Origin of the sequence: Pueribacillus theae, assembly GCF_003097615.1 — a bacterium.
Lineage (GTDB): Bacteria > Bacillota > Bacilli > Bacillales > UBA6769 > Pueribacillus > Pueribacillus theae.
This window is the reverse complement of the sequence record NZ_QCZG01000025.1, coordinates 1-56693: the sequence shown is the minus strand read 5'-3', so window position 1 is coordinate 56693 and position 56693 is coordinate 1. Positions and strand designations below refer to the sequence as shown.

Annotated in this window: 52 protein-coding genes and 1 CRISPR repeat array; of the genes, 15 read left to right on the top strand and 37 right to left on the bottom strand. The window is 39.0% G+C overall.

Annotation, left to right across the window (positions count from 1 at the left end; genetic code table 11):
• Window positions 1–100: 100 nt before the first annotated feature.
• From DCC39_RS19950 to DCC39_RS12180, 6 genes are all read right to left on the bottom strand, one after another.
• Window positions 101–1420, bottom strand: a complete 1320-nt coding sequence (locus DCC39_RS19950) for a globin-coupled sensor protein (RefSeq protein ID WP_165820858.1) — start codon at window positions 1418–1420, stop codon at window positions 101–103.
• A gap of 185 nt (window positions 1421–1605) precedes the next feature.
• Entirely contained in the window at window positions 1606–1914 is a 309-nt protein-coding gene (locus DCC39_RS12200) for a metal-sulfur cluster assembly factor (RefSeq protein ID WP_116555184.1), read from the bottom strand.
• 424 nt (window positions 1915–2338) lie between these two features.
• Window positions 2339–3613 (bottom strand): Glu/Leu/Phe/Val family dehydrogenase, encoded by a 1275-nt coding sequence (locus DCC39_RS12195; protein WP_116555183.1) that lies wholly within the window; start codon window positions 3611–3613, stop codon window positions 2339–2341.
• A 134-nt stretch (window positions 3614–3747) separates the two neighbouring features.
• Complete coding sequence (locus DCC39_RS12190) at window positions 3748–4515, bottom strand: alpha/beta fold hydrolase (protein ID WP_240613632.1); 768 nt, start codon at window positions 4513–4515, stop codon at window positions 3748–3750.
• 153 nt (window positions 4516–4668) lie between these two features.
• Window positions 4669–4935 carry a hypothetical protein gene (locus DCC39_RS12185; protein WP_116555181.1) on the bottom strand — a complete coding sequence of 89 codons (267 nt, stop codon included), beginning with the start codon at window positions 4933–4935 and terminating at the stop codon, window positions 4669–4671.
• 93 nt (window positions 4936–5028) lie between these two features.
• On the bottom strand, window positions 5029–5580 hold the full coding sequence (locus DCC39_RS12180) for a GDSL-type esterase/lipase family protein (RefSeq protein ID WP_116555180.1): 552 nt from the start codon (window positions 5578–5580) through the stop codon (window positions 5029–5031).
• 171 nt (window positions 5581–5751) lie between these two features.
• Between DCC39_RS12180 and DCC39_RS12175 the strand changes: the two genes are divergently transcribed.
• From DCC39_RS12175 to DCC39_RS12165, 3 genes are all read left to right on the top strand, one after another.
• Window positions 5752–6204 (top strand): GNAT family N-acetyltransferase, encoded by a 453-nt coding sequence (locus DCC39_RS12175; protein ID WP_116555179.1) that lies wholly within the window; start codon window positions 5752–5754, stop codon window positions 6202–6204.
• Between the two features lie 66 nt (window positions 6205–6270).
• The gene (locus DCC39_RS12170) at window positions 6271–6537 is read left to right on the top strand and encodes a NifU N-terminal domain-containing protein (protein ID WP_116555178.1); all 267 of its coding nucleotides are present in this window, start codon (window positions 6271–6273) and stop codon (window positions 6535–6537) included.
• Between the two features lie 96 nt (window positions 6538–6633).
• A complete protein-coding gene (locus DCC39_RS12165) occupies window positions 6634–8025 on the top strand; it encodes an MFS transporter (RefSeq protein WP_116555177.1) in 1392 nt (463 codons plus the stop codon).
• A 56-nt stretch (window positions 8026–8081) separates the two neighbouring features.
• On the opposite strand, the gene DCC39_RS12160 is transcribed toward DCC39_RS12165, so the two are convergent.
• The 4 genes from DCC39_RS12160 to DCC39_RS12145 all read right to left on the bottom strand — a co-directional run bounded on the left by DCC39_RS12160 (window position 8082) and on the right by DCC39_RS12145 (window position 12132).
• Window positions 8082–8930, bottom strand: a complete 849-nt coding sequence (locus tag DCC39_RS12160) for a metal ABC transporter permease (protein WP_116555188.1) — start codon at window positions 8928–8930, stop codon at window positions 8082–8084.
• Window positions 8876–9583: a metal ABC transporter ATP-binding protein gene (locus tag DCC39_RS12155; RefSeq protein ID WP_116555176.1), complete on the bottom strand. Its 708-nt coding sequence runs from the start codon at window positions 9581–9583 to the stop codon at window positions 8876–8878. Before DCC39_RS12155 ends, DCC39_RS12160 begins: the two co-directional genes overlap by 55 nt.
• A 101-nt stretch (window positions 9584–9684) precedes the next feature.
• Window positions 9685–10644: a metal ABC transporter substrate-binding protein gene (locus DCC39_RS12150; protein WP_116555175.1), complete on the bottom strand. Its 960-nt coding sequence runs from the start codon at window positions 10642–10644 to the stop codon at window positions 9685–9687.
• 75 nt (window positions 10645–10719) lie between these two features.
• Window positions 10720–12132 carry a hypothetical protein gene (locus DCC39_RS12145; RefSeq protein WP_116555174.1) on the bottom strand — a complete coding sequence of 471 codons (1413 nt, stop codon included), beginning with the start codon at window positions 12130–12132 and terminating at the stop codon, window positions 10720–10722.
• A gap of 144 nt (window positions 12133–12276) precedes the next feature.
• On the opposite strand from DCC39_RS12145, the gene DCC39_RS12140 reads away from it, so the two are divergent.
• Genes DCC39_RS12140 through DCC39_RS12115 form a run of 6 tightly spaced genes read left to right on the top strand, consistent with a single transcriptional unit; the run spans window position 12277 to window position 18199 of the window.
• The gene (locus DCC39_RS12140) at window positions 12277–13149 is read left to right on the top strand and encodes an ABC transporter ATP-binding protein (RefSeq protein WP_116555173.1); all 873 of its coding nucleotides are present in this window, start codon (window positions 12277–12279) and stop codon (window positions 13147–13149) included.
• Window positions 13142–15334, top strand: coding sequence for an ABC transporter permease/M1 family aminopeptidase (locus DCC39_RS12135; protein WP_116555172.1), 2193 nt, complete (start codon window positions 13142–13144; stop codon window positions 15332–15334). The genes DCC39_RS12140 and DCC39_RS12135 overlap by 8 nt, the downstream gene beginning before the upstream one ends.
• Window positions 15327–16019 (top strand): hypothetical protein, encoded by a 693-nt coding sequence (locus tag DCC39_RS12130; RefSeq protein ID WP_116555171.1) that lies wholly within the window; start codon window positions 15327–15329, stop codon window positions 16017–16019. The genes DCC39_RS12135 and DCC39_RS12130 overlap by 8 nt, the downstream gene beginning before the upstream one ends.
• Before the next feature lie 15 nt (window positions 16020–16034).
• The gene (locus tag DCC39_RS12125; protein WP_116555170.1) at window positions 16035–16610 is read left to right on the top strand and encodes an RNA polymerase sigma factor; all 576 of its coding nucleotides are present in this window, start codon (window positions 16035–16037) and stop codon (window positions 16608–16610) included.
• Window positions 16588–17337: a hypothetical protein gene (locus DCC39_RS12120; RefSeq protein WP_165820857.1), complete on the top strand. Its 750-nt coding sequence runs from the start codon at window positions 16588–16590 to the stop codon at window positions 17335–17337. The genes DCC39_RS12125 and DCC39_RS12120 overlap by 23 nt, the downstream gene beginning before the upstream one ends.
• A 13-nt stretch (window positions 17338–17350) precedes the next feature.
• On the top strand, window positions 17351–18199 hold the full coding sequence (locus tag DCC39_RS12115; RefSeq protein ID WP_165820856.1) for an ATP-binding cassette domain-containing protein: 849 nt from the start codon (window positions 17351–17353) through the stop codon (window positions 18197–18199).
• A 126-nt stretch (window positions 18200–18325) separates the two neighbouring features.
• Here the strand turns inward: DCC39_RS12115 and DCC39_RS12110 are convergent, their stop codons facing one another.
• The gene (locus DCC39_RS12110; RefSeq protein WP_116555167.1) at window positions 18326–18598 is read right to left on the bottom strand and encodes an alpha/beta-type small acid-soluble spore protein; all 273 of its coding nucleotides are present in this window, start codon (window positions 18596–18598) and stop codon (window positions 18326–18328) included.
• A gap of 156 nt (window positions 18599–18754) precedes the next feature.
• On the opposite strand from DCC39_RS12110, the gene DCC39_RS12105 reads away from it, so the two are divergent.
• The gene (locus tag DCC39_RS12105) at window positions 18755–19549 is read left to right on the top strand and encodes a TIGR00266 family protein (protein ID WP_116555166.1); all 795 of its coding nucleotides are present in this window, start codon (window positions 18755–18757) and stop codon (window positions 19547–19549) included.
• 94 nt (window positions 19550–19643) lie between these two features.
• The gene (locus tag DCC39_RS12100; protein ID WP_116555165.1) at window positions 19644–20096 is read left to right on the top strand and encodes a DUF2269 family protein; all 453 of its coding nucleotides are present in this window, start codon (window positions 19644–19646) and stop codon (window positions 20094–20096) included.
• Between the two features lie 54 nt (window positions 20097–20150).
• Here DCC39_RS12100 and DCC39_RS12095 read toward each other — a convergent pair whose 3' ends face one another.
• The 10 genes from DCC39_RS12095 to DCC39_RS12050 all read right to left on the bottom strand — a co-directional run bounded on the left by DCC39_RS12095 (window position 20151) and on the right by DCC39_RS12050 (window position 33468).
• Entirely contained in the window at window positions 20151–20744 is a 594-nt protein-coding gene (locus DCC39_RS12095) for a Uma2 family endonuclease (RefSeq protein WP_240613631.1), read from the bottom strand.
• Window positions 20745–20758: 14 nt separating this feature from the next.
• Window positions 20759–21328, bottom strand: a complete 570-nt coding sequence (locus DCC39_RS12090) for a DUF6036 family nucleotidyltransferase (protein WP_116555163.1) — start codon at window positions 21326–21328, stop codon at window positions 20759–20761.
• Window positions 21315–21548: a hypothetical protein gene (locus DCC39_RS12085; protein ID WP_116555162.1), complete on the bottom strand. Its 234-nt coding sequence runs from the start codon at window positions 21546–21548 to the stop codon at window positions 21315–21317. Before DCC39_RS12085 ends, DCC39_RS12090 begins: the two co-directional genes overlap by 14 nt.
• A gap of 155 nt (window positions 21549–21703) precedes the next feature.
• A complete protein-coding gene (pglZ, locus tag DCC39_RS12080; protein ID WP_116555161.1) occupies window positions 21704–24247 on the bottom strand; it encodes a BREX-1 system phosphatase PglZ type A in 2544 nt (847 codons plus the stop codon).
• A 53-nt stretch (window positions 24248–24300) separates the two neighbouring features.
• Window positions 24301–24885, bottom strand: coding sequence for a Fic/DOC family protein (locus tag DCC39_RS12075; protein WP_116555160.1), 585 nt, complete (start codon window positions 24883–24885; stop codon window positions 24301–24303).
• On the bottom strand, window positions 24878–25060 hold the full coding sequence (locus DCC39_RS12070) for an antitoxin VbhA family protein (RefSeq protein WP_116555159.1): 183 nt from the start codon (window positions 25058–25060) through the stop codon (window positions 24878–24880). The genes DCC39_RS12075 and DCC39_RS12070 overlap by 8 nt, the downstream gene beginning before the upstream one ends.
• Before the next feature lie 109 nt (window positions 25061–25169).
• Window positions 25170–28679 (bottom strand): BREX-1 system adenine-specific DNA-methyltransferase PglX, encoded by a 3510-nt coding sequence (gene pglX / locus DCC39_RS12065; RefSeq protein WP_116555158.1) that lies wholly within the window; start codon window positions 28677–28679, stop codon window positions 25170–25172.
• Window positions 28680–28720: 41 nt separating this feature from the next.
• Window positions 28721–32266 carry a BREX system P-loop protein BrxC gene (brxC, locus tag DCC39_RS12060; protein WP_116555157.1) on the bottom strand — a complete coding sequence of 1182 codons (3546 nt, stop codon included), beginning with the start codon at window positions 32264–32266 and terminating at the stop codon, window positions 28721–28723.
• Window positions 32267–32278: 12 nt separating this feature from the next.
• Window positions 32279–32863 carry a DUF1788 domain-containing protein gene (locus tag DCC39_RS12055; protein ID WP_116555156.1) on the bottom strand — a complete coding sequence of 195 codons (585 nt, stop codon included), beginning with the start codon at window positions 32861–32863 and terminating at the stop codon, window positions 32279–32281.
• The gene (locus DCC39_RS12050; RefSeq protein ID WP_116555155.1) at window positions 32860–33468 is read right to left on the bottom strand and encodes a DUF1819 family protein; all 609 of its coding nucleotides are present in this window, start codon (window positions 33466–33468) and stop codon (window positions 32860–32862) included. The genes DCC39_RS12055 and DCC39_RS12050 overlap by 4 nt, the downstream gene beginning before the upstream one ends.
• A gap of 189 nt (window positions 33469–33657) precedes the next feature.
• On the opposite strand from DCC39_RS12050, the gene DCC39_RS12045 reads away from it, so the two are divergent.
• On the top strand, window positions 33658–33888 hold the full coding sequence (locus tag DCC39_RS12045; protein WP_116555154.1) for a hypothetical protein: 231 nt from the start codon (window positions 33658–33660) through the stop codon (window positions 33886–33888).
• 680 nt (window positions 33889–34568) lie between these two features.
• Here the strand turns inward: DCC39_RS12045 and DCC39_RS19820 are convergent.
• From DCC39_RS19820 to DCC39_RS11995, 11 genes are all read right to left on the bottom strand, one after another.
• Complete coding sequence (locus tag DCC39_RS19820; RefSeq protein WP_407071854.1) at window positions 34569–34652, bottom strand: putative holin-like toxin; 84 nt, start codon at window positions 34650–34652, stop codon at window positions 34569–34571.
• 427 nt (window positions 34653–35079) lie between these two features.
• A CRISPR array of direct repeats spans window positions 35080–35445; the repeat unit is 36 nt; unit sequence GCCATATTTCCCCTATGAACTTTGCTGTGATACGAT.
• Window positions 35446–35598: 153 nt separating this feature from the next.
• A complete protein-coding gene (gene cas2, locus DCC39_RS12040; protein ID WP_116555153.1) occupies window positions 35599–35907 on the bottom strand; it encodes a CRISPR-associated endonuclease Cas2 in 309 nt (102 codons plus the stop codon).
• Window positions 35908–35911: 4 nt separating this feature from the next.
• Window positions 35912–36814 (bottom strand): type II CRISPR-associated endonuclease Cas1, encoded by a 903-nt coding sequence (cas1, locus tag DCC39_RS12035; RefSeq protein ID WP_116555152.1) that lies wholly within the window; start codon window positions 36812–36814, stop codon window positions 35912–35914.
• Entirely contained in the window at window positions 36804–40040 is a 3237-nt protein-coding gene (gene cas9 / locus DCC39_RS12030) for a type II CRISPR RNA-guided endonuclease Cas9 (protein WP_116555151.1), read from the bottom strand. Before cas9 ends, cas1 begins: the two co-directional genes overlap by 11 nt.
• A gap of 292 nt (window positions 40041–40332) precedes the next feature.
• Window positions 40333–40632 carry a Fic family protein gene (locus DCC39_RS12025; protein ID WP_165820855.1) on the bottom strand — a complete coding sequence of 100 codons (300 nt, stop codon included), beginning with the start codon at window positions 40630–40632 and terminating at the stop codon, window positions 40333–40335.
• 43 nt (window positions 40633–40675) lie between these two features.
• Window positions 40676–44896, bottom strand: a complete 4221-nt coding sequence (locus DCC39_RS12020; RefSeq protein ID WP_116555149.1) for a tetratricopeptide repeat protein — start codon at window positions 44894–44896, stop codon at window positions 40676–40678.
• A 310-nt stretch (window positions 44897–45206) separates the two neighbouring features.
• A complete protein-coding gene (locus DCC39_RS12015) occupies window positions 45207–45557 on the bottom strand; it encodes a YisL family protein (protein ID WP_116555148.1) in 351 nt (116 codons plus the stop codon).
• A 66-nt stretch (window positions 45558–45623) separates the two neighbouring features.
• A complete protein-coding gene (locus DCC39_RS12010; protein ID WP_116555147.1) occupies window positions 45624–46412 on the bottom strand; it encodes an SDR family oxidoreductase in 789 nt (262 codons plus the stop codon).
• 58 nt (window positions 46413–46470) lie between these two features.
• Window positions 46471–47895: an NAD-dependent succinate-semialdehyde dehydrogenase gene (locus DCC39_RS12005; RefSeq protein ID WP_116555146.1), complete on the bottom strand. Its 1425-nt coding sequence runs from the start codon at window positions 47893–47895 to the stop codon at window positions 46471–46473.
• 26 nt (window positions 47896–47921) lie between these two features.
• Window positions 47922–48794 carry a fumarylacetoacetate hydrolase family protein gene (locus DCC39_RS12000; RefSeq protein WP_116555145.1) on the bottom strand — a complete coding sequence of 291 codons (873 nt, stop codon included), beginning with the start codon at window positions 48792–48794 and terminating at the stop codon, window positions 47922–47924.
• Window positions 48795–48910: 116 nt separating this feature from the next.
• Window positions 48911–49192 carry a hypothetical protein gene (locus tag DCC39_RS11995; RefSeq protein WP_116555144.1) on the bottom strand — a complete coding sequence of 94 codons (282 nt, stop codon included), beginning with the start codon at window positions 49190–49192 and terminating at the stop codon, window positions 48911–48913.
• 216 nt (window positions 49193–49408) lie between these two features.
• On the opposite strand from DCC39_RS11995, the gene DCC39_RS11990 reads away from it, so the two are divergent.
• The gene (locus DCC39_RS11990; protein WP_240613630.1) at window positions 49409–50491 is read left to right on the top strand and encodes a sodium:solute symporter family transporter; all 1083 of its coding nucleotides are present in this window, start codon (window positions 49409–49411) and stop codon (window positions 50489–50491) included.
• A gap of 163 nt (window positions 50492–50654) precedes the next feature.
• Here the strand turns inward: DCC39_RS11990 and DCC39_RS11985 are convergent, their stop codons facing one another.
• The 3 genes from DCC39_RS11985 to DCC39_RS11975 form a co-directional block, all read right to left on the bottom strand.
• The gene (locus DCC39_RS11985) at window positions 50655–50969 is read right to left on the bottom strand and encodes a DUF3870 domain-containing protein (protein ID WP_205948503.1); all 315 of its coding nucleotides are present in this window, start codon (window positions 50967–50969) and stop codon (window positions 50655–50657) included.
• Window positions 50970–51056: 87 nt separating this feature from the next.
• Complete coding sequence (locus DCC39_RS11980; RefSeq protein ID WP_116555142.1) at window positions 51057–52250, bottom strand: acyl-CoA dehydrogenase family protein; 1194 nt, start codon at window positions 52248–52250, stop codon at window positions 51057–51059.
• 63 nt (window positions 52251–52313) lie between these two features.
• The gene (locus tag DCC39_RS11975; protein ID WP_116555141.1) at window positions 52314–53501 is read right to left on the bottom strand and encodes a CaiB/BaiF CoA transferase family protein; all 1188 of its coding nucleotides are present in this window, start codon (window positions 53499–53501) and stop codon (window positions 52314–52316) included.
• Window positions 53502–53838: 337 nt separating this feature from the next.
• On the opposite strand from DCC39_RS11975, the gene DCC39_RS11970 reads away from it, so the two are divergent.
• Together DCC39_RS11970 and DCC39_RS11965 are read left to right on the top strand one after the other, a co-directional pair.
• Window positions 53839–54162, top strand: a complete 324-nt coding sequence (locus tag DCC39_RS11970; protein ID WP_116555140.1) for a hypothetical protein — start codon at window positions 53839–53841, stop codon at window positions 54160–54162.
• A complete protein-coding gene (locus DCC39_RS11965) occupies window positions 54162–54833 on the top strand; it encodes an MBL fold metallo-hydrolase (RefSeq protein WP_116555139.1) in 672 nt (223 codons plus the stop codon). The genes DCC39_RS11970 and DCC39_RS11965 overlap by 1 nt, the downstream gene beginning before the upstream one ends.
• A 705-nt stretch (window positions 54834–55538) precedes the next feature.
• On the opposite strand, the gene DCC39_RS11960 is transcribed toward DCC39_RS11965, so the two are convergent.
• Entirely contained in the window at window positions 55539–55919 is a 381-nt protein-coding gene (locus DCC39_RS11960; protein WP_116555138.1) for a DUF3221 domain-containing protein, read from the bottom strand.
• Between the two features lie 323 nt (window positions 55920–56242).
• Window positions 56243–56693 (bottom strand): VOC family protein (locus tag DCC39_RS11955; protein ID WP_240613629.1); only part of this gene is annotated, 451 nt, incomplete at its 5' end.

Here is a 56693-nt window from a genome sequence, read left to right as displayed (position 1 = left end):
CATACCTATGTTTTCTTGCCTTGCGAAGATTGCCGAATATTACTTACACAAGATTTTACGCAGACCCGGAAAGGATCAGCTCACATAGGGCTGATCCTTTTTAATTAAGTTTTTCTGTCGCTTTATTTAATTCTTCTGCAGAAACCGCAATAGACTCAGCGGCTTTCGCAATTTCATTGATGACTTCGTTAACGCCCTCTAAATCTGTTTGCATCTTTTCATTGATACTTTTTGCTTCATTCATTGCATTTACTATTTCTTCAAAAGCTGTTTCGGTATCTTCCATCTTCTTCCCGCCCACTGCGATGATTGACTCTACTTGTTTGATAGATGAAGAGTTAACTCGGATTTGGTCATTTGTTTGCTCTATCAAATCCGTTACTCGAGTGACTGACTGGGATGTCTGTTCAGCAAGTTTACGGACTTCGTCTGCAACAACCGCAAACCCAAGGCCATGTTCACCAGCTCTTGCAGCTTCAATTGATGCGTTCAACGCGAGAAGATTCGTTTGTTCCGCGATGGATTTTACAATCTCAACGATATCGCCAATTTGGCTTGACGTTTTCTCAAGGCTTTCAATTTCTTCGCTAATTTTAGTTGTACTTTCTTGAACTTGAACAAATGTTTGATGCAAAGCATCAAGCTGTTGTTTGCCTAAATTAGCTGTCTCTTCTGCTTGTTCAGCCATCTGTGTACCCGTTGATGACTGTGCAGAAATCTCCTCCACTTGTGCTGTTATTTCTTCAATTGATGCACTCGTTTCTTCTGTTAGTGCAGCTAATTCATTTGCTGTGATTCCAACTGCTTTACGTAAATCTTGTTGTTTATTCAAATCTGCATCACGAAGCTTTTCAATTTGATTGTCGTAAGCTTCCATTACGATTTGCTGCTCAAAATTTAAAAGTTTAGATACGACAGTTAAAGCTGTCATCTTTTCAGAAGGATCAGGAATGTTTTCTTCGATTACTTTCATCAGTCCAGTTAGTATGCCTTGAAATGACGCAATGTACCATTTTTGTTTTAACCCGATTTCCACGTGCGCGTGGGCAATGCGAATTCGTTTATGAATGAATTTTTCATCAATGACACCGTCAAACATTTCAGAAATGTGAATCCTTAATGTTTTCTTTAACCGTTCTACTGTACTGTTATTATTGATAATGCTTATTAACTCAGAAACATTTTCCATCCTAGCGTAAAAACTTGTTACAATTTCGTCTAAATAGGGCTCAACATATTCTTTTAAAGCTCGGGCAATCAACAAGTCGCTTTCCGTTAACCCAATCATCTTCAACTGTTTTTCTAGGTCGCTGTCTTTTTCAAAATTAAGAATTGGTTCTGTATGATTGTTTTTTTCAATCAGAGATATTGAAGCATTTTTATTTTTTTTAAACAAAGAAGAGATTATCGCCTGTTTCATTCCGAACATCTCCTTTCTATTATGTACAAATTTAAAGACCTACTCTTATTTATCGGTTTATTTATCATTTCATTAATAGGCTCTGCAAACAAAAAAACCATTTCATTTAAGAAATGGTTTTTTTGTTAATATAATTTTTTTTAATCAAATCTTACCTTCCGGAAAGAACGCGTTAGCGGTTTTTCTTATTGTATACCTAAAGCAATCTTCGCCATTCGAGACATTCTGTCTTTAGACCAAGGCGGCGACCATACAATATTTACTTCCGCATCTTGAATCTCTGGAATATCAGACAACGCACGTTTGACCTCGTCCGCTATCACACCTGCAAGAGGGCAGCCCATCGCTGTCAATGTCATTGTAACAATTGCCACGCCATCGTCGTTCAACTCTACGTCATATACAAGTCCTAGATTCACGATATCGATGCCAAGCTCAGGGTCGATAACATTCTCTAAAGCTTTCATCATTCTGTCTTTCATTTCGGTATCCATTTCGATTCTCCTTTCATTATTCTTTAGAAGGAAGTTCAAATATACAGTAAGGTATTCAAAAGGCTGAAGTCGAAAGAGAGTTCGATGTCACTTTAATCAGGGGTAAGCTGGTGAACTTCTTTCTCTTCACTTTTGAACACACACTTAAAGTATATCCTTTCAAAAGAATGAATGAAAATGAACTGCTTATAGAGGTTGTTCAAAAAGTCCGGGAACGATAGGCTGCGAATCTCTACGTCAGCTTGCTCTTCCGCTCCTCACGTATTCTACAAACATACGCTGCGGTGCTCAGAGCTACGCTTCCTCGACCTTCTTGCCTCTCGTTGTCCTCCTTTCTGAACGCACTTTTTAATAAAGGACAATGAAAAGAGAATTGAAATATATTTTAATTCCTTAGGAGTGCATTCTCCTAAGGAAAAAGATTTTAAACCCAGCCTCTAGCTTTCATCGCTTCGGAAATTCTAAGCAAAGAAATCATAAACGCGCCAGTTCTTCTGTCAACAGCATATTTTTCAGAAATTTCTTTTACCTCATTATAAGCTGTTGTCATTTTTTGTTGCAGCCTATCGTTTACCTCTTCCTCAGTCCAATAATAATTCGCCAGATTTTGAACCCATTCGAAATAAGAAACCGTTACTCCCCCTGCATTTGCCAAAATATCTGGAATCACAAGCGTTCCATTTTTATTTAATATTTTATCAGCTTCAGGCGTACAAGGACCATTTGCCGCTTCAGCAATCACTTTCGCTTTCACTCTCTCGGCATTTTGGGATGTGATCACATTTTCCAATGCAGCCGGAATGAGTACATCGACATCCAACTCTAGAAGCTCGTCACTTGTAATATGCCTTTCTACTGCAGTATAGTTCGAAATTGAGCTTTCGTCTTTGCATACACAAACATCATCCACATCTAAGCCTTCAGAGTGATAGATGCCGCCTTGTGAATCACTGATGGCAACAATTTTGCAGCCTAAGTCTGCAAGCAGCCTAGATGCGATACGGCCTGCATTTCCAAATCCTTGAATCGCAACTGTTACGTTCTCGACTGGTAAATCCAATTCCTTTAACGCTTCTTTAATCGTTATGACACAGCCTCTTGCAGTGGCTTCGTTTCGGCCTTGAGATCCTCCGATGCTAAGCGGTTTTCCGGTGATGACACCTGGGGAGAACTTGCCTTTCATTTTGCTGTACGTATCCATCATCCAACCCATTACTTGAGCATTTGTATAAACATCTGGCGCTGGAATATCTTTGTCAGGCCCAACGAAGTCAGCGATCGCTTCCATAAAGCCTCTGCTCATCCGTTCTTTTTCAGCTAAGCTGTAATGACGCGGATCAGCAATAACACCGCCTTTTCCTCCGCCATAAGGCAAACCGACAACACCGCATTTAAACGTCATCCACATTGACAGAGCCTTTACTTCATCTAGCGTTACGTCAGGGTGAAAACGTATGCCGCCTTTCGTCGGCCCGAGCGCATCATTATGCTGTGAACGATAGCCTTCGAACACTTCGATTGAACCGTCGTCCATCTTAACCGCATAATTCACTGTTAAGACGCGTTTCGGCCTTTTTAAAATTTCCGTAATATTTTCCGGAAGCTTAAGAATTGAAGCAGCCGTTTCAATTTGTTTTTGCACAATTTCATATGGATTTAAAGATTCCTGTTCAACATTTGTTACATTTACAGATTGCATTTGTATCCCACCTTTGAAATAAATTTTGTTCGGCTTACCACCCCATAAGAAATTTGTAATGAAAAGTGACTATTTCTTAATTATATACTAAAGCAAAAGGTTGTAACAACTATAATTTTGTACATTTGTAGAAATTAAATGTACCTTTCAAACCAGCGAACCGTTTCAATCACACCTTCGCGTGATACCTTATGACCGCTCGTTTTATCAACAATAAAATGGATTCGGTCGGGATGATCCGTGTAATGCTTTTTGCATTTTAAATAAAAATCAAATGTTGGGCCGAAAGGAACGACTTCATCAATTTCACTATGCCAAAATAACAAAGGGCGCTGCATTAATTTATCAGGTTGCAGACTTAAATCAAACTTGCGAAGTTGAGTGTACAATTTTTCAAGATCTTCTTCAGAAAATGGAATGTCATTTTTGTCTTTCTTAAGGGAGGCCATTTTCGATTTGGCGAGCACTTCATAGGAGGGCGAGCCCATTAAGGACACTGCTGCTTTCACCCAGCTATATTGGGTTAAAGCACCGAGCGTAATAATTCCGCCCATAGAAGTTCCTGCAAGGCCAATGCGTTTCTTATCCAGAAGATCTTTGTGGGTAAAGGCATTCACAAAAATTTCAAGCTCTTTAATCATTTGCAGTACGATTTCCCAAAACGAGTAATTTAATTCCGATTCCGTCATAAGAGCCTTTCTTTCACCGTGCAGCGGAGCTTCTGGAAGAAGTACACGAAACCCTCGCTTCGCAAGATAGTAGGCATAGTGAAGATTGTGCTCCTTCGCACTCTCGAACCCATGCACGAAAATGATACCAGGAAGCTGTTCATCTTTCTTCTCGCTTAAAACGACATGTAAAAATGGAAGGTTATCAGTAAAATCGTGTTCTACAGTTATCAAGTGATTTCTCCTTTTCATTTTTAGGAAGTAATAATAAATTGGGAAAATGTATAGGAATCTGGCTTCTACCTATATCATACACCTATTTTTATGAAAGGAGGAATCGAAAAAAAATTTCGAATACTAAAATAATCCATCCTCCAACCGGATGGATTATTGTTCGTTTTCGTTATAATATTTCACAGAGTACTGGGAACCTTCCGACACCATTTTGTTGTCTTCAAAATCCTGAGGGTATGGATGCCCTCCTTTTTCAATCGGAAATTCTTCGGGGATTTTATTGTGGTTTGATGAATTTGTATTCATAAATTGATTTTTCACTTCATTTATTTTTTCGAATAAATGATCTCTCCGTTCTTTGTCTTTCAGGTAATAACCGGCAAGCGCAAGTGCTGATAATAGTATCGCTCTTTTTTTCACTGTGAAGCTCCTCTCTAATAAATAGTTGTGTCTTTAATAAAATACCCTAGACCTTTCGATATAAAACATTTTAATTTTTACTTTTTCGTGATATTATTTAAGGTAAACTTTTTGCATTTTGGCCATTAATTCATTTGCCAAGATTTTGTAGCCGTCTTTTTGAATTGAAACTCCGTCTGAGGCAAGCCGCTTTTCATTCTTGGCAATTTTCCATAAATCAATAAATAAGCAGCCCGTTTCCTCAGCAATTTTCTTTGTTTCTATCGCATATTTCTCAATCGAATCATTTACACTCATTTCCCGTTTTTCATTGTAAAATGGGATAGGGCTAATTAATATTGTTCTCTCAGGTGACACTCTTCTAACCATGTAAAGGAGATTTGTTTTAAATTCGTTTATTGTGACAGGTTTCAAGGTGCTTGCATCATTCGTTCCGAATAAAATGGAGACAACATCAGGATCGTGGTAAAGGACATCTTCTTGAAACCTTGCCAAGCCATCTCGAGATGTCCCGCCATGGACACCCGAATTGATGACAATCCAAGAAGACATCTCTTCACGAATGATTGAGGTTAACCGGCGTTTGCCATTATTTTCTTTTTCTTTAGAAATTAAACTATCTCCGAAACAAACTAATGTTGGCATTGTTATCACCTTTATCCGTGTAACTCCTTATCTACATATATTAAACGATGAAGATTACTAAAATGTTTCACTTTATAAACATTTATACTAAAATTTTATTTTATAACTTTTTTGTGCTGTTCTTCGTTATAATAACCATTAGAGAAAAATCACGCCGTTAGGGGGGAAAAGATGAAAGTCTATCAAGTTCCGGTTCACGCCGATCAACAATTAATAGAAAAAATTGCCGGTCTGCTCATGCAGCAAATGACGCGCCATGATTCAGATGAAGCGTACCAGCTTTTACTGAACGGAATTAATGAAGCATTAACTGAAGATTCTCCCGCTAATATACTTGTAGCTGAGGAAAATGGAGACATTTTAGGCGTTGCCTTTTTTAATGTAGGGATCAGTTTAAAGATGGGCGGACCGTACGTTTGGCTTAACGATTTATTCGTCCACAATGATTATCGAAACCAAGGAATCGCCAAGAAACTGCTCTTGCATTTGATTCGTTGGGCGGAAAGGGAAAACATTCGGGGCATCGAATTGGAAACAGGCGTCAATAATTCTGTAACAAAGCATTTATATAATTCCCTAGGTTTTCATGATATTGTTTCCAATCGGTATTGTTTTAACTTCTAAGTAACAACCTTTTCGTTGTTGATATGGTACGATAGAGTAAATGAGTGAATGATTGGAGGTTTAAAAATGGCAATATCTGTAAAAGTTGAGCAAACACCTAACCCAAATGCTTTAAAATTTACCGCAAACAAAACAATTTTTGAAGGAACGAAAAGCTACTCTTATAAAAAAGGCGATACTCCTGATCACCCTCTTGCCGCTGCCTTAATTCAAATTGAAGGCGTTGATAATGTTTTTGGCTATCAAGACTTCATCACTGTCAATAAAACCTTTGAAGCGGATTGGGATACCGTTCTCCCTCAAATCGAAAAAGTATTTGAAAACGAAAATTAATCTGTTTGACAAAATCCGGGCATTTTTTGCTCGGATTCACTATTACTTGAAAATATCTGAATATTTTTAAAGTTATAACCGGAGGAGAGTGAAAAAATGCCAGATGCAGCAGAAAAAATGCCAGGATTTAACGAGAAGATTATTATCCCCTTTTGGAGTATTATGGTATGGCTTGTATTGATGAATACATCAATGTTTAATGTCGTCATGCCGTCAATCATCTCAGATTTACAAATTTCGCCTGCTGCCGGATCTTGGATTGTTACTGGATATTCTTTATTTTTAGCATTATCCACATTTACTTTCAGCAGACTGTCAGACTTTATTCCAATCAGAAAGCTGTTAATGATTGGGATGATGACGTTCGGCCTCGCTTCGCTCGCCGCTTTTTTCTCAAATACTTTTCTAGCCTTGTTGGCAGCCAGAATAGTCCAAGCGTCGGGTGCGGGCGCGTCTCAAGCGTTGGGCATGGTGCTTGCGGCAAGATATATCCCTCTCGTTCGAAGGGGAAGAGCGATGGCATCCATTTCTTTAGCTGCCTCTCTCGCATTTGGCTTAGGTCCAGTGGTTGGAGGGCTCCTTGCCCAAAAACTTGGTTGGAACTTTTTATTTCTTGTTACTTGCCTTGTATTGTTTTTACTTCCTGTATTTTTCAAACATTTGCCTCATGAACAGCTGAACAAAGGGACATTTGATTTTTGGGGATGCCTGTTCGTTGCCGCTTCCACAGCAAATTTCATGTTATTTTTGACAACTCTTCACTTTATTTATCTGGCTATCAGTTTAGCAGCATTCGGGATTTTATGGTGGCATATCGGTAGAGCAAAAGCTCCCTTCATTCAATCTGATTTGCTTAAAAACCGCTCTTATTTAATGATTGTTTTTATTGGGCTTACAGCATTTTCGGCCCACTTCGCAACCCTTTTCTGCATGCCGTTGTATCTATCGGAATTTTATGGAAAACAGTCAATGGAAATTGGATTTGCGATCTTTCCAGGTGCCATGTTGTCAGCTGTCTCAGCTATTTTTGTGGGCCGCCTCATTGATCGGTTTGGAACAAATCTTACGATGATTTTAGGGAATGTGTTGCTTTTGTGTTCTACAACGCTATTTTTCCTATTATCGGCCTACCATTCATCGTTGACCGTCCTTGCTTATCTATTGATGAGTTTAGGATTTTTCTCATTAACTGCGAGCATTTCCAATGAATTAACGCGAATTTTGCCTGCAAAACAAATTGGTGCAGGACTTGGTTTGCAGCAACTAATCAACTTTATCGGGGTTGGTATTGGCGTATCAATCGCCGGAGTCTTTGTTACAAAACAAAAACATTTAGCAGCAATGATTAAATATCAAAACACATTTCTGTTTTTCGCTTTCTTGTCGTTTATTTCGTGTTGTGTGCTTTTGATTTACGTATTTAAGAAAAACAAAAGAAATTCCTTTACTAATTCCCCTCTTTCCGCCAAAACAAAAACTCCCGATTGATGGGGAGCTTACTTTTTTATATAAAATAACCAGCTGTTACCGGTAAGTAGATTTAATTAATGAATCCTTTGATTTGCTTTTTTTCTAATTTCCCGAGTGATAAATCGTAATAGTTTTTGAAGTGAAAAACCGAGCAATAAGATGATAACCAATAGCAATGTTATTGTTGCGCCAGGCGGTGTTCCCAATGAGTATGAAGATAAAAGACCGGTATACATACTGAACAAAGCAACTAAAATGGCCGAAATAAAAACCATTTTGAAACCTTTGGCTATTTTAATTGCAAAAGCAGCAGGCAAAACGAGCAAAGCCGAGACTAACAAAACACCGATTGTAGGAATGATAACAGCGATAGCCAACCCGGTTAAAATACTGAAGGTGAGAGAAAGCAGATTTGTATTAATTCCAGTTGTGAATGCGGTGTCTTCATCAAAAGTCATAATATATAATGGCCTTCTTAAAAATATAAAATAAAGAATCGTTAAAATCGTTACTCCTAGTAAAACGTACACTTGTTCATCTGTGATCGTAACAATCGAACCGAACAAATACTGTTCGACATTCATCGTCATGCCGCCTTCAGACAGGCTCATAAGAAATAAGGCAAATGCCAATCCTGCCGCCATTAAAATAGCAATCGAAACTTCAGAATATGTCCGGTAAGCACGGCGCATGTATTCAACTCCAATCGCTCCTATGACAACAACGAGCATGCTGGTTAAAGCGATGTTTGTATGAATAAAAAAGCCGATGGCGACCCCCGAGAGAGAAATATGGGACAACGTATCTGCCATGAGCGCTTGCCTGCGAAGCACAAGAAAAATACCTAGCATTGGTGCAATAATTGCAATTAATCCACCGGCCCAAAATGCCCGTCGCATGAATTCAAGGTCAAACATTTCCATCCGCCGTGGTCTCCTTCTTCCAGCATAATAATTTTATCAAAGTAACGTTCCAATTCCGCTTGTTCATGTGTAACCATAACAACTGTTCGATTGTGATGCTTGACTTGATGGGCCATAAACTCGTAGAATCCTTGGCGGCTTTCATAATCCATCCCAGTTGCCGGTTCATCTAATACTAACACATCTGGATCCGACGCCAATACACGGGCAATGCAAATCTTTTGTTTTTGCCCACCGGAAAGCTCGCCGATTTTATGATCTCGATATTCCCACATGCCAACCATGTCCAACGCATTCTCTACCAGTTTATCGTCTTCTTTGTTCAATTTTTTTAACCATTTTCCTTTTGTAAATCGTCCAGAACGAACCAGTTCGATGACTGTACTTGGAAAACCAACGTTAAATGAGGCGATTTGCTGTGGCACATAACCGATGTTCAGACGGTTTCCTTCACTATTTTTCTTGCTGATTTTTACTTTTCCTTTCCATGGCTTTAACAGTCCAAGCATTAATTTTAACAATGTTGATTTTGAAGCACCGTTCGGGCCGACGATACCAACAAATTCACCGTTTTCAATGTCGAAAGAAATCCCGTTTAATGTTGGGAAGTGGGAATAACCAAATACGATATTTTCCAAAGAAATCAGCTTCATGACTAACAACCCTTTCAATTTAGAAGTTAGAAGTTGGAACTGTCTGAATGATTCAAAGGAAAAGCGTGCATCTTCCCGATACACACTTTTTTGATTCAAATCTAATGTAAAGATTTTTCAAGTGCTTTTAAATTATTTTTCATCACTTTTAGATAGTCAAGCCCTTGATCCTGCGATTCTTTACTTAATCCTTCTAGCGTACTAAGAATTTCCGTTTCAGCGCCTATTTCTTTCGCTAAAGTTTCAGCTACTTTAGGAGATGCCAGTTCTTCGAAATAAATAACTTTCACATGATGTTCTTTTGCAAACTTTTTCAATTCTGCCAGTTTAGCAGGGCTCGGTTCTTGTGATGGAGATAATCCCGAAATCGACATTTCTTTCAGGCCATATTCATTCGCCAAGTAACCAAAAGCGGCATGCTGCGTAATAAATTCCTTCGAACTTGCATTTTCTAATGATGCACGGTATTCATTATCCAACTCTTTTAATTTATTGATATACTCTTTACTATTCTCTTCATAGTATGATTGATTGTCTGGGTCAGCTTCGATGAGCGCTTTAGTAATTGTTTCTACCTCTTTTTGCGCTAAGACTGGGCTTAACCATACGTGAGGATCTACTTCATGGCTGTGGTTATGTCCATGACCTTCTTCTTCATGGTCATGTTCATTTCCTTCAATTAATCTGATGCCATCACTTGCCTTGACAAAAACGGTATTTGCTTTTTGCAAGCTTTTTTCAATGGTTGGCACCCATGTTTCGAAATGTTCGCTGTTATAAATAAACAAATCTGCACTTTGAATATTTTTAACATCTTTTGGCGACGGTTCCCAATCATGAGGCTCCACACCCGACGGAATTAGCAATTGGACATCAGCCTTGTCTTTCGCGACATTTTTTGTAAAATCATACATGGAGTAAAACGTTGCAACAACTTTGAGCTTTTCCTTGTCTAACGCTTCTTCGTTTTTGGAAATTCCATCATTATTTCCACATCCGGCGATAAAAATCGTGCTAACAACAAATAGGATTAAAAGTGCTTTAAAACAAATCTTCTTCATTTTCCCCTCCGCAAATCGTAATGGTTACGATTTACACTTTATAGAATTACTCCAGCATTGTCAACAAAAAAATGGCTATAAAATCATCAGCTGGATGTACAGCTCCACTAACAAATAAAAACCAATCGCGAATTTCCAATTTTGCTTAATGCTGTTCTCGATAGGACTTTGTCCATTTATGCTGCTTAAAAAAATGACTGGAATGATTACCGGTGAAAACATAATGCTTATCGCACTGCCAAGGGTCATCGTAAGCACGATTAATTCTGGCGGATAAGGCAAATGTATACTTTTCACAATGCCAGCAATGATTACCATAACTGTAAGCGGACCAATCCCAAAAAAGCCTAAAAACACGACAATGAATGGGAGTACCCACAGAAAGTTTAAACCCGGAATATTTTCAGTCCAGTGGTAGATTCCTTCCATAACAGTAACAGATAACCCTGAAGAATTTAATGCTGCAATCAAAAGGCCAGCGGCAAAAAGCAAGGAAGTTTCCTGTGTCCGACTGGACACGCCTACCTTAATATAACGCTTCCCTTCAGCTATAAAATGACGAAACTTCTTTTTAACGAGAAAATAGACAACAGCCCAGCAAACGACAACGATTGGAATAATGGTAAGTAAACCAACCGGAACAAGCGCATTGACGATTAGCGTTAAAGCGAGTAAGGACAAAAATAAAAATAGAAATTCCAAAGGATTTCGATGTAGATTTTTCTTCCTATCTGCCCCGCCTAAAACCTCTGAGATTGTTTCACTAATGTCTTTTGAAATAGAGATTTTATTTCTTTTTTCATAAATATGTAAGTAGAAGACTGATAATAACAATCCTAACAATGATAAAATAAACCCTTGTATAAGTGCCGGAATCAATCCCGCGTTCATCACTTCCACTGAATAGGCAAAGCTCGGGATGCTAATCACCCAAATCGTGGATAAAGCAAATCCCCTCAATATCGAGGTTGCTTTAAATCTTTTCCAAGCTTCACTGTCATGCTTAGAAAAGAAAGATTGTACAATCTGGTAAACAACAGCAATTGCCCCGAACAAAAGGAAAAATGAAATCAACTGTGTCAAAAAACTATTCACAAAATAAAGCACTTTACTATTTTTAATCCGATCTTTTAATAAGATGATCGTATCTTCTACATAACTTTCTTGATTTAACACCCACCCAACAATCGGAAGAACGAGAAGCATCGAGATGAGAGAACGCATGGCCCTCGAACCTTCCCAAAAGACGGCAAAAAAGCTTGTATTGGCATCAAATATACTAATTGCCACCGCACATAAAACTAAAAACGATGGTAAAACAATCGCTCTTCTTTCAAGAGTCATCAAAGCAAAAAAGAGCGCGAGCAACCCGCACACTGATAGACTAGTAACGATAAAATTGTTTTCATAGATTATGGAAATAAAATTTAGTATGACATAACCGACTGCAAAAATTGTAAATCCTATACCAGCTACTCTTTTAACCATCTCCAACACTCCACTACCTATCTATCTTTCTTCTATCTATGTAAATTATCATACCACAAATTTTATTATAAACTTTTTTCCATCGTTAATCGTTTAAGGAACAGAACGCGCGATTCTACATCATTTTTATAAGGACGTGGCAACATGATTGAAATTCAGCATTTAACAAAACAATACAAAAAAAAGGAACTCGCTTTAGACGATATCAATTTAACCATTGAACATGGAATGTTTGGCCTACTTGGCCCAAACGGTGCCGGGAAAACAACATTGATGAGAATATTGGCTACTGTCATGCCTGCCACTTCAGGAGACGCAATGATCGATGGCTTCAGCCTCAAAAAAAACCCCGAGGCGATTCGCCGTAAGCTTGGCTATTTGCCGCAAATCTTTCAACTTCCTCCCCAACTAACCGCGGCCGAATTTCTAGATTATTGCGCTGTGATGAAAGGATTCAACAATAAAAAGGAACGGAAGCAGGAAATTCTGCGACTATTGGAGCAGGTGAATCTGACAGATAAACAAAATCGGAAAATCAAGACGTTTTCGGGTGGAATGAAGCAGCGGCTTGGCATTGCCCAAGCATTGTTAGGCAACCCCGATCTTATCATCGTTGATGAACCGACAGCAGGGCTTGATCCCGAAGAACGTGTTCGATTTCGCAATTTGCTCGCAAGATTCAGTGTGAATCGTACTGTCATCTTATCGACTCACATCGTTGCTGACATTGAAAGCAGCTGTGAGCAGCTTGCTGTTTTGAATCACGGGCAACTTGTAGCAACGGGCAGCACGAGCGATTTAACAAATCATGCAGAAGGAAAAGTATGGGAAGTTGAAATTCCTGCGGATAGCCAATCATTTTTCAACGAAAATCAAATTATTTCATCTCGAAAAACAGCGGACGGCTATGTTCACAAAGTAATCGCAGAGATAAAGCCATCAGATTCCGCCACACTTCTTGAACCAACTTTAGAAGATGGCTACTTGGCTTTGATTGGGCGTGGTGCGAATGGCTAAGTGGATCACGCAGTTCAAGTTAGAGAGTAAGCAGCTTTTCGGAAATTGGGTATTTTTGCTCCTTCCTCTTTTATTTGGCATTTGGTTTATAAGCGATCTGTCTCAAATTTTGGAGTTTTCCAAACAAGCAATCGCGCCATCTCAAGATTTATTTATGTACACGTATAGCTTCCATAAGATTAAACATACATTAAGTCTCGGTCTGGCAATCTTAATCGGTATTTTATTCATTAGAAGAGATTTGGTTAATCCAACATACGATTGGCTATCCGCATCACCCATTTCAAGCGGAACTGTATTATCGGCAAAATATATCGCAGGTATTTTATATCTTTCGCTTTTTACATTGTCCATGTGTGCTGTTTTTGTATGGTTTGCAATGAAGCGCGAGCTTGCTGTAAGTGTCTTACTGAAAGAAACCGCTTTTTTTGCGGTTCAATATGAAGTGTCGTATATGGTTACACTCGCACTTGCCATGTTTCTTGCTGTTTGGATTAAAAACCGAATCGTCTATTTAATCGGCTTTTGCGCTTGGATGTTTGGTACATTCTTTCTTGATATTTTTGTTATTTCAAGATTTAACCTCTATTTCTTGAAAACCTTTCACCTGAATCAATTTATGGTGGACGCTACCGAGTTTTTTGGAAATGAAGCATGGGGACTTTCTTTACTTAAAGATGAAGTATTCTTTTCAAGACTTTTTGTCATAGGGTTTGCAATCATGCTGCTTACCTGCATGAGCGCGATGTTAAAAACAGCTCGCCCAAGCGAATCATTGAAACGTTGGAAAATGTTTAGTATTGTGGCGATCATAATCGCTGCCGTATTATATGTACCATATGGCCAACTATGGAAAGAGCGTTATGACGTTTATAAAAATAACGTACTAACAGCGCCGATCATTAATTACAATGATGATGGGAACCAAGAAATTAGCTTTGGTGAGGATGAGGAATTTACAGTACACGATAACAAAAAATTCAGCGTCACAAGTTATGACATTGATTTGAAAAAAGATAAACAAAATTGGCTAACTGTAACAACAGATATAACCGTGCCGACGGAGGCAATTTCAAAAAATGAAGAGATCCCTTTCACTTTAAATCGGGCTTTCCGAGTTAAGAGCATTGAAATAAATGGCAATTCCGTAAACTGGAAGCAAAGCGACGACTTTGTAGAAATTGAACAACCAAGTATAGATAAAAACAGGGGTAAACAACAGATTAAAATTAGTTATGAAGGCGAATTATTTTTATGGAGCTACCGGATTGACAATTATGAAACATTCGACGGATTTGTTCGAGATGGCAATGTTTATTTACCAGCGAATATTGCTTGGTACCCTTTGCCGGGTCATCAATATTTATACGAAAAAAGCTTTGAAAATGAGTTGAGTTGCATAGATGATGCTAGTTTACTAGATAAGGCAGATTTCACGATTAAAGCGAAAGGTTTTAAAGATAAATTATTTAGCACGATAGGTTTAAGCTCCATGAAAACAAGTGTACAAATGTTTGCAGGCAAACAGCTGGATGGTGTCGATTTATTTGCAGGCAATTTCATCGAATTAACGTCCAACAATCATGAATTAACACTTATTACTACGCCGAGTAACAAGCTTGAAGCGAAAGCCTTTCTCGATCATGCGGCTGATGCCATTGACTATTTTAATACATGGATTAGGAAACCAGTCCCTCATGTGAAGCAAGTGATGTACTTACCAATCTTCGGATATGGACTTGAAGGTTTACACAATGAAACATACATGAACACAACATCAAGACATAATAACTTGGATCATTATCAACGTGTTAAAGTCATTAGTGCAAACTTATTCGGTGATGAACACCTAGGTACAAATCCTGATGAAACATCCGTTATTTACGGTATCCGCCAATCTTTTCTCTATTTATATTATCGTGACAGGCTTCAATTGTCTGACGACGAAATCGAAACAACGCCAAATGTCATTCCATTCGACTTTGAAGATGACGATAAAAATATTGACGTTTTTAACATGGTAAAGGATGCAGTTTCTAAAGGAAGAACAGAAAAGGTAAAACAAGTGTTGAACACCTTTTATGATAAAGGATTAACATTGAAAGATATTGGCGACGACAAGTATTCAAGGATCACATTTGAAGACTGGCAAACGGAATGGACGAAGGTGATGGATGATGAGTAAACTTATCTCTGAGCTAAAAGGACTGAAAAGCGTTTTGCTTTTCGCCCCCTTCACCTATTATCTCCTTGTCATTCTTTCTATCCTAATGGCTGATGAACCAAAAACCATTTTCTATTATAATGAAATGATTATGCTTCCACTTATCGTGATGATGGCTGGCCTATTGTTTCAGCGTGAATTTAGCGGAAGTATGATGGAGATATACGCCACGTTTCCAGTCTCTTTAATAGCCATGCTTTTAAGAAAAGTACTATTCCTTGTTGTAATAATCTTTACGCTCCACCTTGGATGGACGTTCATTTATTTAGCGAAATTTGACATGATGGAAACTACCGTATTTGCTTATAGCGGTGCCAAACCCGCTTTTAAAAGTACGTCTATTTTACACTTATTTTTTCAAGCTTTCCCTGGCTATTTATTTATTTCATCAATTGTGGCATCGGGTCTTATATTTTCCAAACAATTATATGGCGGCTGGCTTTTAGGCTTTGCTGTTTGGATGTTTTTTTCGCTTATGGGGAACGAATGGAATGGCCCCTTTTCACTCTATACAATTTATATACGGGAAGATACTGCTTTTTGGTTGAATCAGTTGCTTTTATTGCTATTTGCTTGCGGATTAACCATCATTTCAGCCATCCAATTGAACAAAAGAACACGTTGGATCGTTCTAGAAGAAGAGTAGGAAGGAGAACATAGAATGACAGATGAAGAATTGCTTGAACAAATGGCGAATGGCAATCAAGCTGCATTTGAAGCGCTTATCCATCGCTACCATAGCCCTTTGTTCAGCTATCTCGAACGAAAACTTCACGATCCTCAAAAAGCGGAAGATTTCACACAGGAAACATTTTTGAAGCTTATTAGACAGTTAAAAGCAAAAAAACAACCAAACAATTTAAAGCCTTGGCTCTACCAAGTCGCTACAAACCTATGCCGTGACTATTGGAAAAGTGCATTTTTTCGCTCTGAAAAACAAGAATTGGATCGTATTCCAGAGCCGAAAGATAGTAAAACTTCTATTATCGAGATTTATGAAAAACAAGAAGAAAGAAAAGAAATATTAGCTTCCTTGTCACAGCTATCAGAAACACAAAAAGAAATCGTGCTATTGCGTTTTTATCAAGATTTAAAGTATAAAGAAATTGCTGCTGCATTGGATCTCCCGATCGGAACGGTGAAATCGAACTTATTTCATGCATTGAAAAAACTGAAAACTTCTTTAAAAAGTTTTAAAATCACGAAGGAAAGTGATGGTGATCGGCGTAATGGATGATGAACTTCAAAAATTAGAAAGTGAATTAAAGCCCACGTTGGATCGTTACTTGTCACCTTCTCCAAGTGCACAAGATACACACAATTTAATTGTCCGGTTGCAAGCTGAGTTTGACGAAATGGCATCGATGAAAAGGAATCCTTCCATTCTAAAACAATTTTTTAACCAGTGGCGAACCTATCCACTTGTTTTTTGGGTAATAAGTTTATTTGCATTTGTGTTGTTATCTTTTATCGCTTCTAATCGAGTGTTGGATTTCAATTCTTTCTCGCTTTTGCTGCCGATTTTTTTATTGTGTTCAATCTTATACAGCTATAAAACATGGAATAAAGAAATGCGAATGGTCGAAATGGTAGCACCGTTTCCCCCTGCTTTGCTGCTTTATTTAAGGATGCTCATCGTGCTTCTAATGGTTGTTCTCTATGGCATAATCGCAACGGCTTTTTTAAGCACAGACATTTTACATGGTGCATTCCTGCCATTTGTGCTCACGTGGCTTGCGCCAACATTGTTTCTTGGAGGACTGCTCGCCTATGTTTCATTTCTGAAAGGAGTAAAGACTGGTTTTGTCATTGCTGCAGCCGGCTGGCTTATCATGAATATTATTTCAAGTCAACTCGAAGTGATTGACATTCATTTATTCCTGTTCGATATGCCAATTCTAGTGTTTGGAGTACTGATGCTGTTTTTAGCTTATAAAAAGAGTTTGCATGCCGCCAATTATTGAAGGAGCCAGCTTTATGCTTGTTATACAAGATTTGTCATATGTACGGGAGGATTTTGAACTCTCCATCGATTACATCGAAATAAATAAAGGAATCACGATCGTTGTTGGAAGCAATGGAGCTGGGAAGTCGACATTTTTACAATTGTTAGCTACAGCTATAACTCCTGATAAAGGGATTGTGGTGTATGACGGTCTTACGATCGAGGATAATTTACCATTTGTGCGGAGTGAGATTGGCTTTTTACCGACTGGGATGGAGATTTATGAAGAAATGACAGCACGGAAATTTCTTAACTATATGTCCCAATTAAAAGGCAACGTTCACAAAACTGAATTGGATGCTGTCATGTCTACCTTTGCACTGATAGAAATAAAAAATAAAAAGGTAAAAAAGTTGTCTCAAGGAATGAAGCAGCGTTTATGTGCTGCACAGGCGTTCCTTGGAAATCCATCATACATTTTGCTTGATGAACCACTTACTTCCCTTGACAGGATGGAAAGGCAGCGTTTTTTGTCCTATTGCAAGAAACAATCAAGGAAAAAAACGATTTTGATTGCAACCCATGAATTAAATGAATGGGAAGCGATCGCCGATCATATCCTTTGGCTTGATGGTGGAAACATCATTTTTTACGGTTCTTGTGACGATTGGAAAACAGATTTGCCGTTATCTGTGTGGGTTGGCACGATTCCAAACGAATTGCTCTCTTCTTTTCAAGATGAAAACATGATCGCTCTTAAGCTGACAGAACAAGAAGCTGAACTTCGCATCATCGCGAAGTGCCCACCTTTTCCATCGTTTCAAAAAGTTTCCCCTACCATAGAGGACGCTTATTTTATACGCAAAAGAATGTTAAAATAAAGTGGACTTTTCCATTGCTTCTATCCAAGTGTTCTGAAACCTTTTTCTTTCATATTTTTTGCTGTATCGTTTGAAATTCACACGAAAAAATCCGCTGACCCCATCCTAGAGAATCAGCGGATTTTTTCAATTACGCTTCATTTGTTCTTGAGCCATTTTTATCATTTCTTTCACCATATTACCGCCAATCGGACCGCCAATTTTTCCGGCTTGTTCTGCGGTAAGTTGGCCATTGTTTTCTTTTTTCAAAGGGATCCCTTGTTCCTTTGCAACTTCATATTTTACATTATCGGGATTTTGCATATCGACCTTGTAGCCTTTCGCTTTCATAACGCGCCCTTTTAATTGATCTAACGATTCCCGGGCTTCCGGAATTAATATTTTATTTTTTCTCGCCATTTTATCCCCTCCTTTCCACTAATAGTTTTTCCTATGACACAGAACTTTAATTAGCGTTTCATCCAAGTCTCCTTTATTATTGTTATTGGAAGGAATATTTGGCTGTTTCACGAAATTCTTTTAACATACTCTAATTAATGAAAGAAGGAATAACGAATGAACAATCACGAAATCAGCTATGAATTACACGGAGATGATATGCAATTTGTTGAAGTAGAGCTTGATCCTGAGGAAACAGTCATTGCGGAAGCGGGAAGTTTAATGATGATGGAAGACGACATTCGAATGGAAACCATTTTTGGTGATGGGGCTTCAAAACAAGGAGGACTTATGGGGAAGTTGTTCAGCGCAGGTAAACGCGTGCTTACAGGCGAAAGCCTTTTTATGACGGCTTTTACCAACGAAGGCCGCGGGATTAAGCATGTTTCATTTGCTGCGCCATACCCTGGAAAAATCATTCCAATGGACTTAAGTGAATTAAACGGGAAAATCATCTGTCAAAAAGATGCTTTCCTTGCCGCTGCAAAAGGCGTATCAGTCGGAATCGAATTTCAAAGAAAAATCGGCACGGGGTTCTTCGGTGGAGAAGGCTTTATCATGCAAAAGCTTGAAGGTGATGGTATGGCATTTGTTCATGCAGGCGGTACCATTTACAAAAAAGAATTAAGCCCTGGCGAAACATTGCGTGTCGATACAGGCTGCTTAGTCGCGATGACTGGTAACGTTGATTATAATATCGAGTATGTTGGTGGCATTAAAACGGCACTGTTTGGTGGAGAAGGCCTTTTCTTCGCTACATTGCGCGGCCCTGGCTCCGTATGGGTACAGTCTCTTCCATTCAGCAGGCTCGCAAGCCGCATATTTGCAGCCGCACCAGAAAGAGGCGGCTCCAAAGGCGAAGGCAGTATAGCCGGAGGATTATTCGATCTACTCGGCGGCGACCGAAAATAAAAAATTAACGTTCAGAATGATGTTTGCGTCTTCTGAACGTTAATTTTTTAAAGGTGCCATTGAGTTTGATCTGAACGGTAGGAGGTGTGTACCATTGGAGACTTATTACAAAATACTTGTATTCATCCATATTTTTTCTGCGATATTAGGAATGGGTCCGGGTTTTGTTTTAACTCGAATTGCGAAATCAGCAAAGACGATGACGGAACTGCGCCATGCCTATTCCATTCGACATCGTCTACATAGTTATGTGATGATTGGAGGTACACTTCTCCTCGTGACCGGTTTACTCATGGGATTCATTAATCCAAGCCTTTTTCACAGATTTTGGTATGTGGCAAGTTTGCTTCTTTTTTTAATTGGACTTGCATTTGGACCGTTTGTACTCTCACCACGTTCCAAGCCAATTAAAGCACTGTTAGAAACACACAAAGGTGAAGAGATCCCGGAAGAATATGAACGGTTATCGAAAGAGCTTTTCCATTATGAACAAATAATTAATTTACTTTTTTTGATTATTATTGCTCTAATGGTTTTAAAACCATGAAAAATAATCTTTTAGAGAATTTCCTCGGTTTCTGCCGAATAGTTGATTGAAATTTCATGATCTGTCCTTTAAATCAGGAATGTTTTCCATAATTTCCGCCATTGTAAAGCTTATACAAGTAATATTTGAAGAGGAAACGGGTTCGTTCCCATGAAAAATATTAACGAGTTCGAGCCTCTCATCTATTTGTATATATTGCTCCAGAACACCCGTTTCAGGTTCTACAATCCAGTACTCGGGCACTTGATAATCCGCATACGTTTTCAATTTATCAATCTTATCACGCTTCAAAGTAGATGGTGACAGGATTTCAATAATAAGATCTGGTGCTCCTTCGATCCCCCGATTTGACAGAATCTGCATACGCTCTCGGTGAACGAGCACAATATCTGGCTGGCGAACTTCTGTCTCAGATAAGATAACATCAACAGGGGCGTATAAAATAATGTAATCTTTCTTACAATTCTGGACAATTGTTTCGTACATTTCGGAACTAACCATTTGATGGGTAAGCGTCGGCGCAGGGCTCATAAGCTCCAATTGTCCACCTGCAAGTTCATAGCGGTTCCCATCGTCTATTGAAGCATAATCATCATATGTAAGGCCGCTTTCTCGTATTTTATCTTTATTAGTGCCCTTATCACTCAACGATAACCCTCCATTCATTTTTTCATTTCCTCCAACCAATTGTTTAATTTACCAGCGGTTAAATCCTTTTGCGAAACCTTATTCATGTATTCATAATCTAATCTTTCAGAATGAAGAAAAAGCATTCGTCTCCCCCACTCACAGTCTGAACTAGATTTCCAGTGGACACAGGCTCTCAGCCGATCAAGGATAATATCTTCGATTCCGATGACAAACACTTTCTGTTTATCATTTAACCAAAGTTCTATGACCCTATCTTCATCTGCGTCTTCTAACATATCACTTGGAATTTCTATGCTTACTAACAGCTCCTCATGATACCAATGACGGCCTTCTCGTATAAAGCCTAATTGATTTAATAAATCATCTGCCAATTTACCATTACTGACAACGACATCGATGTCAACCGTTGTATAATCACTCCTTGTATAGATTTCAACAGCCAATCCCCCAACTATAATCGGTCTGACACCATGCTTTTCAAGCAATTCAGTAAGAATCGTGGCAACACCGAGCATTTTTTCAAACGCACTTTTGCCTTTAAGAGAGTTTATTTTTTTCGTTGCTTCCTTAATCGAGTTCATAATACCACACTCGCTTACTTAAATATTTGATTTTTCCTTCTTGTTCAGCTTTCTTCCAGCGTTTTATGCAAAGTTCATCTAAAATTTTTATTTCGTCCGGATGACGTGGCCTCGTTCGAATTGAGCGCTTTTTTGATTTACTTTTTAAAATTGCACGATCTGTTTCATTTTTTTTCCTATCAATCCAATTATTCAAGTCAGAAAAATCTATTTTCTTCACCTCACAAACCACCCCTTATAGCTGAGATGCATGTAACAAAAAAGCACGATCGATATTTGATCATGCTGTTCCTCCAATAACGTATATTTCACTCTAGTATTAATTTCATTATAATAACCCCTCAACACTAAAGCAACGGGATTTGAAACTTATATTTACCTTGAAAATGATAGATCGATTGTAAACGGTATTTTTTCAATGATGGTCGCAGTTGCTTCCTCTTCTAAAATGAGATAATGATTTTCATTTTTATCGTATGCCATTGTTTTGAACACAAACTTTTCCCTATACGTACGTTCAACAGGTTTTGAAGAGCTGCTGTCAGCAATGATGATGTTCTCATTTGAAATACGTTGTCCTTCTTTATCTGTAAAATACAGTTTTAATGAAATTGGAAGACGCTTTTCTTCGACTTTTTCCGTTTGGAAAAACTCCAAAAACATAACTTGGCTCGTGATTTTTCGGATCGGGCTTGACAGCTTGACATCTACTTTTCGTACGTCATGTTTAGAAGTTTTGCTTCGCTCATTTTTAAAAGTGATGACCGGAATCACAATTTCTTGCAGCATAGCACCGCCGTGTACGTAGTTTGCGCCAGCACCTTGGATTGCAAAGCGCCCTGTTCCTCTCGGCACTGACACATAGAGAGGCTTCTCTTGGTCAATAATGCCTTCCATCGGATAAGTTAAAGTTCCGCCAATTTCAGGATCTTTCTCCGATAAAATAAATCGCCGTTTTACGATCAAAGCATCATCATCTTTCTGCGGCATTTTGTCACGCTCTTCTAATCGATCGCGCTCATAGATGAACCCGTGATCCGCTGTAATGATGATGTTAGAAGCACTTACATTATTCACCAATTGATTGACAAGCTGTTGAATATCTTCCATTGCCTCGTCTGCCGCTTCAAAGACGCCTATCTCCGTCGATGCATTGTCTCCTCTCGCATCAATCGCATTGTGATAAATGTAAACAAGCTTCTTTCCAGCCAATAAAGTACGCAAGTCTGATCGATTTTTTGAAATGATCTCTTGATAAGTAATCGCGAACGACTCCTCCACGTACCGTTGCAAAATAGCTGTCCGGTTTGCCGTACTTGATGCCCGTCCATCATTCACATAGACGTCTGTTCCAACATACTGTATCACCCGATGCGGAAGCAGTGCTGCCATGCCAAGCTCAGTATACGACGGAAGTACTCCTTGCATGGCTCCCAACTGTGCGGACGCTCTCCTTTCATTATTCAAACGATCCATTAATTCCTTCGCGATGTCATATCTCATTGCATCAGAAATAATGACGAATACACGCTCTCCCGATTTAACAAACGGAATAACATACGTTTGGTAAAATTGTGCCTGCTGGGTCATTCCTTCAATTGGCCATCTGAAAGACTCAGCTCTTTCTAAACGATTCGTCCATTTAATCGAAAGTTCCTGCATAAACCAGTTAGTATACACATGTTCTACTTTTTCCCGAAGAGCGGATAAGCTGTCTTTTTGATTCATTTTGTCATAGGCTACATAAAACCTTCTGTAAAACAAATCAGCGCGATAATAATCTTCACGATACGCCTTCATCATGTCAAAAACAGACTGTTCAGGGATAAAATGCTCTTTCTCATGCGCAAATTGCAGCAGCCACCTTGCCTGTTCTATGGCTTCATATTCAAATTGAAACTCCGAATACCAATGCAATCGGCGCCGCTGCAGTAATATCTCTTTATATGTATGAAACTGATTCACATCATTCACTAGCTGCTCTAGTAGAAAACGAATGATTTTTTCATCAAACAGACGAAAAGCATCTGCCGACAAAATGGATTCAATCTCCCATTCTTTTATGTACTCTTTGACATGGTACTCTTTTGCAAATTTATCAGATAGCACGTTAAACATATCCCGATCCGAACTGTGGTTCATCCATTGATTCATAAAAACGATCGCATTCATCGGTCGAATTGACACATGTTTTTTCCAAGTATCCGGCCAATGTTCAGTGGACATTTGTTCTGACAGGTATGTAAAGATAAAAAAGGTAAATAAAGCTGATAAACTTTGCTCTTCTGACGTAAAACCATAAAACCGTTCAACAAGCTGCCAAAACGTTTCAACATCTCCATTTTTTTCAATGTTTGCCCAAAGTTCGTTTTTCCCTATTGCCTCTTCTTTTAATAACGTTCGAACAACGTCATCAAGTGTATTCATCGGACTTTTTACAAGTGCTGCAAGAACCGTAACATCGATTGTCTCCGCCTGATCATACACCGCTGGATACGACTGAAACGCTTCTGTTCGCGCTTTACTATTAAAGAATTTTGCATACTTTTGAAACACTGGCCGCAATGCGTCATTTTCAATGCCAAGCTCCCGCATCGTCACTGTCACTTTATCAGTGACAAATTCTGTGCCAAGTTTTAAATTCGAAAATAGCCAATCTTCTCTCGGCGATGGCTTCGGCATATTGGCATAAATAAGGAAATTTGAATCTTGATCAGCCGTCTCAAGTTCATATTTCGTTGCGAATATATTATGATCTGTCAGTTTCCAAATCCGGACATTTTCAAGTTGCAGCGCATCAACTTCATGTAAAAATTCGCCGATTTCGTCATACCAAAATACAATATGGCGACGGCGATTGTTCGTTAATTCTTTCTCGAACATTGTTTGTAACTGCCGTTCGATTTCAGATGCTTTCAAAATAATACCTCCCACATAAGAAAAGCCTGCCTATAGACACTGGCAGACTTTATTTAACATATACACCGGAAAATTAAAGAAGATAAATCATATAGTTTACCATGAAAAGACTGAATGAAAGCTTCTATTGTTTCTTTACTACTAGCTTTACTCCAATCCAGCTCATAATGGGATTTCAAAGCAATTTGTCTTGCCAATTCCCTGATGGTTCTTCCATTTCCTTCTCGAAAAGGGTGAAGAGCGTTCAATTCCGACAAAAAATAAGAAAGCCGGTGAGCAAATTTTTCAACGGGTAAACCCTTCAAAAGATGCTCCTCATTCAATTCGTTAAAGATACGTTCCGCTTCTTCATTGATGAAAGATGGATGTGCAAAGAAAGATGTGCCTTTCGAAATACCTTCTGTACGAAATTCACCAGCAAAAGAATAAATATCTCCAAAAATAATTCGATGGATTTCTTTGAAAGAATGACTTGAAAATTCATTCAAAGGTTCTCTTTCAGACAACTGTGCAAGACGAAGCATGGTATACAGCTTTTCGAGTTCATCTAGCTTAGCTTGATTACGTATATTGAATTTGTTAATTAATATGTCAGTACCTTCATAACAATAGGAAGAGTTACTTTGGTATCTAGACATTGATCATTTTTTTAACTGTTTCACGAAACTGTTTTTCAGACAGTTTACCCGTTACTACATCCTTAATGAGTTGAATATCTTTATCTGAAACAGTAAATCCTTCAGTTTTTAAGGAATGCGCTGCATAGCGAACGGAATCCTCTACGTGGTGCTTTTTTTTTCTATTTGCATTCATCAATGAATCACCTTCCAACATCATAAATTAAATAAATGTGATTCAACGAAACTTATACTAAAATTATACCATAAATAGCAACGCTTCAAACAAAAATGAAGCCGTCTAATTATATCTTCTTTAATACACTCGCCTTCAGTGGCGCTTTTCCTTCTCCTTGCGGCACTTCAACATTTTGAAATTTGGCGTAATTTACTTTTACACCATCATCAAGGTCGACGGCAATTTTTTGATTTGCGATATGCGCAATGACTTGGTCGTATTCACGGCATTCAAGCAACTGCTTTTGCAATTTTTCTTTTCGCTTTTTCGCTTTTGTTTTTTCAGACTGCGGGACATCTGATTCCATCGTCATGTCCATCCGTGCCATTTCAGATTCATATTTCCTCTGCAGCATGTGCAAGTAATCCGTTCGTACCCTTGCGGCAAGCCCAGGCTCGTAGCGATGCATATAAATAAGTGCTTTAAACCCGTTCTGCTTTCCGCTGTCGAATTGCCAATAAATCGGACGCTTCTGATAGATTTTAACATGATCATTGTAAAATTCATTCAAAAAGTATCGGCGAATCCGCTGTCTCGATGTTTCGTTCGCTCTCTTCGTTAAGGCATCCGCAATAAAATCAAGATTTTGCTCCAACGTCTCTTCACTAAACGCTACGCGGACAAATTCAATAAATCGCCCAAGAATATCGTCATCAAAATAATCTTCATCCGTGATTGGAATAATATTATCTTTGTCAGCTGGAAACGTTGTGTAATTTGAATGGTCAAACTCACCGCCGGCGAAAACTAAGCCTTCCTTATCAAGCGAATAACGGCCAAACATACAGCCGACAGCGTAAGAGATAAAAGACTTGATGTCGCGTTCCAATTCCGCTTTTCTAACCGTAACATCTTTATCTTCCACTTCTGGTGTAAGTTCGTCTTGCAAACCGTAAATGTCAATGAAAATGCGGTTCAGCTCTTCTTCGTTTGCTTTTAATGTTTGGAAGCGATCTTCGGCTTCTTGTTCCCATTTTTGGTATGAGGCTTCTAACGTTTTTTCACCGTTTAGGAGTGGATGGCGTTTGAAATCCCAGGAGGTTTCGAAAGAATCCCAGTCGGTTTTTGCAAAATCAACATTCGATTTCACAATATCAATCAAATTATGCTTTAAATCTTTATAAATATACGGTAATGATAAGATATAGTTAACTGTTGAATTTAATGTAGGGTTTAGTGCTTTTAATAAATAGTGTGAAACATTGGAGTTCAAAAATCCCAAAGTATAAAAATCGATTTCATAATTATTATTAAAAATTGTTGGAGAAGCAGAGCTATATAGCGAGCTTTTTGCCTTTATCCTAAAACCAGGAATTCCTGAAGTAATAGAGTTCCAGGTAATCCCTGATTTCCCCCAAAACTCCTTATTTAACAATCCTCCGTGTGATGCATAAAATGCTCTGGCCTCATCTGACCAATCAACAACATAAATATCATTACCATAATATTTCTTATGTTCTCCGCCATTTTGATAACCAACCCATTTATTACACCTATGATTAACCTCCCAAAAATATCTTACAAACTTTTGGTTATTATGCGTCTTATTTCTTCCACCTGAAAAAAAGAAATCTCCAAGTTTTTCAGATTCAAAAACATTCTTGTTTAGTAACCAGTAAATAATTGAACATCCTGGAATTTTTAGTAAATCACATTGTTTAGACACATAACGATTTTTATTAGAAGGACTGTGAATAGCTTCATAGGCAATATCTCTTTTTCCACGGGATGTTCTCTCTTCGGTTAAGCGAATATAAATACCTTTATATTTAGTCTTAAATATATTTTTTCTTAATACAAAGGTTGTCGTATTAACAACTTCTCCTCCCATTTCCTCAAACGCTTTCGAACCCAAGTGAAGCATAGAATAAATTATACTTTTTTCTAAAAGACTGGCTCTTAATTTTTCATATGTAGACAAAAACATCCATGCTTGTTGGTTGATTAAACTGAAGAAACCTGTTTCTCTCAAAAAGTAGTGACAAACTTCCATAAACACGGCAAATAAATCTGATTTTGATACTGGATAATGGTTTCTTATATAATCACTTAGCTTTTTATTCATACCACCGCTGCCCATATACGGCGGATTCGTCACAACCACATTATATTTCCTGCTCATAATCTTTGCCTGCTGAACAAGTGCTGGAAGTTCACTTAATATCGTTTTTTTCTCTTGCTCCACAAATAGATCATTAAAATGCTCTTCTTTAAGAAGTTCTAACCAGTTCTCGAGTTGTTCGTAATCATTCTTTTCCACTTCAAGAATCGAACCATATTCTTTCGCGTCATAGAAAACTTCAAGAAGATATTCAGCTAAATCCGTTAGTTTTTCTTTATCCCCTGAATAATTGCTCATCTGAATGACATTTTGAACCATTTCTTTTGTTAGGTTATTGCTTTGCTGGATGGCGCAAATAGGTAGGTTAATCTGCTCATCTAGGATTCTTCTATTATAGCTACACGCTTTCATCATTAATGCAAAGTAAGCAAGCTGGGCAGCACGATCATCAATATCAAGTCCGTACAAGTTGTTTTCTAAGATAAGCTTTGGAATGTCGCGCTTTGCATAGCCGGCTGATTCATAGATTTCATGAAGAACGTCGAACGCATAGACGAGAATATGCCCCGATCCCATGGCGGGATCTAGCACAGTGATGTCCTCCGGTTTGAGACTTGGATCTTTCAGCTTATCGAGTTCTGCCTGCACTTCCGGTTCTTGTTCAGCTTCTTCCAAATAATATTTCCAGTTCGCCTGCAAGTCTTCATTTGGATGTGATTCCAGCCATAGTCTTCCGAGTGAATTCTCAACCATATATTGGACGATCCACTTTGGCGTGAATAGCTGGGTGGCGGCTGGGATGTTTTCTTTCGTAATTTTTTTATTCTTTCTTAGGCCTGCGAATACTTCATCTTTTTTCTCAGATATGTAATATTGGTACAGCCACCCGATAATCTCAACTTCCTCTGTCCAGTCTGTTTCGTCAATCATTGTCACCATGTCTCTCACAACAGAACCATCGTCAAGCAGGCGATCAGGCAAGAGGATTTCGGTGTAATCATCGATCGTTTCAAATACGACAGGCATGACTTCGCTTAGTTTGTTGCATTGTTTAATAAGGATATATTTGAACAAATCATGCGTATCATTTGCGTCTTGCAGCCTGTAGACGATGTCCAAGTTAAGGTCAAGCTCGCCATCCAACATATCGACCTCTGTTACGGCATCCGGTTCCTTTTTCCCTTCAATAATGGAGGAAAAAATCCTTACTCCTGTCGGCAAATAGTCGTTCACTTCCATGAACCTTAGTGCAATGAAGCGGTTGAACCATGTGTAGGCCACTTCTTCAATGACTTGCTCAAAGCCTTTTTCTTCGATTTGCTTAACGAGCTGTTCCCGCTGCTTAATTTCGTATTTTTTGTAAAATTGCCCGTTGATACGAAAGCCGTCTTGATAGATTTCCGGCTCCTTGATTTCTTCTTTCGTTATACCGAGCTGATACGCTTTTTGTTCGATATCTTCTTTGAGCTTGCGTCTTGCATTCACCGCAAACTGACGTATCGCTTGTTTGTTCATTTTCTTTCCTCCTGTAAAAAAGGGAGAGCAAGCTCCCCCTGTTAAACTAACGTTATCACTGTATCTTCATCTAGTTCTGATTCAAGCTTTACTCGTAGTTCATTAAGGAAATGATCGATATCTTCTCGTGATTCAATCCTCGTTGTCCCACGCATAATTTGAGCTTTACTTAAAGTTTTCGTCCGTTTCATAGGCTTTAGCGGTTTAGATGGTCCAGTAACACCTTTGTCCGGAACAACAGCTTTCTTTTTTTCATGCAAATCAATGAGTTTCCGTTGGATATCTTGGATAAGCCGTACTTTCAACCGATCGCTTTCGACTTCCATTGCAAGCGCTTCGTAAAAGTTATTGACCCGATCAAGCCGATCTTTCAATGACATGAACTGATCAAGGACATGTGCGGTAAAAATCTCTTTCACTTCTGGATGCCGGTTAAGTTCGTCCATGACCGTTTGTTGATCTTCCTCGATTTTTTCTTTTACCGGTTCGCATTCTTCTGAAAGCAAGTCGATAAACCGATCATCGAAAGTCTGGTACAATGCAGGCAATTCTTGAATGTTCGAATAAGGGGTCGCATGTTTCACAATCTTTTCCATCTGACTGACGGTGTCTAGCAATTGTTCATCATGGACATACGTCCGGTTGCTTTCAAAAATCGTTAACTTCTTGACGGCTTTATCGTAAATGTCCCGCTGTGATTTGAAAAAGTCTTTCACTTGCTGGGACTCCGAAGCATAGTCTTTCAAATCGCGACGGTAATCACGCGCTTTTTTGTAAAAAGTGGCTGTATCTTGAATGGAGAGCAACTGTTCAAAGATCTGCTGCCCTTCTTCAAGCACATCTTTCCCAGGGTAGGAATGATGTTTGTAATTTTCAAGAAGTGTCTCGATCTTTTTTTGTTCACGATCTATTAATTCTTTAAATCTCGACATAAGATTGTCTTCATCATGCGGAAGGGCCGTAATGCCAAAAACTTCCCGGCTTAAATCAATAATGTTTTTCATTAAGATTGGGGAAATTCGTTCCCGTTTCTGAACGGTGACACGATCGATGTAATCACGTTTCGTCACATACTGAAATAAATCTTTATCAGTTGGCTGAATGTAAGCACTGTTCATAAGCAGCTTAATTTCTTGCATTTTTAACAATTTAACGATGAGTGCAGTCGTATCAAGTTCATTCCATCCGTATGGCTGCTTTTTAAAATGGGCCGTAATCCCTTTTACCGTCGGGGGCTGATTTCGCTTGCTTAATCGGTCAATGTAGCTGTTTAATTCATTCAACGCAAGCTGGTTTTCACTGCCTTCAAATGATAGCTGGTCGGACGGTTGAGTGATTAATTCCTGAAGCTGCTTCAAATCTGTCGGTTCAGAAATGTAATCGAGCTTATGGTATAAGCTGTGAATCAATGCTTTAAATCCTTCATTGATGCGTTCTAACGGCTTTTTCGCCTTTACATCAAGCTGCCCGCCATTGACATAGATGTCCGCAGCCTGCAATGCTTCTTTTAAATAAGTGGAGACGCGTTCTTTGCGCTCGTCCACTTCCCTTGCTTTTTTCGTCCGGATGTCTTCAATCGTTTGAGACAACGTTGTTCCGCTTTTCCGAAGAAGATAAGCTTGGATTTTTAATACTTCCACCATTTCATCCAAGTATGTCGTTTGGGGAGGCATGTGGACAATGACATTGTTTTCACGCATCGACATTGCCTTTAATTCAGATGAATGGATATCATGTGCCGCTTCATAGTCTGGCGTCACGATACGAAGACCGATATCATAAGCTTGCGAGCCGATCGGGCGGTCATCAATAAGTGCGTTAAACTCAAAGTGATGGTGAGGCGAATGTCGGTATTTTCGTTCAGTATAGATGCCGCCGAATATTTCTTCCCCGATTTTTTGAATGACGTCGGCCGAGTCAATCGGCATGTTCTGAATTTCTCGATTCACGTCTTGTTCATCATTCGTTAAGAAATCATATTCCTCGCCATTTTTTTGAATGAGTGTTTCTTTTAGCAAGCGAGCGAGTGAGGATTCGATTTCCTTTTTCATCTCGAGCTTGTCATCATTCACATGCTTAACCATAAGTGTTGCGATGTTTTCAATTGTTGCAGGCATTTCTTTTAAATATTTAATTAAAAAGAGTAGTTTCAAAATTTCAATGTCATAAGCCGTTAAGCGAGAATTTTGAGACGCGCGAATGATGACCATGTTGATACTCGTATCAAGAAACGCAATCATTGGCCCGTAAAAAGCTGAAAAAGGAATAAGCGAGCCTGTTTTTTCATCCGCATATTGGATAGCCGCTTCGCGAAACGCACTTAAAAGTGAACGTTCTCCTCGTGATTGGTGTTTCGTCGAACTGGAATGGTGGGCAATTTCGGTAATCGCCCGCTGCAATAAATGAAATTGATACGGGATGAATGGATAGACGTCAATAAATTCTTGCTTACTACTATATTTTTTCATTTCCGCCATGTTGTCGGGAAAGGACACCATGTTGTTCAAGCTGGAAATTTCTTTATCGTATAGAAGTGACAGTTCGTCTTTCGCATGCTCATTTTTTAATAAAAGTCGCTTTGTAATGACTTCATCGACAAAAGCGCTTGATAAGCTTAACTTCGTATCAAAACGGCCTTGAATTTTGGAAAAGTCGTTTCCCTTTACTGACATATAAGAATCATAGTCTTCCTGGCTCGTTACAATGACCCATGCTTTTCCTTTACATTTCAAGCCGAGTTCGTGCACGATCGTTTGCAAATTCAACATCAAACGGGAATCTTCACCAATATACTGGCCGATTTCATCAATGAAAAAGAGTACATGGTGGTTGTCGCCTTTTGATTCGATGTAGCCACGCACACGATCGGCAAACCGTTCAATGCTGAGGGTATAGTCTTGTTCCGCCCGTTCAAACCAGTTACGTGCCGCTTCCTCGCTCATTCTCGTCGTTTTGACGAGTGCTTCAATGATCGCATCTTCTTCGTAATAAAAATCTTCGCGAGAATCGACCCATTCTTTGCCGGAAATATCCTTGAATATTTCTTTGAACGCTTCATATTCCCCGTTCTCAACCATTAATCGTTCCATATCCGCAATCCAAGGAATTGCTCCGCAAAACCCTTGCATTTCATTGAACGCTTTGTTCATCACTTTGACGATGGCATTTTTATCATGTTTCGCGTCTGATTCGCTTTTTGCATCAATGTCGAACAAAATAATATCTTTTGAAACTTCTCCCGCTCGTTTCATATCTTCCAAAATCGTATGATCTTGGATTTTATCTTCAAAATAATCGATCGCTCGTTTTCCTTGAATGATGTCGTTTTTTGCTAAATAAGAGAGAATTTTAAGGAAATGCGATTTACCAGAGCCGAAGAATCCTGAGATCCAGACGCCGATGGCATCCGTAGAACCAGTGATTCCTTTTTTATAAGCGGAAAAGAATGATTTCATGTGTCGCTCGATCTCATTTGTTACGACATACTCATCAAGTTCCTGATGAATATCTTCCCCTTCATTCCCTATCTTTACAACACCCGGGATATCCCGATCAATTCGCTTTCTGAACATTTTTCTAATTTGCATGTCCGAACCCTCCTACCTGTAGCCTACTAATGGAAAGGCTCTGTAATAATTGTCGTCTTTTAATTCATTGAAAAGCATAAGCGACTGGCCGTCGTATTGCCCGGGAAAAAACATGACGACAGGCAACCGCCCGACGGCTTTATGGATATTATTCAAAATTGTGTGAGAACGAATAAATGGAAATGCTTTGCCAACCCCTGTAATGAACACGATGTCATTCGGCTGGACACGATCCCCCATATATCGGATGACGAGATCATTGTTTAATGTAAGGCGCAATGTTTTCTGTGTGGCATTTAAGACAAAGGAACTGCCTTTCTTTTTTTCCATTTCAAAGTTTTTTTCCAGGTAACTCTTTTGTTCGAGAATGTCAATGATGATTTCGTATAAATCAAATTCACGTATGTAAAAATCAGCGTCTTCTTTATTAATCCTATCTTTTAAATAGGCGATATGATCTCTAACAATCATCTCGTGTTCCGGATCGTAATCAAAGATGTGATAGCCGACTTCATTGCTCATCCCTTTGCTTTCGCGAAAAGCTGGATCTGTGATTTTTTGATAGATTGCATCCAGTCTTTCATGGATTGTCATCATCTTCGTTCACCTGTCAGAATTTCAACATAGATTTGCTCGCCGTGCATCAGTAAATGTTCTTTTACTTTCATATTTATCATTCCATTCAGCATCTCTCTTGGTTCTTTTTGCGTTTTTAGAAGCCCGGCTTCAAACAAAATGCGGATGTATACTTGCTGAAGCTTGTAAAAGGTGTAATCCTTCCATGAAGCAACCGTTTCACTTTGCTGTCGCTTATTCTCGAAAAAGGTCGAAAAATCTCGGTTTGTCAACTTCATATCCAATACGCTTACTTTTTCACGGAACACTTCGTTCATAAATTCATAGAAAAGGCGGTCGGTCTTTAAGATGGAGTAAAGGACGAGCAGTTTGCTTGTGGCCGTATCTCCATGGGCAATTTGCTGCAATAAAAAGGCATCGAGCAGCTCCAGCCTTCGAAGAATCGTGTTAGCCACTTCTTTTCTCCGGTTCTCTGTTTTCATTTGAAACAGATTTTCTTGAATCACAATTTGCCTTAACTGTGCCTCGTCCAATTCCTGAAGCAGCAATTCCGCCATTTTTTTGGTTTCCAAATAGAAAAATGGCCGGGTCTTGATTGTCGAGCGATACTTCCACTCTTTTTGCAATCGAATCCAGTCCCTTAGGTAGATTTTATTTCTATTTTAGCACATTTTTAGGACATCAGACTCAATGTTTTTGTCTAACTAGACAACTGCTTATCCCAGAATGAAGCCAATCTTTGTATAATAAGGCTGAATATTTTAAAAGGGAGGTAAAAGTAGGAAATTTGATGAGAAAGGAGGTGGCGGGTAAGGGTGGATAGAAAAATGGTGAAAGAAGCACTCGACTGTGTATTCACTGTTGCTGAAGCACGTAGCTTGCTACAAATGAGCAGATCTGCATTTCAGCAGGCAGTGACCAATTGCCGTATCAAACCTCTAAAAGAATTTGGAGAAGGTACTGGCAAAGTCCGACTCTTTTTTAGTCCAGATGTATATGAATACAAAAGAACGTTAGACGCAAAAAGAAAGAAGAACAAACGTTAAATTTCGTTATTTTTCCACACCCCTTAGATCGAGCGGACATATTGTCTCATACAAAGATCATACAAAGAGCGACCTTGTTAGGGGTGTGCTACTTTAAAATTTTAAAAATAACAACCATATTTTCCCCTATGAACTTTTTAGCAGTGTGCTTTCCCCGGCCACTGTTTAATAGATGGAATTTTGTTTTTCTATAAAAAATGCCACTTTATGTATAATGAACCATATAATAGATCGCTAGATGTTGCAGAACCGATCTGTCATACAAAAGCAGGTTCCTAATTAAGGGATCGGCACGGGCGAAAATAATCTTTTGGGCCATTAACTCAAGGGTAGTTTATTTTTATGGTAAAGTGACAGGATTGACAAAAAAGAACTTGCAAGAGCTATGGATTGTCACGGCAGTATCTCGTTTAGCTATCCGGAATGTTACCAATCATTCCTTTAAAACCTCAATATGTAATTTTTAACTCTAATTAAGGCTTTTCGACAATTTCTCGAAATTGAAAAGCTGAATACTTTTCATCTTTTCAATTTGATGTATAATAGAATTAAATGAAGCATATTATTAGAAAAGCCACTCCGATGTTCCAGCATCGAAGTGGCTATACAATAGCAGGTTCCCTTTAAGGGGATCGGCCCTGGGAATAATCCACCTGAGCCGTCATTTACTCAAGGGTGGATTATTTTTTATGGTTAAATGACAGGATTGATATAATAAGCCCAGCGAAAACAAAGATGAGCATCAATGTTTCAAACACTGTCATCAGCACCACCCCCTTTCGTTCTGGGGATGTTGCCGACCACCCTTGAGAAACCTTTATGCTATTGTCTATTTATTATAACATAATACGTACGTATGTTTGTACGTTTTGATGAAACTTTATCTTCTTTTCTAAGAACTTTGTGGGGTACAATTAAATTAAATTTCGTAATGTGTAGCCATTCAATTTAGGGCTTGCTGAATAAAACAAAATCCTTGAATACAATTTTTGTTTTTTGGAATCATAATACTAAAACAAGGAGCTCGAAAAGTATGGATAATAAAAATTTAAAAAGAAATGAACCAACAGTAGCACCTGGCATGAATACTCATGATTCTCTAGAAAAGAAAGCAACTAAAAAAAAATTAAACAAGGCAATTCCACCGAAGTAACTCGCCTTTTTATAGATAGAACACCAGAGGAGTAATTAACCATATTTCCCCTATGAACTTTGCTGTGATACGATAACCAAAACCAAGAATACTTAAACGCATGGGCCATATTTCCCCTATGAACTTTGCTGTGATACGATTGCAGTTAGATTGCACCTTAAACCTTTATTGCCATATTTCCCCTATGAACTTTGCTGTGATACGATCAAGTAAACCGAGCCTATCTAACACGGTTGGCCATATTTCCCCTATGAACTTTGCTGTGATACGATCGTCTTCTCAACGAGGTATCAGCAAAGAACGCCATATTTCCCCTATGAACTTTGCTGTGATACGATAAGGCAGAGGGGTTTTCACTAACGGCATGAGCCATATTTCCCCTATGAACTTTGCTGTGATACGATACACATCCCCAAACCCCTTGAAATCACTGGCTTTTAAGGGGTTTCTAGTTTGAAAAAACACACTTATAACTAAAGTTATTTAATGATTTATGGTTCCTTTAAAAATTTAAACGGCAATAAAAAAGCACTCGCATCAATTTGCAAGCACTTTTTTTAGAAGAAATCTGTTTTATTTGCACCTAATTCTTCTTCTGATGTTCTTACACCAAGAAGAATTTCCATATTTTCAAACTGTTTTTCCGTAATTTTCATGCAACGAATTGCACCGTTTACATTTGGAATATTCTCCCTTAACCTCTTTAGGTGTTTTTGCACAGCATCATTGCCGTTGCAAATACGGCTGTAAACAGAATATTGAAGCATCGTATATCCATCGTTTAAAAGAAATTTCCGAAATCTTGCATATTGCTTACGTTCAATGGAAGTGACCACAGGTAAATCAAAGAATACGATTAATCTCATGAAATTACTCATACACATGCTCATTTAAAGATACTAGTTCTGGCAAAACAAGCAACGATGGATCTGAGCTTCGACAAGCTGATATAAAGCTTTGAACCATTCTGTCTACGCCATTTGTTAAACTTTGTTTTTCATTCTTCCAAATCGCTTCATAGTTTAACAAAGCAAATAGCTTCTCCCGAACTTCCTTTGACCAAACCGATTCTTCATCAACATATAGCGCAACTGTAACATCAACGAAAGGCCTTAGAACTTCCATGAAATCATCGGCTAGATTAAATGCATTCGTCTGGCTGTCATGGAAAATTCCCAATGATGGTGTGAAACCATATCGGACAAGAGAACGAGAAACAAGAGAGCGGATAATACTATATCCATAGTTCAGAGCGATGTTTCTCACATCTTCATCTCGACGATTAAATGCCTCGCCAAATAGTTTTAAAAAATATAATCTCGCTCCATACGCTTCCCGATTTGTACGATCCCCAGACTCAACACTCCGTGATATCGCGTATATTTTCTGTGCTTCATCTGCTTTATGAATAAGTTCCAAACATCGAGCTTGATTTTCCAGCTTTCTAATTACAATTTGCTGCCAAATTCTCTTTTTGAACGGCTTCGATAAAGAAAGCTGCATATCCATAACCGCTTTTAGCCTTGAATGGCGGTGAAACGGCTGCAACAATCCGCTCGGCATTCGCTTTCCGTCACATACTATTACTTTAATATGATACTCGGTGCATTTGCTTAATAAAACATTGGTTATTGTAACTGCCGGTTCTTCTAATGTTAGCGTGCTAATATCCTCAAGCGGAATTCGAATGGTTTCTTCTTGCTGAATTAAAAGCTGCTCATTTTTTGTTGACAATCTGGCGGGATTTCGGATTACGATATGCCTATACGCCATGGCGAGTTTCCTTATTTACCTTTTTAATGTTTCCTAGTGGATCGACTTGGTATTTATCAAATGTTACAAGTCTTTGGACGCCAATACGATCTAATAAACTTCCTTCTTGAGACATTATTGTAATTTGACCGCTTGCAACGTCTACCTTTTTATAATAAAAGAAATTTTCTTGCCACAATATTTCCTCTTTATTTGTAAGTTTTACTTGCTTAGATTGCGGTAATTTTACATGTATTAAGTCGTTAGGATAGAGACTAAATTTAAATTGGTAATCTTCAGTACACTCCAACCAATCATTATAAGGTTTATTTTGTGTTATAAACCGATTTGGCACCCTTCCCTCTTTGACATCAGACACATAAATCGGTATTAAATAATATTTTCCGTTGTCTCTGTGTTGGAACACATCAGTTCTCGCGATGCTTGCATTATCTGCTGCTGTTTTTTCATCTAACGCAACAAAAAGGTTACGCTTGTCTTCAATCTTCACCGAACGAATAATCGGCGCTTTTTCTGGATTTTTAGATGGTTTATAAAGAGGTTCAGCAAAGGCTTTTTTCTTATCTTTGCCATATGCTAGATATCTCTCTTTAATTGCATTATAAGTTCTTGGATCAGATTCTTTTCCGTACATTGGAAAGTCACCATTTTTGTCAAATGTGATTTTATCTAGGCCGGTTTTTGTCACTACAACAGTATACCCTTTATCATTTTCGCCTCTTTGCCTTCGGAAAGTCTTTTCATGAAGCTGGCCTTTTACCCCGCGCTTCGGCATTCGTGACACAAAAATAGGCTTTACTTCATTGATAAATTGTTCATCATACGCATCGCTGGCAAGTGATTCAAGTGCCATTTTTAAGTGAAGAGGGTTTTGCAGCAACCGCGCTTCTAATTCTTTTGAAAATCCTTCCCATGGTTCAGGAAATTGCTCTTTTTCTCTTTTCAGCAATTGTGCGGTGCTTATTTCTTTTCTTTTAAAGAATGCACTCACTTTGTGGTAGTTGTCATGGCTGACAGCGACTATGGCAGCATCCAGTGCATGGTGAAGATCGTTTTCTTCTCTGTTTTTGTTAAATCCCCATCTTTTTCTCATTAATGAGGTGTACGCGCCATTAACGGTGTAAACGTATTGCTTTTTCCCTTTTTCTTCGCGGAATTGAAGATTTTCTTCGATAAAGTTTTTCAAAAATCTTGTGGTGTACCTTGTATCGTTCAGGTTGCGGGCGCGGAAAGCTTCCTCTTGTTCTTCATCAAAAGCTGTTTTCAATAAAAGGCTTTTCTTTTTCCGACCGACTTTTAACGAAGAAACATAAGAAATAAATTTCTCCCATCTTTTTTCGTCATGGCCAAACCATTCAAAAGGTGTTCGGTTTTGCTTATTTTGATTCTCCCTGCCTAGAACAAGTACTTTGTTTTGATTGCTATCATCAAAGCTCCGGCTGTACGGGATAATATGATCTACTTCTGCATAGCCCGGTTCAAACAATCTTTCGATCGTTATGGGTTCCAATGAATAAGCACATTTTCCATTTTGTTCTTCCCAAAGCTTGTATTTGAGGATGTCGTGTCCTCTTGGATCGCTAATGCTAGGATGAAGCTCCTGAATTCGGCTTCTTGCTTTATCGTTCACCAAGCGGTTTGCATTGTATTCTTTTGAAATTTTTGAGCGTTCATTATAAGGCCGTCCCATATCTCGGGCTAGTTCTATATAAAGGCCAGAAGGGCTTCCATATCTTTTAATGATCGCGTTAATTACTTTTCTCGATTGGGAAAGTGAGCGGAGTACAACCGGATTTCGTATTTCATTTCCAGGGATTACCGGAAGTAATTTTGATTTTTCCATATTGTTTCTTTGGTTAATAGTGTAACCGCATAACTCACAGGCTTCTGTATATGAATAGCCGGCTTCCATATGTACAAGCAATTCTTTAAGAGCTTTTAAAGAGAGATGAGAAAATTTCGAAAAGGATAGACCGAGCAATCCTTCAATTAGTGCGTCGCTGTACACCCGGTTTGCCAGATTTTTTAATTTTTTTCCTTTCGAGTCAACGTATTCATTTTTTAAATAATCCTTGATGTCTTGGTCGTCTTTAAATACCGTTAAAGCATAAGCAATCGTATCATAATCAACTGGCCGGTATTCAAGGACTGCCGTTTTGCCTTCCGAACCTTTTATGATACTTTTGATTTTGTATTGTCCTTCAAGTGAGATGAATACAACTTTCTCGTTTTCTTTAACAGACTTGCTTTCATCATAAAAAAGTTCATTGAATCGTGCAGATTCATCAAGTGACAGCGCTTTACGCAAATCAGAATACTTCACTTCTTTTTTATCGAATAAGAGATCAAGGGCAAGTTCTCTCTCAATCTCCGATAATTTTCGTCCCGGTTGATCAATGGATAAAATGCGCAGACGATTCAACTTATCCAAAGCCCTGAACCGTTCAAACTGATAAGAGAATTTCGGCGCTCTTTTTTCACCTTTTATGAGAGAACAGTCACCGACTTTGCTCATGATTGCTTCTTTTGAAGCAAATGGACGCTGCGAACTCCAAATGTTCAAATATTTCTGTTCATTTTCTTTCGTTGCAAAAGGATGGCCAAATTCCCGTTGTTTTTCAAAAATGATTTTTATTTCGTTTTCCAAATCATCGCGCGCGAAGACGTGCGTATATTGACCGCTTCGATTACGCTTTCTTCCATCGAAAAGCTCTGTTTCATAGACTAATAATTGGGCAATCGTTTTATAGTTTTTTTCTTTCATTATTTGCTGGTTTTCTTTAACCGAAGACAACATTAATCCATTTTCCGTTTCTTTCGTTTCACTTTTTCGATTTGATTTAAAGCCTCGGTGCTTGGCGCAATGGATTAAAATTCTTGCAAACTCGCGATCTTCTAATTTTCGCTCTAATGCATTTACCCTAAGAAGCCAAATATCTAAATCGCCGTCCTGCCAATCATATAAAGATTCCGCTTGCACTTTTGTAAGCAAGCCTTGTTTTATTATAAAATGACGGACGCGTGATACGCGGTATTTTCTCCTTCTAAGTCTTCTTCTTACTGATCTTGCTTCTCTTCTTGGTGCAGCTAATGAGGAACCATCTTTAGGATTTTCAGCCACTTCAAACATTCTGACGCCCAGGTTCTCAATGCGTTCTTTATCTAAATTAATAACAGCCCATCCAACAGATGTCACTCCAATATCCAACCCGATATGATACCTCAATCTGAACACACTCCTTCACGGCGCAATGCGATGATAACAAAAAAATGACTAAATTTCTTTAGTCATTTTTTTGAGGGAGACTCCGACTAAACGGAAAGACGATCCCTAACGTCTCGGCTTCATGCCTTACCATATGAACCCTATGAACTTTGCTTTGATACGATTGTGGTTTCCCCAAACCACATTTCCAATATAGCAAATATTACCAACCTTGTAAAGTGTTTTTAAAACTTTTTTCGCATTTAAAAAGACCTACACAACTTTTTTTTAAGCTTTGCGTCTTTCTTGGAGGTTAGAAATGAGAGCAATTTTTTGTATTCATTTTTAGTAAAAATAGGAAATAACATATACACCGGAAAATTAAAGAAGATAAATCAGATAATTTACCATGAAAAGACTGAATGAAAGCTTCTATTGTTTCTTTGCTACTAGCTTTGCTCCAATCTAGCTCATAATCGGATTTCAAAGCAATTTGTCTTGCCAATTCCCTAATGGTTCTCCCATTTCCTTCTCGAAAAGGGCGAAGAGCGTTCAATTCCGATAAAAAATAAGCAAGTCGGTAAGCAAATTTTTCAACGGGTAAACCTTTCAAAGGTTGCTCCTCATTCAATTCGTTAAAGATACGTTTTGTATATTTAATTTACCGCCATTCCTTCTTGAGGAAATAAGCCGGCTTCCTTAAGCGGAAGAAGATCGATATCATCAACTGACATTTCAAGAAAAATGCCCTCCTCGTCTAAAGCAAACACTTCTCCTAGTTGCTTTGCCGATTCTTCAAATCTGCCCAGTAACGAAAGATAGCAAGCTCGATTATATTTAACGTACAAATCGTCACCCTGCAGCTTCAAAGCATCATCCACACATTCCAGTGCCTCGATGGCGCGTTCTTGTAATCGATAGATGATCCCTAGTTCGTTCAAGGCCTCTATATCCTCAGGCAGAAGCTCCAAGGCTTTTTTCATTGCCAGCTCAGCATTCGGATAGTCCTCCATCTCGGCATACACTTTTGCTAAGTGAAAATACCCTCTATCAACACCAGGCTCTATATCCAGGCATTTCACATAGACAGCCTCAGCGTCCTTAAGCTTTCCTTGTAAAAACAAAATTAAGCCAAGCAAATTCATATATTCCGGCTCATCGTATTCCTCAACAAGAGTCTCCATTATATTTTGAGCCTTAAATAAATATTTCATTTGTTTCTTCTCGCTGATTTCCACCCTTTCATTTACATAAAGGCTTGCAAGTTTATAGGCCAAATCCGGATTCCACTGGATTTTGATCGTTTTTTCCAAAACTTTGATCGCATCTTCAGAACTAGACATTTGCAGGTAAAAATCCGATAGCCAGTCGGTAGCAGTACTATTTTCGGGGTCCAGCTTTATTGCCGTTTCATAGAGAGTAACAGCTGTGCCGATATGAAAACTAAGTTTCGTAAACCCTGTGAGCTTTTTAAATAAACCCTTGCCTTCATGATCTTCCCGATCCTCCATCAAATCGGCTACCATTTTTTCATAAGCCGCCGCACTATGCATAAAGACAATGCTTTTTTCCTTTTTTGTCAGCTTTAATTTTTTTAAATCATTTTCGATTTGCGCAAGGGACTTTGTTTTCGAATAAATATCGACAAGTGTTTCATACCATTCCCTATTATGGAAATTTTCCTGAATCGCTTGGAGGCATTCGTTTTTGGCTTTTTTAAGATCGCCTTTTTTTATAAAAAGTTTAACCTGATGATGCCGCAGCTCCGGCAATTCTGGAGAATGCTCCAGTGCCTTTGTTAAATAGGCCTCTTCCTCCTTTATGTTACCGAGCTTTCCATAAATATAAGCCATGGAATCGTATATAAATTCCTTCTCATATTTTTTCTTGTCCAGATCCCTAAACTTTTGCAAAAAATCTTCAAGCATCGATGGTTGATCCATTAATTCAATGATTGCTTCAACAGAAACGCAATAGGGATTGATACGGAATGCTTCCATTAAATAATGAAGCTCTTCTAATTTGTTTTCTTGCAGGCTCGCAATGTTGGCGAGATCCAGCAGCGCCTGTTCATGGCACGGATCAAGCCCAAGCACTTTGTGATAATATCCTTTAGCTTTCTCAACATCTTCAAATTTAGAATAAATGTCACCAAGCCTGTATAGCGGAAGAACGTCTTCTTTCATGGCTAAAGCACGCTTATAATAGCTTCTCGCTTTGGCCAAATATCCGTTATTTTCGTATAAACTGCCAATATAACATAAGAGCAGAAAATCGTCTTCTCTATTCTCACGTTCACATTCAAGAAATTCTATTCCTCTCCTGTAGAAAGGGGTGTCCTCTATAAGGCCTGTGTATAATTCCAGAGCCTCTTCCAAATGAGAGGCAGTCTTCCTTATACCCTGTTCCATATAAGTTAAGGCCTGCTTAAAATAAGTTTCATCTAGTTCCCTTTCCATAGCTGTTTCCCAAATGATCTTTCCGATGTTGATCAAAAATTCGTTATGATCCTTAAATTGATCGTAAATTTTGGTAATGTAAGAGAAAAACTCACTAATTTTTTCTTCTTCTTTCAATAAGAATGCAAGCGAAATAAATGCTTCCGGATCTTCAGGGACCTTTTCAGCAGCTTTTGTGTAATAGATCCTCGCCTTATCATATTCCTTGTTCCTTTCATAAAGCTCGCCTAATTCTTGGAGAAGAAGGGTATCATTATCCGTTTTCATAAGCCCGTTTTTTAGAACTTCTTCTGCCATTTTCATATCTTCATAGGCAAATTCATAGAGATTTGCCAGTTCACGATAAGGGAATGAAACTTTTGGGTCTAAACGAATAGAGACTTTGAATCCTCTTTCCGCCTTATGATGGCGTCCTAGCTGATTATCACAGCGGGCTCTTTCATACCAAACAAGGGCATCGTCTTTTTTCATTTTTAGAGCTGTGGTAAAAAAATTCCTTGCTTCCGCATATTGTTCGTTATCAAATAAGATCATTCCGTGGTTTGTTATTGGAAAAATATCACGGTTATTTATATCAAGCGCAATCTTTGAAAATCTTAAGGCGTCTTTGTATTGGCCATGGTTTGAGGTTGAAATCGCCAAATACGACCAGAGTATATAATCATCCGGTTCATTTTTTATTCCCTTTTTAAATTCATTACACGCAGCAAAATAATCTCCCTTGTTATCATATAATCTGCCTTTAAGATAATGATAAGTAGGATCATCTTTCCTTCCCAGTTTTTCAAGGCATTGGAAAGCATTTTTCTCCTTCTTGACCGTTACATATGCCATGGCAATGATAAGATTCCTATATTGGGAGTCACTTATATGGCGCTCCGTTACTTCTATAAGCTTCTCCAGGAACTCCGTATCCAGGAAATTGGCCAAATATTTGACAGCATATACTGCAACTAGCGGATTTTCCTTATTGTTTTCTAAAAACATAAGATCTTCTTGTTCCAGCGAGTGGTTACATTCCTCTGTAAGCAGCAGCAGCTTTTTGTTCGTTTCATGCTCTACGTTATCCAGAAAATGAAGTTTATCCGCTTCATTAGCAGGGACAATCGCCACAGATAAGGCAAAGTTATTTCCCAGCTCTTTTTCAAAATCTTTATATTCCAGGTGGTGAGGTTCTCTGAAATTCGGATCCTGAATGTGAAACACCTGTAAATTATCGTCATAACCCGTTAAAATTTGAATATGTGAGGATGTTGGATAATCAATGGTAATCATAACGGCGATACTCTGGTCGATTAAACTCTTAAATCTTTCCTCATTTCCATGGAAGAGACGGCAGTAAAATCCATTTTCTTCTAAGTAGTCGATTGCTTTGGATATCTTTGTTCCAGTCACATCAAAGATTGATTCTGCAATTTCATCCTGGCTGATTTCATACGAAAACATGCTTAAGGCCATTTCAATACCCGCAGGAACACAGAAATTATATTTTTGTACAACAGGTTTGTAATTCAATTTTTTGAGGCCTTTATTTTTATTGCCATCAAAATGCTTAAAATGCGTATGCTTGGTGAGATCCGGGTGGGAAGCTAGATGCTGATGAAGCAGGCTTAGTTTTTCTTCCTCATAATAAGCTTCTGCTACGTAATAATCATACAGTTTTTTATTATCGTGATAAGGAGAAATATGATCTAACAGAGCAATTGTCTCCCTCATCTTATGCCACTGCTTTTGGCTGTAATGAAACCTGATTTTCTCCGCCAAAAGCTTTGGATAATGTGGATGCTTCTTTAACCCCTCCTCTAAATAGCTTCCCGCTTTCATCATATCTCCCTGCATGGAGTAATGCTGGACAAGAAAAGTATAAGCAAGTGCCGAATCTTTCTGGTCCTTTTTGCCTTTTTCAAGAAGACGAAGGGCCGTGCTCCATTCACCTTTATTAAGGTAATAGTAAGCCCACCTGGTATTCATACTATTCTCCGATGCTTTTTCACATTTTTTCATATAAAAATAGCCTTCTCGAAAGCGCCGCATGTGAATGAGCGCCACTGCCATATTGAAATACAGCTTCTCGGCTAATTCTGGAGATAAATCCTCTTTTTCCAGATCTTTTAACAATTCCTCTGCTTCGATTAGCTTCTCGTCATCGATTAATTGGTCACAATACCAAATGGTTGCAGATGGAGATTCTCGCCTTCTGTACTTGTAATTGATTAGGATACGCCTCCATTGGTGCATTAAAGCAACATCCATAACCCATAGCAAATCTTTCATATGTTCTTCCGGAAGATTCGCAAGGTTTCTGATTCCCGATAATTTATTTTGTTTTATATAGCTTTGGAACTGCCCCAAAAAGATGCTAATTGAGCCCCGATAATCTTGATCCTCAAGCAAACCTATGAATGTTTTTGTGCTCATTTCACTACTCCTTATTTAAGAAAATAAATAATTTTAATAAAGTCATGCACAACTACACATTTATTGTTGTGAATATTATAATAATTTAAAAAAGTTAACCGAACTTTTTCGTTAAAAGAATTTATTTTCAAGCATAATAAAGCCCGAATTAGCCGCTTTCTGCGCGTTGTACCATTAAGGAAGAAGCTCTAGCCTAAAAGGTTTATAATATACTCGCTTCTTCCATATCGATTATAAACGATACAGTCCTTCGCTGGCTATTTAATATTTAAAAAAGCTGCCAATCTATGTGATTAGCAGCTTTTTTACATTAAATAAACCCGTATCCAATGATAAATACGACAATGATGGAGATTAGAAATTGAATCCACAGACCACCTGTTGGTTGCCTTTTTTTCCCTTTAGTAAGGATAAGTTCCATTGAAGCGATGAGCCAAATGGCTACGAGCATTTTGATGATGGCGATAAGCATGAAGTTTAGTTTAATAACAAGTCCTGCTCCCGTAATAATCGTCAAAATGAAGAAAAGACGCAAAATCATGTGGGTGATTTTCTGTCCTTTTTCGTTCCCAGAACGAAGCAATAAATAGCTAATCAAAAAGAAAAGCAATGTAAGCGCCCATGATGTCACATGGGAATGGTAAAATGCAGCATAAGGCAATCTTCTTCCCCCATTCTATTTCATTTCCGTTTCCATTTTAACAAAGGTTAAGTGGAAAAGCACCTGTTACATTGCTTTTATTAGTCCGCCATCAACTAAAATTGCTTGTCCTGTTACATATGTATTGGCTTCTGAGCAGAGAAACACGAGGATGTTCGCAAATTCTTCAGGTGTCCCGTATCTCCCTAGCGGAATCATGGCCTCAGATTGTGCTCTTACTTCCTCAAGGCTTATTCCTTTTGAATCAGCTGTTTTCTGATTAAGCTCAATGATGCGATCCGTTTCAATTCTTCCGGGGCCTATCGTATTAATTAGAATATTGTCTTTCGCAAGCTCTTGGGAAAGGCTTTTTCCGAGACCCATGATCCCGGTTCTAAACGTATTCGACAGAGTTAAATTTTCAATCGGCTGTTTGAAAGATGACGAAGCGATATTCACAATACGGCCGCCTTTTTGCTTTCGCATATAAGGCAATACTGCTCTCACTGTCCGGACGACGCTTAAAAGGGTTAATTCGAAAGCATTTACCCAATCTTGGTCAGCAAAATCGTCAAAATTCCCAGCCGGTGGACCTCCTGCATTATTCACTAAAATATCAATCGTGCCAAAACGATTGCCCGTTTCGTAAACGAGATCGACGATTTGCTCGTTATCCATGATGTCACAAACTTTGTAAGCAATGTTTGCGCCTGTTTTTTCGCGGATTTCGTCGGCTGTTTTTTGAAGTTCTTCCTCATTTCTGCTAGAAATCATGACATTTGCGCCTTCTTCGGCGAATTTCATCGCGGTTGCTTTTCCAAGGCCTTTGCTCGATGCAAGGACAAGTGCTGTTTTTCCTTTTAAACCGAAATCCATATGTTTCATACCCCCATATTTTTTCTTCACATTCAAAAAGGAAGGGTGGCCCTCCCTATTACAATCCTACTGCAATATATTTTGTTTCTAAATACTCTTCAATTCCTTCGCTTCCGCCCTCGCGTCCAAGCCCGCTCTGTTTCATTCCGCCAAATGGAGACTGCGGCGCTGACGGCACGCCATCATTCCAGCCGACAATCCCATATTGAAGGCTTTCGGCTACTTCAATTCCCTTTTTGTAGTTTTCCGTAAACACGTAAGCAGCGAGCCCGTAATGGGTTTGATTTGCATATTTCACAGCCTCTTCGATCGTTTTCACTTTTTGAATCGGGGCAACAGGGCCAAATGTTTCTTCATTCATAATAATCATGCCTGGTTGGACGCCTGTTAAAATCGTCGGATTGTAGAAATACGTGTCGCCTTCTACTTTTCCTTGCCCACCTAATACACAGTCAGCTCCTTGTTTGATCGCGTTTTGCACATGCCTGTCAATTTTTTCGTAGCCTTTTTTGCTTATAACTGGACCGATGTCAATTCCTTCTTCAAGGCCATTGCCAACTTTCAGCTTGGAAGCTTCAGCAACAAATTTTTCAACAAACTCGTCGTGAATGCCTTCCTGGACGTAAATCCGGTTTCCGCAAATGCAAGTTTGACCGCCATTGCGGAATTTTGATAACAATGCCCCGTTAACCGCTTTGTCGATATCTGCATCATCAAGCACAATGATAGGGGCATGCCCGCCGAGTTCCATCGACATTTTTTTCACTTGATCGGCTCCTTGCTTTAACAGCAACTTCCCGACCTCAGTAGATCCGGTAAATGTGATCTTGCTTACGTGAGGATTCGTGAGCATTTCTTCACCGATTTCCGATGCTTCGCCTGTTACGAGGTTTACGACCCCTTTAGGGATACCCGCTTTTTCACACAGTTCAACGAGCATTATTGCAGTTAATGGCGTTTCATTCGGTGGCTTCACGATGAACGTACAGCCTGAAGCAAGCGCCGGTCCAAGCTTTCTCGTAATCATGGCGGCAGGGAAATTCCACGGTGTAATCGCCCCAACGACGCCGACCGGCTGCTTCGTTACGAGCATACGCTTATTATCAACATGAGAAGGAATTGTCCTTCCATAGACGCGCTTTCCTTCCTCGGCAAACCATTTAATAAAATCTGCCGCGTACTTCACTTCACCGATTGCTTCGCCTAGCGGTTTCCCCATTTCCCGCGTCATCAGTTCCCCCATTTCATCTGCAGATTCAATCATTAAATCATACAGCTTCTCTAAGTACCCGGCCCGCTCATACGCCGTTAACTTCGACCATGTTGGAAATGCATCATAAGCCGCCGCAATGGCTTCTCGCGTTTCTTTTTTTCCTGCATTGGGGACCGTACCGACCAGCTCACCTGTTGCGGGATTTTTCACTTCAACTTTGTCTAAGTTTTCTCCCGTCCACGAACCATTTATGTAGAGTAATTTATCCATGCGTCTTCCTCCTTAAAATTATACTTTTACTCGGTGTCTACCCTATTTGCTAAAGTGCCAATCCCTTCAATTGTAATTTCCACAACATCGCCAGCAGAAAGCACCTTCGGCGGATTAAATCCTGCCCCTACACCAGAAGGTGTTCCTGTAGCGATAATATCTCCCGGCTCCAAGGTCATTCCCTTTGATAACACGGAAATCAGTTCTGGTATGTCGAAGATAAACTGTGAAGTTGAAGCGTTTTGGCGCACCTCCCCGTTTATCTTTGTCACAATTTTTAAGTCGTGCGGATCTGTAATTTGTGACTTATGCACAATAACAGGACCCATTGGGCAAGAACCATCAAGACTTTTTCCGATCAAAAATTGTTTATGGCGCTTTTGCAAATCCCTTGCGGTCACATCATTAATAATGGTATAGCCAAAAACATAGTCCATTGCCTCTTCCCGTTTGATTGCCTTGCCCCGTTTTCCTATAATAACAGCCAGCTCCCCTTCATAATCGAGCTGTTCAGTCACTTCTTTATGAAGGGGGATCCGTTCATTGGGGCCAATAACAGTTGTCGGCGTTTTTGAAAAAACCATCGGCGCTGTCGGGATATCATCTTTGCTGCCCATTTCAATCGCGTGATCAACGTAGTTTTTTCCAACGCAAAAAATATTTTTTGCCGGTCTTGGAATTGGTGCAAGAAGTTTGATTTCTGAAAGAGGAATCCCTTTACCATCCATTGTTTCTTGCAACTCTGTTACTTTTTTAATAAAATCGTCACCTAGGCGAATCGCTTCGAGCATCGTTTTTGGCAAAGAGCCATTTGTAGCGGCATGCAAATCAAAAAATGTTTCTCCAATGATGACTCCAATTGTTGGTTTTCCATTTATTACTGCAGTGGCAAGCTTCATCTGCCTTCCTCCCAAAGATATTGTCCTTTAAACATTCTTTCTTTATTTAAAATTCCCTCTTTATCATTTTAGCCAACAATGTCCCGGAAAGAAAACGATCTACCTTAATTTATTCTTTACATTTTCAAAATCGCTAGCTGTCCTTCTAAAGTTGCTTCTTCAATTGTACGTGGCGCCAAGCAATCCCCTATCGGTTTTACTACAGGCGCTAAATCTTTAATTTCTTCATATAACTCAATGTTAGGAACACGACCAAGAGAAAGCACAATCGAATCCCACTGATCCATTTCTTCTTTTTCATGTGAAAAAAGGTTTCTGATAACAACTTTTCCATTTTTAATTCCGCCAAAATCATGGTGAGTCTTCATTTTAATATTGCATTCGTAAAGTTTTTTCATATATTCATTGGTTCGAATTTTGAACGCATGGGGGAGAGATAGGCATGTTTAATTGGTGAGGGGGAACGATATGGGTTTGACCTGCGTATGTGCTTGAATCACCTGCTGTTACATTAATGAAATGGACACGGATCTTATCAACAAGGGAACTCTACGATTTGCACAGCATCTTTTAATATGGTTCCGTCCATCGTCATGTCGACTGAGCTCATGCGAATGCCAACTGTAAAATCTTCGCCAACCTTTTCAGTGGCAGCTTATGTTTCATTCCCCTTTATCATGAAAGCAACAGGCGGATTTCCTGATGCTATAATTAACGCTACGAAAGTTGTTGAAAAACCTGATTTATTAAGTTGGCATGGCATTACAGGTCCGAACGCGTATATGGGAACACCGGCTGAAGTCATTATTTGGGCTATCATTTTAGGCTTAGTTTGGGGATCCGTTGTCGCAATTAGCCCTTGGCAAAGCAGCCGTTATTTAATGGCAAAAAATGAACATGTAGCCATTCGTTCAGGTGTATGGGCGATGATTTCAATTATCACTATTTATTTATTTTTACATCTTAGTATTACAACCGTTAACAATATTAAACCTGACATAGACCCAACAGAAAAAGTATTTATATGGGCAGCAATGAATATTGTCCCAACATGGCTTGGTGTAATTATAGTTAGCGGAATTATGGCAGCAGCGCTTTCATCCTGTGCAACTTTCTTACAATTAATTGGAAGCAGCATCGCCAGAGATATTCTTGAGCAATCACGCGGTACAAGCTATTCAGATAGGACTTTATTAAATGTAAGCCGGATTTCCATGGTTATCATCAGTATTATTATTCTACTAATCGGCCTATGGCAGCCACCATCTGTTATGTGGATTGGCTATTTCGCGGCAACTTTATTTGCTGCTTCGTGGGGGCCTGTCGCATTTTCCAGCGTATTTTCTAAAAAGGTAACAAAAGAAGGCGCCTTTTGGAGTATTATTATAGGATTTCTCGGGGTTATTTTCGGAGAATTACTTGGAAAATGGGGCGTTGCACTGCCAGTGTATTTAAATCCCGTAATTATCGGAGTTATACTTAGTGGCATTACTCTAATGATTGGTTCCCGTTTTGGAACGATTACAGAAGAGGAACGGGCATATCAAGAACGATTGCATCAGCGCTCAATAGACGAAAATGAAGAGAAAGAAATGGCAATTACTCGCAAATATCCAGCGTATTTAATGATTAGCGGCGTACTCATTATCGTGATCACATTCGTATTCTACTATTGGCCTCTTACATTAGCTGGTTAATATAAGAACTGCTTCCTTAGATATTAAAAGGAGGTAGTTCTTTCTTTTTATTAAACAGCACTTTGTCTTCTGTTTGTCTATTCGGAATCACATAGGGTTTCTTAGGTATATATAAACCTTCTATCCCATTGTATAAACTTCTCAAAAAACTCTTCGAGAAGTTTTATAACGTTTCTTCATACTTCGCATGCAAGTCTTTAAATGCTGCGACAAGGGCATTTGTTGCTTTGCCTTTATAATGTTCTTCGATAAGGCGGACTGGATAATCCACACCATCTTTCAAACTAATTCCACGGAGCAGGCTGCCAATAAAATCCCGGCCATGCTCTGTTGCCAGTGTACAAGATGCTTCGAGGATAACGCCGTATTTCTTGTCAATTTCAGCTGTAATGGTTAGCGTATCAAAGACGCTTTTTGCGGCCATTCCTTGTGGAAGCCTTGCGTGCCCTGCTACAAAATATGTATGAATGATTTCCAAAAAAACCACCGTCCTATGATCAATCTATATAAGATATACCATAGGACGGTTTATGATGCTAGCATTCATTTTATAAAAAAGTTAGATTTACTCGTTTCCTTTCCATGCCGGAAGCATTTTACGGAGTGGTTTGTCTTCACGGTAGCCAAGTACGTAGTCTGCTTGCATGAGCGTGTGAATTTCACGAGTTCCTTCGTAAATCACTGGAGCTTTTGAGTTTCTAAGATGGCGTTCGACTGGATATTCGTTTGAGTATCCGTATGCGCCGTGAATTTGAACGGCATCATTTGCAGACTCGTTCGCAAAGTTACATGCTTGCCATTTTGCAAGTGATGTTTCTCTCGTGTTGCGTTTTCCTGCGTTTTTAAGCTCGCCAGCACGATAGACAAGAAGGCGGCTCATGTGAAGTTTTGCTTCCATGTTTGCGATCATTTGTTTGACAAGTTGATGCTGGCCGATTTCTACACCAAATGTTTTACGCTCTTCACAGTATTTCACACTTTCTTCCAAACAAGCGGAGATGATGCCGCAAGCGCCTGCCGCTACTGTAAAACGTCCATTGTCAAGCGCTGACATGGCAATTTTGAAGCCTTCGCCTTCTTCTCCGAGCAAGTTTTCTTTCGGAACTTTTACGTTATCGAAGAACAATTCTCCGGTGTTTCCTCCGCGAATACCGAGTTTTCCTTTAATGGCTTTAGATGAGAAGCCTTCCCAAGTGCGTTCGACAATGAATGCAGAGATGCCACGGTGTTTTTTACTTTTGTCAGTATAAGCGAACACAAGGAAATGATCAGCGACATCACAGAGAGAAATCCATGTTTTTTGGCCGTTTAATACGTAGTAGTCGCCTTCTTTTGTTGCTGTCGTGTTCATTGCCGCAACGTCAGAACCTGCGTTAGGCTCAGTTAAGCCGAAAGCGCCGAATTTTTCGCCTTTTGCTTGAGGGACAAGGTATTTTTGTTTTTGCTCTTCAGTCCCCCATTGGAGAAGCGTCATGCTGTTAAGTCCAGTATGCACAGAAACAGCAGTACGGTAAGCGGTATCACCACGCTCAAGCTCTTCACAGACAATCGCAAGCGAGTTGTAATCCATGCCAGCTCCACCGTATTCTTCAGGGATGCATACACCCATCAAATCAAGTTCGCCAAGGCGTTTCATAATCCCCATGTCAAAATGGCCTTGTTCGTCCCATTCTTTCATGTATGGGTTGATTTCCTTGTCTACGAAGCTGCGAACCATGTCTCTAAGCATTTCTTGTTCTTTTGAAAGATTAAAATCCATTGCATTCCCTCCAATTTTTTTGTATATGATGAAATACTCTTTAATAGAGTAAATTTCGTAAACTCAAATAACTTTTTCAGCCTTTAATGAATTGATTTCATATTCTTTCAAACCAAGCTCTTTCAACACTTCTTCTGTATGTTCACCAACCATCGGCGGGTGTTTCCTTACCGAAACCGGCGTCCGAGAGTAATGAATCGGGCTGCCAACGAGTGAAACTTTCCCTGCTTCAGGATGGTCAACTTCGACAAGCATATTTCGTGCCTGGATTTGTTCTTCATCAAAAACGGCTTTCATGTCATTGATTGGACCACATGGTACTCCCGCTTGGTTTAGTAACGATTGCCAATGTGAAGCATTTTCTTGTTGAAACGCATCGGAAAGAATCGATGTCAAAACTTTCCTATTTTCCAAACGTTTTTCATTCGTTAGAAAACGCTCATCTGATGGGAGGCTGTCCAATCCCATGGCTGAACACATACGCTTGAACTGGCCGTCATTCCCGACAGCGATGGCCATTTCACGATCTTTTGTCTTAAATGTTTGGTAAGGAACAATATTTGGATGCTCATTCCCCAAACGTTTCGGTACTTTTCCGGAAACAAGGTAATTGCTGGCTGCGTTTACGAGCGCGCTTACTTGTGAATCAAATAAAGCTAAATCGATGCTTTGCCCCAAACCGGACTGATTCCTCTCGTTAAGCGCAGCTAAAATGCCAATCACCGCATTCATCCCAGTCAACACATCAGAAATCGCAACACCTACTTTCATTGGACCTGATTCTTCAGTACCTGTGATGCTCATCAGCCCACTCATCGCTTGAATAACGAAGTCATAGCCAGGCAGATGCTTATAGGGGCCTGTTTTGCCAAATCCGGTGATTCCGCAATAGATCAAGCCAGGATTGATAGATTTTAAGCTATCGTAATCCAATCCCCACTTTTCCATCGTACCATATTTAAAATTATGGATTAATACATCTGACTGCTTCGCTAAATCTTTAATAATTTGACGTCCTTTTTCCGATTTCAAGTTGACTGTAATTGCCCTTTTGTTGCGGTTCGCGCATAAATAGTAGGCACTTACATTGTTTTGGAATGGCGGTCCCCAATGACGTGTATCGTCGCTTCCGCCTGGCGATTCTACCTTAATCACGTCAGCGCCAAGATCGCCTAAGGTCATCGTGCAGTATGGGCCGGCAAGCACCCGGCTTAAATCGAGAACTTTAATTCCAACTAAAGGTCCGCTCATCTTCTCACCTTCTTTCCTTTGTCCAAAACTAAAAACCAGTAAATAGCATGCACTGATGGACAGGATACATGCAATTTACTGGCTTAACAGTTCGAGAAACAATTCGGGCATTGAATTGCCATCAAACTTAGGCAGTTTTTATTAAATGTTATGAAACTTCTCTTTTATTTTAAAAGGATCGGTAGATTATGTCAATGGGTTTTTGCTTCGCCTTCTTGTAATTTGCCCCTGTGCTTGTAGCTTTTTCTTTTTATCAACCATATTCCAAATTTTCTTTTTGAAGTTGAATCGTATCAATTCCCTCTCGAACCGCCAATTTTGTTTATTGAACCGAAATATGTACACTATTTTTTTCAATATTAAAGCGGGACAGGTCGATGATAAACAACCGGAGCTTGAAATCAATCAACTGCGAAACGAATTATTTGAATTACTGATGAAATCCCTCCGAGAAAGCTTACAAATTGCACAAGAAGACACCCGTCTGCTATCTTATAGCCGTATCTTTTTCTTTACCCTGCAAGGCATAGTAGGGACGTATACTTTTTCTAAGGAATCCCCTGAGGAACTTATGGAAAGATTGGGTACAACGTTTGATGAAGCTGTAGAAGTCCTGCTGATTGGCTTTAAGAGTAAATTAGGAAAAAAGGAGAATAGCTAATGAAAGCCACGCAAATTTCGGATCATATTTGGAGTTTAAAAACGTGGATAATGATTCCTATTCATGTGTGGATTGTTATTGACGAGGACGGAGTTACTTTAATCGATGCAGGAATACCGCAAATGGCGAATGGAATTTTGAAATTTATTAAGAGGCTGCAAGCGGGTCCGCTGAAAAGAATTTTACTGACCCACGGACATTCTGACCATGTAGGCTCAATAAAACGGATCTTACAAACTTATCCCGTTCCTGTATATGCTCATCGTATTGAAATTCCCTATATGGAAGGGGATTTGCCATACCCACGCAGAAAGAAGGCTGTGCAATTCGTTACAAAGGGATTGTCGCAAGCTTTACAGCAAAATGAACAAGGAAATTTTCACACGATAGGCGGTCTAAAGCCTTACTTCACTCCGGGCCACTCACCAGGTCATGTAGCTTATTACCATGAAAAAGATCAAGTGCTGCTCGCCGGAGACTTGTTTACCTCGAAGAATGGAAATCTTAAACGTCCTATGCCCATTTTTACTGCGGATATGCAAGAGGCAATACGAAGCAGTAGTATTTTATTAGATTTAAATCCGAAGCGACTAGAAATTTGCCATGGTGATTCTGTATATTCTCCTGCGGATCAACTTGCTTCCTATCAAAATAAATATAAGAACCAGTAGATATTTTTATAGAAAAACCTCAAGTTCTGTTCGTGTACGAAGTGCGAAACTACGGGGGTCTCAACCCCTAATGGATAAACTCCTTGTTTTGCATATTTATTCATTTGCGTTATATTGAATTTATAAGAGTCGGAGATTTGGCAGAAGAATAAATTGGATTGTTATTACTTCTTGGAAAAATTCAATTTGCACATCGTAATCATAAGACATACTAAAATAATAACTCCTACTAGTGTATGCAATAAATATGATTGGATGGAATTAGTGGGTGAATTAATGTTTGCGCTTATCGTTTGAGAGGCGCTGTCATTTTCTATTAAAGCAGAACCGTAGGTTACTGCCTGTTCACCTACCTTGATATTTTTTCGTCCGAATTTTTCATAAAGGAATTGTGCATAACTTTCTTCATATGGGGTGATGCCGACCTCAACTAACTACATCATTAGTAAGTACCGTGTGTGACATTAAAGCCTCTTTTCTTTAACTCTTTCTTACCTTCATCTTCTAAATAGTTGTCAATTTCAGCCTGTTTATCAAGCAATACATTTTCATCTTTCACGGATAAAATCTTGAATTTGAAAATTAGGTTCTTCCTCTGCCGTTGGAAAAATAATTAAACTGCAATAAAGGAATGTCTTTACTTGCATTTACTTTTGAAATCACTTTCATTAATCATAACCCCCTAATATTTCTGATAATGTAAATCTATTTCAAAATGATAATTTGACTAGCTGTCGCCTGAACTGGATATGACTCAGCAACCGAACCGACAAATATAACTTCAACAAGCAGTCCTTTTTGTAATTCCTGCATCAATGCCTTAACCTTTTCGCCATCTTTTAACGAGAAAACTTTCGTATCCTCCGTTACTTTCACGCTTGCTTTATCGTACTCAGTGTCTTTCTCCTTTTCTCCTTCGACTAAAATTTGTTTGCCCTCAACCCCTTTTAATTCTTCTACTTCTTCAATTGTTCCACGGATTGAAACGCCTGTATCTTTCTCGCTTGTATCACTTTTATTGCTACCGCAGCCTGTGACAACGAGCATACTACTTATCAGAAGAAAGAAAACCAATAGCCTTTTCATCCAGATTCTCCTTTAAGCTTGTATTTGATAGTAAGACACACATTCGAACGTAAAAGTTTCACGGTGTGGGATTTTTTTCCGCCAATCAAAAATAGAGGTCTAAAACAAAAATAAGCCGAGAATCTTATAAAATACGTTCTCGATAAACATCGGTTAGAGTACTTAGGTGGTGGAAACGCCATCCACTAGACGACAGAGTCGGTCAAGCAGTTTCACAGTGGAAATATGTATGGATACGGTGGTTTCAGAAGAATAAGGCATTCAAAAATTATTTCCAAGCATCTAATACCTCCAGTTCAAGTTGAAGTACCACTTATGGATCGCTAGATTTGGGTCGCGACAGACCAAATGTTTCCTGCAAAGTCTCGAAATGACCCTCTTCTATCGGGATCCCCTTCTCTTTCCTTAGGTTCTTCGATAGGAGCACACCCTAACTCAAGTGCTTTACTAAACACTTCATCTACATTAGAAACATAAACATGAACTAGTAAATGATTCGTCGGGAATTGTTCCGAAGAATCCCCAACCATAATCACAGTATCGTCAATCTGAATTTCCAGATGCATGATTGTTCCATCAGGCATATCATATCGTCTCAGTTCTTTTGCATTAAACAAATTCACCATCAAGTCAACAAATTTCTGAGCACCGTCTACTACAAAATAAGGAGACAATGAATTATATCCATTTGGTTTAAAAGTGCTTTCCATGTTTATATCCATTCCTTTCGCTTCGCTCAAGGCACAAAACGCTATGAAACAATTGTGCCTCGAG

What these genes read in the sequence shown, in the direction of transcription:
- DCC39_RS12010 (WP_116555147.1), bottom strand. Translation starts at nt 46,412, where the DNA reads ATGGATTTCGGTTTAAAAGGAAAAACAGCACTTGTCCTTGCATCGAGC.
- DCC39_RS12000 (WP_116555145.1), bottom strand. Translation starts at nt 48,794, where the DNA reads ATGAAGCTTGCCACTGCAGTAATAAATGGAAAACCAACAATTGGAGTC.
- DCC39_RS12115 (WP_165820856.1), top strand. Translation starts at nt 17,351, where the DNA reads ATGCTTGTTATACAAGATTTGTCATATGTACGGGAGGATTTTGAACTC.
- DCC39_RS12105 (WP_116555166.1), top strand. Translation starts at nt 18,755, where the DNA reads ATGAACAATCACGAAATCAGCTATGAATTACACGGAGATGATATGCAA.
- DCC39_RS11960 (WP_116555138.1), bottom strand. Translation starts at nt 55,919, where the DNA reads ATGAAAAGGCTATTGGTTTTCTTTCTTCTGATAAGTAGTATGCTCGTT.
- pglX (WP_116555158.1), bottom strand. Translation starts at nt 28,679, where the DNA reads ATGAACAAACAAGCGATACGTCAGTTTGCGGTGAATGCAAGACGCAAG.
- DCC39_RS12005 (WP_116555146.1), bottom strand. Translation starts at nt 47,895, where the DNA reads ATGGATAAATTACTCTACATAAATGGTTCGTGGACGGGAGAAAACTTA.
- DCC39_RS12195 (WP_116555183.1), bottom strand. Translation starts at nt 3,613, where the DNA reads ATGCAATCTGTAAATGTAACAAATGTTGAACAGGAATCTTTAAATCCA.
- DCC39_RS12180 (WP_116555180.1), bottom strand. Translation starts at nt 5,580, where the DNA reads ATGCCAACATTAGTTTGTTTCGGAGATAGTTTAATTTCTAAAGAAAAA.
- DCC39_RS12125 (WP_116555170.1), top strand. Translation starts at nt 16,035, where the DNA reads ATGACAGATGAAGAATTGCTTGAACAAATGGCGAATGGCAATCAAGCT.
- DCC39_RS12090 (WP_116555163.1), bottom strand. Translation starts at nt 21,328, where the DNA reads ATGAACTCGATTAAGGAAGCAACGAAAAAAATAAACTCTCTTAAAGGC.
- DCC39_RS11980 (WP_116555142.1), bottom strand. Translation starts at nt 52,250, where the DNA reads ATGGATTTTAATCTTTCAAAAGAACAAGAAATGCTTAGAGACATGGTT.
- DCC39_RS12020 (WP_116555149.1), bottom strand. Translation starts at nt 44,896, where the DNA reads ATGAGCACAAAAACATTCATAGGTTTGCTTGAGGATCAAGATTATCGG.
- DCC39_RS12200 (WP_116555184.1), bottom strand. Translation starts at nt 1,914, where the DNA reads ATGGATACCGAAATGAAAGACAGAATGATGAAAGCTTTAGAGAATGTT.
- DCC39_RS12110 (WP_116555167.1), bottom strand. Translation starts at nt 18,598, where the DNA reads ATGGCGAGAAAAAATAAAATATTAATTCCGGAAGCCCGGGAATCGTTA.
- DCC39_RS12170 (WP_116555178.1), top strand. Translation starts at nt 6,271, where the DNA reads ATGGCAATATCTGTAAAAGTTGAGCAAACACCTAACCCAAATGCTTTA.
- DCC39_RS11970 (WP_116555140.1), top strand. Translation starts at nt 53,839, where the DNA reads ATGTACACTATTTTTTTCAATATTAAAGCGGGACAGGTCGATGATAAA.
- brxC (WP_116555157.1), bottom strand. Translation starts at nt 32,266, where the DNA reads ATGCAAATTAGAAAAATGTTCAGAAAGCGAATTGATCGGGATATCCCG.
- DCC39_RS12165 (WP_116555177.1), top strand. Translation starts at nt 6,634, where the DNA reads ATGCCAGATGCAGCAGAAAAAATGCCAGGATTTAACGAGAAGATTATT.
- DCC39_RS12070 (WP_116555159.1), bottom strand. Translation starts at nt 25,060, where the DNA reads ATGAATGCAAATAGAAAAAAAAAGCACCACGTAGAGGATTCCGTTCGC.
- DCC39_RS19950 (WP_165820858.1), bottom strand. Translation starts at nt 1,420, where the DNA reads ATGAAACAGGCGATAATCTCTTCTTTGTTTAAAAAAAATAAAAATGCT.
- DCC39_RS12160 (WP_116555188.1), bottom strand. Translation starts at nt 8,930, where the DNA reads ATGGAAATGTTTGACCTTGAATTCATGCGACGGGCATTTTGGGCCGGT.
- DCC39_RS12155 (WP_116555176.1), bottom strand. Translation starts at nt 9,583, where the DNA reads ATGAAGCTGATTTCTTTGGAAAATATCGTATTTGGTTATTCCCACTTC.
- DCC39_RS12145 (WP_116555174.1), bottom strand. Translation starts at nt 12,132, where the DNA reads ATGGTTAAAAGAGTAGCTGGTATAGGATTTACAATTTTTGCAGTCGGT.
- DCC39_RS12130 (WP_116555171.1), top strand. Translation starts at nt 15,327, where the DNA reads ATGAGTAAACTTATCTCTGAGCTAAAAGGACTGAAAAGCGTTTTGCTT.
- DCC39_RS12140 (WP_116555173.1), top strand. Translation starts at nt 12,277, where the DNA reads ATGATTGAAATTCAGCATTTAACAAAACAATACAAAAAAAAGGAACTC.
- DCC39_RS11975 (WP_116555141.1), bottom strand. Translation starts at nt 53,501, where the DNA reads ATGAGCGGACCTTTAGTTGGAATTAAAGTTCTCGATTTAAGCCGGGTG.
- DCC39_RS19820 (WP_407071854.1), bottom strand. Translation starts at nt 34,652, where the DNA reads ATGACAGTGTTTGAAACATTGATGCTCATCTTTGTTTTCGCTGGGCTT.
- cas2 (WP_116555153.1), bottom strand. Translation starts at nt 35,907, where the DNA reads ATGAGATTAATCGTATTCTTTGATTTACCTGTGGTCACTTCCATTGAA.
- DCC39_RS12120 (WP_165820857.1), top strand. Translation starts at nt 16,588, where the DNA reads ATGGTGATCGGCGTAATGGATGATGAACTTCAAAAATTAGAAAGTGAA.
- cas1 (WP_116555152.1), bottom strand. Translation starts at nt 36,814, where the DNA reads ATGGCGTATAGGCATATCGTAATCCGAAATCCCGCCAGATTGTCAACA.
- DCC39_RS11990 (WP_240613630.1), top strand. Translation starts at nt 49,409, where the DNA reads ATGCCAACTGTAAAATCTTCGCCAACCTTTTCAGTGGCAGCTTATGTT.
- DCC39_RS12055 (WP_116555156.1), bottom strand. Translation starts at nt 32,863, where the DNA reads ATGATGACAATCCATGAAAGACTGGATGCAATCTATCAAAAAATCACA.
- DCC39_RS12175 (WP_116555179.1), top strand. Translation starts at nt 5,752, where the DNA reads ATGAAAGTCTATCAAGTTCCGGTTCACGCCGATCAACAATTAATAGAA.
- DCC39_RS11965 (WP_116555139.1), top strand. Translation starts at nt 54,162, where the DNA reads ATGAAAGCCACGCAAATTTCGGATCATATTTGGAGTTTAAAAACGTGG.
- DCC39_RS12075 (WP_116555160.1), bottom strand. Translation starts at nt 24,885, where the DNA reads ATGTCTAGATACCAAAGTAACTCTTCCTATTGTTATGAAGGTACTGAC.
- DCC39_RS11995 (WP_116555144.1), bottom strand. Translation starts at nt 49,192, where the DNA reads ATGAAAAAACTTTACGAATGCAATATTAAAATGAAGACTCACCATGAT.
- DCC39_RS12150 (WP_116555175.1), bottom strand. Translation starts at nt 10,644, where the DNA reads ATGAAGAAGATTTGTTTTAAAGCACTTTTAATCCTATTTGTTGTTAGC.
- DCC39_RS12135 (WP_116555172.1), top strand. Translation starts at nt 13,142, where the DNA reads ATGGCTAAGTGGATCACGCAGTTCAAGTTAGAGAGTAAGCAGCTTTTC.